Raw genomic sequence first — 57,671 nt, forward strand, 5'->3', positions numbered from 1 at the left:
CGTAGCCGGCGAAGTTGCGCACGAACAGGTTCTCGGTGGCCGCGGCCTGCTTTTCACAGCCGCTGTTTCCCATCGGCTGCCCGCAGCAGGTCTGGTCGAGCGGATAGTCGACCTCGCAGCCGAGGCGCTCGAGCAGTTCGAGCGTCGCGACGCCCACGTCGGGAAAGAACGCGTCGATGAAGCACGGGATGAACAAGGCTACTTTCAATGCAGCGGCTCCTGAAAACGGTTTGCTGGTTCGGGGTACGGCGCGGCCGCGGCGGATCAGTCGTGCGCTTCGCGGTACTTCGCGAACTTCGACGTCTGGCCGATCCCCGGGTTGAAGCAGTTGCACGGGTCGAGCCCTTCGTAGAACGCCTTGAGCGCCGGCTTCGCGTGGTACAGGTGCCCGACGTTGTGCTCGGCCGGATATTCGGCGCGGCGCGCGTCGAGCAACTTCCACATCGCGTGTTCGAGCGCGAGGCAGTCGTTGCCCTTCTTGACGATGTAGTCCTGGTGGAACACGTGGCACAGGAAGTGGCCGTAATACAGCTTGATCGCGATCGGCGCGTCGATGTCGGGCGGCAGCGTCTCGAACCAGTCGCGATCGTTGCGGCGAAGCGCGATGTCGAGCGCGACGATGTCCTCCACGTCGCGGGTATGCACGTTGCGGTAGCGGATCGCCGCGCCGGCCGCCGCGAACCGGTGCAGGAACGCCTTCTCGCCTTCCGCCGGCGTGCATTCGAAGAACGCGCCCGTGCGCTTCGCGAAGAACGACGTCAGGAAGCTGCGCGCTTCCTCCGCGGTATCGGCCGATACCTTCAGCATCAGATGATGTTCGTAGCGCTTGCCGTAGTCGCGAATGCGCGGCGGCAGGTGATTCGGAAACAGGTTGCTGACGGCCTGCATCACGCGATCGCTCAGATGCCGCGGCAGGAAGCCGAGCCGGTCGAACCACGCGTCGCATTTGCTCTTGAAGCCGAACAGCATCGGCATGCGCTTCGTGCCGAAGTGGCGGATCATCAGGAACGTGTCCTTGCCGTACTTCTGCGCGATGTCGAACGCGTCGCGATGCAGGTATTCGCCCGCGATCGGCAGGCGCTTGAACTGCGTGAGCGCGTGACGGCGGATGTCGGTCAGCTCGTCGATGTCGTTGGTGCCGATGTAGAACACCTTCGCACCGGCTTCGATCGGAAACGTGTCGAGGCGCACCGCGAACACCATCACCTTGCCGGCCGAGCCCGATGCTTCGTGCAGCCGCAGCGGATCGGCGTTGTAGCGCGCGGGCGTGTCGGCATCGACGTCGCGCACGTGCTCGGCGTAGTGGTGATCGGAACCGGACGCATCGCCGTCGACGATGTCGCGCTCCGAGAAATCGCCGTTGTCGAGGCGCGCGAGGATTTCCTCCGGCACCGCGCCCAGGCGCACGTCGAGATGGTTCACGAGCTTCAGGCGCCCGTCCGCACCGACCTGGGCGAACACCGACATCTCCGTGTAAGCCGGGCCGCGCTGCACCAGCGCGCCGCCGGAGTTGTTGCAGACGCCGCCGATCACCGACGCGCCGATGCACGACGAGCCGATCACCGAGTGCGGCTCGCGTCCGAGCGGTTTCAGCGTCTGCTCGAGCTGATCGAGCGTCGCGCCCGGCAGGCAGATCACCTGCTTGCCGCTTTTGATGACGTGCACCTTGCGGATCCGTGCGGTGCTGACGATCACGATGTCGCGGTCGTAGTCGTCGCCGTCGGGCGTCGAGCCGCCTGTGAGACCGGTGTTCGACGCCTGGCAGATCACGATCACGTTCGCGGCCACGCAGGCCTGCAGCACCTTCCATTGCTGGAGCAGCGTGCCGGGCCGCACCACCGCGAGCGTCCGGCCTTCGCCGAACCGGAAGCCGGTCCGGTAGCGCCGCGTGTCCCGCTCGTTCGTCAGTACGTCCTGCTGGCCGACGATTTCCGTCAGCGAACGGATGAACGCCTCATGCCGCCCGGTGGGCGGCGCAAGCGGCGAAGACGATTCGCCTGATACGGTTGACACGTGAATTCTCCTGTTGACCGAGCGCGGAAGAGGGATTGAACGGCGCCGCAGCGGCGTCCGATCGGAATGCCGTAAGGCTAGGCGTGCGGGGCGGTGAAGTCCAATATCGCGTGGACGCGATTTCAAGACGAAATGCATATCGCTCGCCGCGCGGGCGGGCGTGCAGGCGGCGCGGCGGGTCGCGCGGCGGCGGCGATTGGGGGCGTGGTGCGGGGTGGTTTGCGGGCAGTTTGCCGGCGGATCGCCCGCGGTTTTCTGCTCCCGCGCGGCGTGCCGCGTCGAATCCGACGGGCCGACGCCGCTAGCGGCACCCGTGGGCGCCGGCGGTCATGGCTTTCACGGCGTCGCGGCGCCGTCGGCCGTTTCGCGCGCGAGCGTGCGGACGGCGCGCACGAGATTCTGAATCACCGGCGATTTTTCGCGCGGCCGGTGAACGAGCACGATCGGCGAGCGCAGCGGCTCACCCTGCAAGCCGTGGTAGGTGACGCGATCCGTCGGCGCCTGGCGCACCGACTCGGGAATCAGCGTCACGCCGAAGCCGGCCGCGACGAGGTTCACCGACGCGGGGATCTGCGGCGACTCCATTTCGATGGTCGGCGTGAAGCCGGCTGCCCAGCACGCGCCGACGATCGCGTCGTACAACGCGGGGCCGATCGCGCGCGGGAACAACACCAGCGGGTCGTCGGACAGCGCGTGCAGTGCGAGCACCGCTTCCGCGCCGTGGCGGTGGCCGGACGGCAGCACGGCCAGAAAGCGCTCTTCGACCAGCGGCTGCACGGCCAGGCCGCGGCAATCGAGCGGCAGGCGCACCAGCGCGGCATCGACGCGCGCCTCGAGCACCTTGTCGATCAGCGCCGGGCTGTTGCTCTCTTCGCAGTGGATCAGGACGTCCGGATAGTCGCGCCGGAAGCGTTGCATCAGCGACGCGACGAATGGATGGAACACGATCGAGCCGGCAAAGCCCAGCACGAGCCGGCCGCTCAGGCCGCGCCCGGCGTTCTGCGCTTCGGCGAGCGCGAGCTCGGCTTCTTCGACGATATGCTTCGCGCGCTCGCGGAACAGGCGGCCGGCGTCGGTCAGTTCGACGCGCCGCGGATGGCGGATGAACAGGCGTGTGCCGATCTCGCGCTCGAGCTTCAGGATCTGCTGACTCAGCGGCGGCTGCGCGATGCCGAGAAACTCGGCGGCCTCGGTGAAATGCAGATACTCGGCCACCGCGAGGAAGTAGCGTAGCTGACGGAATTCCATGCGGGTGTCGGGTCGGAAAAGCGTGGGGCTCGGGGCCGGGGGAAGGCTTGGGGGGCGATTTTAACTCGGGCGGGCGGGGGGTGGGTTTTGGCGGGGTATGGGGGCCCTCCAACAGAATTCGCTATCTGGACCGGCGCGAGATCGCGTGACCAATGCGGTCGATCCGGTGGCGGCGAGACTACCGCGCAAAGAGCCGACGCTGTGCGAGTCGTCGTCCGCGGTGGCACGCATGTTTCGATGCCGCGTTCGTCGTCGCGAGGCGCGGCACATGCGGACAGCCTCGCCGCATTCCCCGCCAACGCTCACCCCACCCGAAACCCACCCTGCTCCACCGTCAACCCCGCAAACACCGACCAATCGCAATCGCCCATGCCCGCCTCGACGGCTTCCGCCATTCGATCCCGCACCACCGCGAGCATCGGCAACGTGCGGCCCGCCTGCGCGGCGGCGTCGCCCGCGAGGCGCAGATCCTTCAATCCGAGCGACGCCTTGAAGCCGGGCCGATACGCGTTCTCGACGATATTGCGCGAATAGGTCCGATACGGACGGCTGCCGAACAGCGTGCCGAGGATCAACTCGAAGAACCGCGTGCGAGAAAGCCCGTTCGCCTCGGTGAGCACGACCGCTTCGGCCATCGCTTCGATCGCCATCGTGATCATCATGTTGCACGCGAGTTTCGCGGCATAAGCGGCGGGCGGCGCTTCGCCCATGTCCCATACCTGCTTGCCGATGGCGTCGAGCGCCGGCATGACGCGCGCGAGCGCCGCCGGCGCGCCCGCGGCCAGCACGTTCAGCTCGCCCTGCGCCGCGACGTCGGGGCGCCCGAGCACCGGCGCAGCCACATAAGCGACGCCCGCCGCGCGATGAAGCGCGACCAGCTCGTGCGCGAACGCGACCGAGATCGTCGATGCGACCACATGCACGAGCCCCGGCCGCGCCTGCTGCAACAGCTTCGCATCGAGCAGCACGGCGCGGATCGCCGCGTCGTCGGACAGCATCGTCAACGCAACGTCGGCCTGCAGCGCATGCACCGGCGCGTCGACCATGCGCACGCCGTCGACGGCGCCGCCCGACCGATTCCACGCCGTCACCGCATGGCCGGCGGCGACCAGATTGCGGGCCATCTCGCGCCCCATCGAACCCATCCCGATGATGCCGATTTCCATTCGACTCTCCTTGCGCACACGCGCGTTCACGAGGTGCTGTGCAGCGGCTCGGCTGCCTCGGTATGTTCGACGAGCCAGCTCAGCACCGGCGCCAGCGCCTCATCGGAGTTCTTCTCGTAGATGAGCCCGTGGCCGTTGCCGAACACCCGATGGTCGGGCAGATGCAGCACTTCAGCGTGGCTGCCGGCTGCGTTGAGTTGCCCGCCGCCCGATGTGCGGCGGTCCGGCCGAAGCCGCAGTCGATCGCGACGACATGCGGTGGATCGAAGTCTGTCAAATTCAGTTTCGTGCGGCAATTCAATATAATGAACAGCATCCGTTCATTTTTGTGGGTACATCGATATGGAGTGGAGCGACGTCCGGATCTTCCTCGCGATTGCGCGTACGGGCACGCTCGGCGCGGCGGCACGCGCGCTGGCGCTGAGTCACCCGACGATCGGGCGACGCTTGCGCGCGCTGGAAGCGTCGATGGGGCAAGTGCTGTTTCAGCGAACCGCGGACGGCTTCGTTCTGACCGAGGAAGGCGTCGCCATCCTGCCGCTCGCCGAGCAGATGGAAGAAAGCGCGCTGACGATGGAGCGCCGGCTGACCGGCGAGCAGCAAAAGCTCGAAGGCACGCTGAAGATATCGTCGTCCGACTGGTTCGGCGCGTATGTGTTGCCGCCCGTGATCGCCGAGTATTCGCGCGACTATCCGCTGGTTGAAATCGACGTGCTGACCGGCACGCGCCTGTTCAATCTCGCCCAGCGTGAAGCGGACGTCGCGTTCCGGATCGTTCCATTCACCGGGCAGGACATCGTGCAGCGTCGGCTGACGCGGATGCGCTACGGCGTCTACGTGGCGGCCGCGCATGCCGATCCGGTCGAAGGCGACGGCGCCGGGCACCGCCTGATCGCGATGGATACGTCGACCGGGAGCTTCCCCGACATCGACTGGCTGAAAGCGCGCTTTCCGAATGCGGGCGTGGTATTGCAATCGAATAACCGGAATGTCCAGGCCCAGATGTGCGGCCGCGGTTTGGGCATTGCCGTATTGCCGCGGCCGGTCGGCGATCAGCTCGCGACCATTCGCAGGCTCGAGTTACGCGACGAGCCGCCGCAACGCGATATCTGGATGGGCTACCACCGCGATCTCAGGCGGCTGCATCGCTTGCGCGCGTTCGTCGATCTCGCGGTCAAGCACATCGGCAACGAATGAATCGCAACGACCCGCGGCCGCGAAAGCCTCACGCGGCAATCCAACGTCGAGCCCGATAATTCACCGCGTACCACTAAACATTCGCGGCCGAACGGAAGTGACGGCACCGACCTATCCGCAGCGCAGCGGTCGTTCAGGCATCTGCTTCGACGCGTATAGAACGACGCTTCACGTCTTACCAAATCACACATTCAAGTGCTTAGCAAGCCGAATATGCTGGCTCAGCCATCACACTGCTGGATATACGAAATATTCGGCATTCGAAATTCTCATCTAAGTTCTTCGCCGCTTGATTTTAATCAATAGAGATATGCCCGCCGCTGCCTTATAAACCTTAAAGGGAATACTTGATATTTCCTGTTTTCATCATACGGATGATCGCAGTGCGAGCATCCAATCGACTGGCATCAAGGCGCGGCATGTATTTGTTTCTTATGTTTGGTTTGTTGTGCTGCGCAATCGTCGTCCTGTTCTGGACCAATCCACGGGACGGCGATCGGTAGAGCATTCAACCGGTACGGGTGTGCGTCGCCTTGCTCACGACCACATCCGCACGAAGCAACGCGCCACTGCGGACGTAAAGAACGCGAATACCCACCATCGACGCCTCCCGCAATACCGCCCGATAGCATCCCGAACCGATACACCGATGCCGTTTCGACAACGGCCGACGTGCTGCCGACGCACGTGCGCCGGACTCAGAATTTGTGCGCCACGCCGACCATGAACATGTCCTGGTCCTTGTCGTTGCGGGTCGCGACACGGTTGAAGCGCACGCTCGCCGCCCAATCCTCGGTCACCTGATAACTTACCTGCGCGCTGAGCAACGCATTGAGCCGCGTCTGGCTCGACGCTTCGTCGCGATCGCGTGACAGATACGGGCCGACGCCGGCCGACAGCGTCCAATTGCTGCCGACCGGCGCGACGTACCAGAATTGCGCGGCCACGCCGCGCCGGCCCGCGACGCCATTGTTGCCTTCGTAGACGAAGCTCGCCGAATAGGCCCACGCAGTGCCGAACGGCCGCCGGACTTCGACCATGTACCCCTTCTCCATCGGCACTTGGGGACGGTTGGTCTGCGACGTGCCGGCCCACACCGCGACCTGCGTCTTGCCGTCGGATACCGCCGGATGCGACTGGCCGCCGAAGTCGGAGCCGATGCCGAACAGCACCGCGTCGGAATTGAAGCCGCCGAGCATCTGCACGTGGTTGTATTGCACCTTGACGAAGAAGCGATCGGGAACGACGTAATAGCGCATCGCCGCCGACGCGCGCACGCCCCATCGCTTGTCGTTGCGCGCCTCGTTGTCGACGTGCGTGGTGTCCATGCTGAAGTACGGCCCCGCCGACAGTTCGAGCACCCACCGATTGGCGAGTGGCCACCGAAACGAGCCGAGCGCCGCGAAGCCGTCGCGGTGATGGTCGAGCGGATGCCCTTCGTTCAGGTACGCGACATAGACCGACAGGTAGTCGTTCAACACGTCGCCGAAACCGACTTCGTAGGCGCGCCAGTGCATATCGCCGCCCTCGGTCGCGCGGCCGTCGCCATACACCGCATAGACGTCGATCGTCCGGTCAGCTGACTTGGGGGTGGCAGGCAAGTCCGGCGCGCCGTCGGCGGCGCGGGCATGCAGTGGAGACGCCAGCAATGCGAAACCGGCGATCGAACTCGTGACAACGAAGCGCAAGCAGACGCGACGATATCGTCCCATTTCGACACCCCCTCACGTTGTGCACCGCGGTTTCGTGGACAAGTCGCTGGCGATTATAGGTGGCGCCGGGCCGTGAGGGCCAGCCCGGAGATGCACGTACGAGCGCGCATAGCAGCGCGCCTGCGATGAACGCAGGCGCGGTAGTGGTGATAGTGAGGGCCGCGCGGTCTATCGGCGCATGTCGCCGAACGTGGCGTCCGGCCTTCATGCCGGGCACTCGGCGCACATCGTCAACGCGCCGGATCGCGAACTGGCAAGCGCCGCGCGAAGCGCTCGACCTTGGTCATACGAAATGATCGACGGCCGCGGCTCGCTACGTTCCGCGGCGCGCCGGCAAACGCTCAGGCGTCGCCCTGCGCCGAGCCGATCCGAAATACCGAGACGGTCGCCGCGAGCTGCTCGGCCTGCGCCTTCAGCGACAGCGCCGACGACGACGCCTGCTGAACCAGCGCCGCGTTCTGCTGCGTGACCTGATCCATCTGCGTCACGGCCTGGTTCACCTGCTCGATGCCCTTCGACTGCTCGTCGGACGCGGCGGCGATCTCGCCCATCAACACCTGCACGCGCTGCACCGACGCGAGGATCTCCGACATCCGGTCGGTCGCACGGTCGACCTGGCGCGCGCCCGTCTCGACGCGCCGCAGCGAATCGTTGATCAACTCCTTGATCTCGCGCGACGCGGTGGCGCTGCGCTGCGCGAGCGAGCGCACCTCGCCCGCGACGACCGCGAATCCGCGGCCCTGCTCGCCGGCGCGCGCCGCTTCGACGGCCGCGTTCAGCGACAGGATGTTGGTCTGGAACGCGATGCCTTCGATGACCGACGTGATTTCCGCGATCTTGCCGGACGCGTCGGACAGGCCGCGCATCGTGCCGACCACTTCCTGCGTCGCCTGATTACCCTCTTCGGTCAGCATTGCCGCGTTGTGCACCACCTGGTTCGCCTGCTTCGCGTTGTCGGCGTTCTGGCGCACGGTCGACGTCAGCTGCTCCATCGACGCAGCCGTTTCTTCCAGCGACGCGGCCTGCTCCTCCGTGCGCTGCGACAGGTCCAGGTTGCCGGCCGTGATTTCATGCGCAGACGTCTCGATGGACCGGGAGCCTTCGCGCACGATCCGGATGGTCTGCAGCAGCTTGCTCTGCATCGTCTGCAGGCCGCTCATCAATTGCCCCATTTCATCCGACGATTCGACGTCGATCCGCGTCGTCAGGTCGCCCTCGGCGATCGCGCTGAAGTGACCGAGCGCGCGCGCCAGCGGCACGCCGATCGCGTTCTGCAGCGACCACCACGTGAACGCCGCCGCGCCCAGCGCGACCGCGATGCCCGCGATCGCGAAGCCGACGAACCAGTGAAAGCGGCCCTGCGCGGCATCGAACGTCACGCGCGACGCGCTCATCTGGATCCGGCCGAGCGCATCCATCGAATCCGATGCGTCGATGAACAGCGACGGCGGGATGTGCCGCCACACGTTCGGAATGTTCGCGGGATCGCGCGCGGCGATCGCGGTGAACATCGGCTCGAGGCCGTGCTCGACGAGCGCGTTGAACTTCGTGTTCGCGTCGGCTGCGCGGCGCGCTTCCTCAGGCCCGGAAAGCCGCAGCCCACGATAGGTGTCCCATGCCTTCTTCGACGCGGCGAGCAGCTCGCGGGCCGTGGCGCTCTCTTGCGCGACGTCGGGGCTGTCCGGATCGAGCGCGATGCGATACAGCCACAGACGCGTTCTCGACAGCGCGACGTTGGCCTGCCCGAGCGCCTCCGACGACGCCAGCCGTTCCGAATAGAGCGTCTTCACATCGTCGTTGCTGATCGCGACGCCGATGACGCCGATGAAGCCGCCGATGACGAGCAACACCCCGAGAAAGCCCATTGCGAGCGCCAGCCGGACGCGAATGCTTAAATTTCTGATCATGAAGAGGCGAACGTTGAGCACGAAACCGTTGCATGCGACGCATGCGTGTGAAGCCGATCGAAGCGGCACGTGCGGGACCGATGCCTCGATAACGACCAAAGCGGCGCGCGAATTAGTGCGGAGCCCGTAATGGACGTTTCCTGAAGCCGAGATTAATGGGGGGAATTTGGCGTGGTAGCAGCAGCGCGAGCCGGTTCATTGCTCGCGCTTGCGTGGGTGACGGCGTGGCGCAGGTCACGCGATGACATTCATCCGACCAATCCTACAACAACACGATTTTTTTTGGAACGCGAAATCGCGCAGCGACGATCCGCACGACGACGTGATGACCGCGCCGGCATCCATGCTCAGCGCGCAGCGGCCTCCGTATTGCGCACGCTGCCGAGGAAGCGCCCCAACTCGACCGTCTGCGGACGCTCGAAGATGTCCTCGGCGCTCCCGCTCTCCCAGACTCGCCCTTGATGCATGAACACGATCCTGTCGCTGACCGCACGCGCGAAGTTCATCTCGTGCGTGACCATGATCAGCGTCATGTGCTCGCGCGCCAGCTGCTCGACGACGCCCAGCACCTCGCCCACCAGTTCGGGATCGAGCGCGGACGTGATCTCGTCGCACAGCAGCACGCTCGGCTTCATCGCGAGCGCCCGCGCGATCGCGACGCGTTGCTGCTGGCCGCCCGACAGCTGGTCGGGAAATGCGTCGAACTTGTCGCCGAGGCCGACGCGCTCGAGCATCAGTTCGGCGACCGCGCGCGCCTGCTGCCGATGCGCGCGCTTCACGACCGTCTGCGCCAGCATCACGTTCTGGCCGGCGCTCAGGTGCGGAAACAGGTTGTACTGCTGGAACACCATGCCGACCTTGAGCCGCAGTGCGCGCAACTCCGAGTGCCGCGCGTCGACGCATTCGCCGTCGATCGAGATGCTGCCCGCGTCGATGCGCTCGAGCCCGTTGAGCGTGCGCAGCAGCGTGCTCTTGCCCGAGCCGCTGCGGCCGATGATCGAAACGACCTGGCCGCGCTCGACGGAAAAATCGATGCCCTTGAGCACATGATGGGTGCCGAAGTACTTCTCGACACCGCGGGTTTCAACGAGCGGCATGCCATCTCCTTTGCAACGTGCGCGCATAACGCGTGAGCGGATAACAGAGTGCGAAATAGATCAGCGCGACGAGCCCGTACACGACGAACGGCCGGAACGTCGCGTTCGAGATCGCGATGCCGGTCTTGGTCAGCTCGGTGAAGCCGATGATCGACACGAGCGCCGTATCCTTGACGGCCTGCACGCCGAAGCCGACCGTCGGCGCGACCGCGATGCGCGCGGCCTGCGGCAGGATCACGTGCCGCAACTGCTCGACGTAGCTCATCGCGAGGCTCGCCGACGCTTCCCACTGCCCTTTCGGCACCGCCTCGACGCAGCCTCGCCAGATTTCGGCCAGATAGGCGCTCGTGAAGAACGTGAGCCCCGCGGTCGCGGCGACCCACGGCGGCACGTCGAAGCCCAGCAGCGGCAGACCGAAGAACACGATGAACAGCTGCATCAGCAGCGGCGTGCCCTGGAACACCTCGATGTAGACCTTCGCGCAGCCGCGCAGCAGCGTCGAGCCCGACACGCGCATCACGAGCACCGCGAGGCCGACGATGCCGCCGGACAGGAACGACACGATCGACAGCACGACCGTCCAGCGCGCGGCGAGCAGCAGGTTCGCGAGAATCTGCCCGAACGAGAATTCGATCATCGCGCACCTCGCACGCGGCGGAAGAACAACCGCCGCCCCATCGATCCGAGCGCGCCGCGCAGCAGCAGCGCCATCGCCAGATATGCGGCGGTGATGACGAAATACGTCTCGAATGCGCGGAAGTTGCGCGACTGGATGTAGCCGGCCGCGTAGGTCAGATCGGCCACCGAGATCTGCGACACGACCGCCGAACCGAGCATCGTGATCACGATCTGGCTCGACAGCGCCGGGAACACCTTCGCGAGCGCCTGCGGCAGCACGACGTGACGCAGCATCTGTGCGCGCGACATCGCGAGCGCGGACGCGGCCTCGACGTGTCCGTTCGGCACCGCGGCGACGCCCGCGCGCACGATCTCGACCGAATACGCGCCGAGATTGAGCGTCATCGCGAGGATCGCGGCCGCGTATTCGCCGATATGCACGCCGAGCGCCGGCAAGCCGAAGAAGATGAAGAACAGCTGGACGACGAACGGCGTATTGCGGATCGCCTCGACGTACGCGCCGATCAGCGGCCGCAGCCGCACGGCCGCGCGCGCGTCGACGCTGTAGGCGGCCGCGCCGAGTATGCCGATCGCCACGCCGAGCACGGTCGCGACCGCGGTCAGCGCGAGCGTGGTCGCGGCGCCGCTCGCGAACACGCCGGCGTAGTCGGCAAGCTCGCCGAATTGAAGCTGGTAGCTCATGACGGTCGATGGATTCAGGTTTGACGATGCAAGCCGCTGCGGCGGCCGCCGGGCGCGCCGCGGCGGCGGATCAGGCGGGGCGGCGGCCGGTCACAGCCCGGCCGGCAGCGGCTGGCCGAGCCACTTCTTCGACATCGCGCCGAGCGTGCCGTCCTGCTTTGCATGCGCGATGGCGTCGTCGATCTTCGCGAGCAGGCGCGGTTCGTTCTTGTTGACGCCGACGAAGCACGGCGAATTCTTGATCACGAACTTGACCTCGGGCCGGCGCGGCGGATTCTTCGCGAGAATCGCCGCGGCCACGATGTTGCCGGCCGCGATCAGCTGCACCTGCCCGGAGAGGAACGCCTGGATCGTCGCGTTGTTGTCCTCGAAGCGCTTGATGGTCGCGTTCGGCGCGAGTTGCGTCAGCGCGATCTCCTCGAGCGCGCCGCGCGTGGCACCCACCGTCTTGCCGGTGAGATCGGCCGGCGTGCTCACCTTCACGTCGGCCGGCCCGAACACGCCCTGGAAATACGGCGCGTAGGCGCTCGAGAAGTCGATGACCTTCTCGCGCTCCGGGGTCTTGCCGAGCGACGAAATCACCATGTCGACCTTGTTGGTCGTCAGGTACGGAATCCGGTTCGCGCTGTTCACCGGCACGAGCGCCAGCTTCACGCCGAGCGCGCGCGCGAGCAGGCCGGCCATGTCGATGTCGTAGCCTTGCGGCTGCATGTCGGTGCCGACCGAGCCGAACGGCGGATAGTCTTCAGGCACCGCGACGCGCAGCGTGCCGCTCTTGGCGATGGTGTCGAGCGCGTCGGCCTGGGCCGGGGCTGCGGCGAACAGCGCCGTCACGGAGGCAGCGAGCAACGCAGCCAGCCACGTGCGTCGGGAAAACGGTCGAATCGTCAGGCTCACGGTCAATCATCCTCGTCTGGTATGTCGTCGGGCGGCGCGCAACGATTGCGCGGCCGGCACCACACCAGCAAGAAGCGGGCCATCGTCGTGAATCGGCTGTCGCATCGGCATCGCACACACGCGCCGGCGATCTGCATTCCTCATTTCGGTGCATCGCCCGACGCGGCACGCGGCCGTTGCCCATTCGCAGCGCGCGCGAGCGCACCAAATTAACCGGCTGGTTCACGCGCGGCGCGACGATGGCGATCAGGTTGCGCGCGGGTCGAACGTCGATGGCCGCGGATGCGCGTGGCGCGGCGCGTCGGTTGGACCGATCGGCCCGCAACGCGATGGCGAGAGGAAGGCATTACGCACGCCGTGCGCGGCCGGCCGCGCGCATCCCGCCCGAAATACCGCGGCGGATGCGCGCTCGGGATACCTATCGACCCTGCACCGGCAAGGTCACGCGCACGCCGAATCCGCCGCCGTTCAGCCCGTCGACGTAGGTCAGACGCCCGCCGAGCTTGGCCACGATCCGCGCGACGATCGACAGCCCCAGGCCGCTGCCGCTCGCGTCATGATCGGCACCGCGAAAGAACCGGTCCTGCAAGCGCGCCAGATCCTCGGTCGGCACGCCGGGGCCGTCGTCGCACACCTGGAGCGTGACCGCGTCGGCGTCCTGCCAAGATGCGATTTCGACGTGCCCATGCTCGCGGCCGTACTTGATCGCGTTGTCGACGAGGTTGTCGAGCAGCACGCGAAGCAGCGTGGGCGGCGCGTGCACGACCGCGCGGCCATCGACCCGCGACGTCACGGACATCTCCTTGCGCTCCGCGCGCGCTTGATGATCGTTCACGCATGCCGCGATCAATTGACGAAGGTCGACGTCCGCGCCGTTCAACGGAACCGTCTCGTCGAGCCGCGCCAGCGCGAGCAACTGATCGGCCAGATGCGTGCTGCGGTCGACGCCCTCGACGACCCGCTGCATCGCGCGCCGCTGGCGCTCCGGATCGCGCGCGGTGAGCGCTACCTGCGCCTGGACCTTGATGGCGGCGAGCGGCGTCTTCAGCTCGTGCGCCGCGTCGCTGGTGAACGCGCGCTCGCGAACGAGCGAGTCGCGCAGGCGTTGCAGCAACGTATTGAGCGCGGCGACCAGCGGACGCACTTCATCGGGAATGCCGCGCGTGCCGATTGCGTCAAGGTTGTCGGCCGAGCGCGCTTCGATCGCGTCGGACAGCGTGCGCAGCGGCGTCAGGCTGCGGCCGATCGCGAACCAGATCAACACCGCCAGCACCGGCAGCGCGAACGCCAGCGGCCGCGCCACGCGCCGCGCGACTTCGGCGGACAGGTCCGAGCGGCGCGTGCGCTGCTCGAAGATGCGCACCGTCCGGCCGCGCGCGGCATCGGTCAGCACGTACGCGTGCCACTTAGGATTGCCCGACTCGGCCGCGCCGGATGCAGCAGCCGCAGACGCCGGCACGTCGAGCGCCGCGAGACCCGGACTGGCCGCGAGGACGTGCCCGTCGGCATCGCTGACCTGGTACAGCATCGGCGGCGCGGCATCGTTGTCGCCGTCGTCGTCGTCGCGGCCGGCGAGCACGATCTCGGCGAAGCGCGGCAGGTCGCGCGCGTCGAGCACCGCGAAGGTCCGGGCGATCTGCTCGACGCGCGTTTCGTACCATTCGTCCGCTTCGTGAATCGCCTGACGATAGCTCGACACGAGCGAATAGGCCCACACCACCACCACGCCCGACAGCACGAGCAAGGTCAGCCGTTGCCGGATCGAACGCATCACGACGCCTTCTCCACCACGTAGCCCACGCCGCGGATCGTGCGGATCAGGTCGGCGCCGAGCTTCTTGCGCAGGTTCGACACGTGCACCTCGATCGCATTGCTCTCGATCTCCTCGTTCCAGCCGTACAGGCTGTCCTGCAGCTGCGCGCGCGACAGCGGGCGGCCCTGATTCGACAGCAGTTCGACCAGCAACGCGCATTCGCGCGACGTCAGCGCGATTCGCTCGGCGCCGCGGGTGGCCGTCATCAAGGCGGGATCGACCGACAGGTCGCCGTATTCGATCGTGTCGGTGCTGCGCCCCTGCGAACGCCGCACGAGCGCACGGCAGCGCGCGACCAGCTCGGTCAGGTCGAACGGCTTGCCGAGATAATCGTCGGCGCCCGCGCTCAGGCCGCTCACGCGATCGGCCACCGTGTCGCGAGCGGTCATCACCAGCACCGGCGTATGGTCGCGACGCTTGCGAAGCCACGCGAGCAGCTCGACGCCGGACATGCGCGGCAAGCCCAGATCCAGCACGACGAGGTCGTACGGCGTGGTTTCGAGCGCCAGTTGCGCATGCCGGCCGTCGTGCGCCCAGTCGACCGTCATGCCGGCCTCGCTCAGCCCGTCCTCCACGCCGCTGCCGATCAGCTTGTCGTCCTCCACGAGCAATACCCGCATGATGCGCAACTCCTCTTCGATCCGGACCTCGCGTCCGTTGCGGCACGATAACCGCAGGCGTGCCCGCGCATCAAGCGGGTCGCGGCCGAAATCGGGCCTTAAGAATCCGTTAACGTCGGCGCCCTATCGTCGCGCTCACCGATACTGCCGACCCGAAACGCCCATGAAGACGCCCGCATTCCGATTCCGCTTCTGCGCCGCGCTCGCCGCGCTGCTCGTCGTGACCGCCGCGCCCGCGCAGGCGGGCGAGATCAAGCCGCTGATGCGCGACATGAAGCAGACGATGCAACGCGCGCTGAACAGCCGGACGACCGCCGAGATGCGCGGCTACGTCACCCGGCTCGAAAGCGACGCGCAACAGGCGAGCCGCCAGCGCTATCGCAGCGACCAGTCGACCTACGACGAAGGCATGCGCACCTTGCAGCGCGAACTGACCGAAGTCGATCGCGCGATCGCGGCGAACGATCTGCCGGCCGCCAAGCAGGCATTGCGCCGCATCAACGACACGAAGAAGCACTACCACGACCTGCTCGGCTGAGCCGATCGCACTCCCCGCCTGCCACTGAACGATATTTCGTCATGAAGACCGCTACCCGTTATCCGCTGTCGATCAGCCTGCTCCATTGGCTGCTGGCCGTCGCACTGATCGGCAACCTGATCGTCGGCCTGCTGCTGGACGACAACGAAGACCTGGTCGGCCTGCACAAGTCGATCGGCGTCGCCATTCTCTTGCTCGTGGCGCTGCGTCTCGGCAACCGGCTGCGCGCGCGCGACCGGCTGCCGCCGTCGGTCAATCCCGCCGGCACGCTGCGGCATTCGGCCGAACGCGCCGTCCACGGGCTGCTGTATGCACTGATGCTGGCGATCCCGGTGCTCGGCTGGCTGAAGACGAACGCGGCCGGGCACCCGGCCAGCTGCTTCGGGCTTTTTTCGCTGCCGACGCTGGTCGCGAAGAACCGCGAGCTGTCGCACTGGCTCGGCGAACTGCACGCACTCACCGCCTACGCGCTCGTCGCGCTGGTCGGCCTGCACGTCGCCGCGGCCGTGGCCCATCGTGTGGTCCACGCGGAAAACGTCCTGCCGCGCATCCTGCCGTGGTCGGCCCGTTCCGGCCGACGCGGGCTGCAGGCGAAGGATATCGGCTGACGCCGGCATTGCGATGCGCGGCGGCCGGACCGCTTCGAGAAGCGGCAGGAAACCGGCGTCGCGCGTCGCCCGCACGTCTCGGCAGCCATGCGGCAGACCGAACGCGATCGGCAGGCGCACACGCTCCACGCGACCGTTGATCTTCGTCAACGCCTCGGTGTCCACACCCTTCAACGACGGGCGGCGGTCGATCAATATCGACGTATCGCAACCGGGCTTCATGCGCGCAGCCGAAGCGAGCCGCGAGCACGCCGGTCATTCCGTTACCGCTGTGGGGTGTGAAATGTCGATGCCCGGGCCACGTAGCGCCGTCGCCATCATCCGCCACGAACATGCGCAGTTGTCGACCGTGATCGACGGCATGCGGCACTTCGTCCGTCGGCTCGTGGCGGGCGAGCCGGTGCCGGGCGTGATCGTGTTCCGCGCGATGCTCTATTACATCCGGGAATACCCGCAGCGCATTCATCATCCGAACGAAGACCGCTACCTGTTCGCGCCGTTGCGGGCGCGCACCGGCGAGTTCGACAGCGTGCTCGACCAGCTCGAGGCGCAGCACGACAAGAGTGACATGAAGCTGCGGAATCTCGAGCACGCGCTGACGCGCTACGAGTTGAAAGGCGCGAGCGCGCTGCATACGCTCGGCGCGCTGATGGACGATTACGCGGAGTTCCATGCGGACCATCGCTGTCTAGAAGAGACCGTGATCCTGCCGGCCGCCACCCGCGTGTTGACGCCCGACGACTGGGTCGGGATCGACGCGGCGTTCGCCGCGAATCGCGATCCGTTCGACGGCCAGCCGCTCGACGAGGATCTCGACCGGCTGTTTTCGATGATCGTCCAGGCGATCCCCGATCGGGCGCCCGATTAGCAGCGCGGCCGCCCTTCGGCCGCTGGACAGCCAGCGGCACGCATTACCCGGCGAACATGAACGCGCTTGACGAAGGTCAAGCCGCGCGCGCCTCGCGTGCGAACAATGGCCGTATGCACGATCGCCGGTTGCCACCGGACCGGGAGACCTTCATGAGCGCCAGCAACTCACCCCTCCACCCCCACCACGCGCCCCAACGGGTGCTGATCGCGATCGACGGCTCCGCCGCGTCCGATCATGCGCTCGCGTATGCGCGTAACCTCATTGCGCCGAATGCGTCGGTGCACGTGGTCAGCGTTGCGGAAAATCCGCGCACACTCGTTCCGCGCGGATCGAAATCGGCCGCGTTCTTCGAAGCGGCGCGCGACGAATTGCTGCACGACGCCGCCGACGCGCTGTCGCGCGCCACCGGCGCATTGCGGCGCGACGACATCGCGATCGACAGCGAAGTCATCGACCTGTCCGTGCACGGCGCCGATATCGCCCATGCGCTGGCCGAAACCGCGCAGGCGTGGCGCGCCGATCTGCTGATCGTCGGCGCGCGTCAGCATCACGGCCTGCTGCGGTGGATCGAAGGCACGGTGTCCGGCCCGCTCGGCCACCTCGCCGGCTGTCCGCTGCTGATCGTCCCGGAAGGGTTCCAGCCGGCCGCCGAGCATGTGCCGGCGCGCATGCTGTTCGCCGTCGACGGCAGTGCGATCGCCCTCAACGCACTGCGCGCGGGCCTCAAATTCGCGCGGTCGGACACCGAATTCCGCGTGATCCACGTCGTGGACCGGCCCGTATCGCTGGGCGATTTCGTTCCCGTCGAGACGCTGGAACAGGCGTCGATCGACGAAGGCCGCCGCGTCCTGCAAAAAGCCGTCGCGCTGTTCGACGGCGCGGCCCGACACGCGCAGTCGCAGCTGATTCAAACCGACCGCACCGGCGACGACGTATCGCAACGGATCGTGCACGACGCGAGCGGCTGGCATGCCGACCTGATCGTGATGGGCACCCACGGACGGCGAGGCGTCACGAGCTGGGTGCTCGGCAGCGTGGCGCGCCGCGTCGCGCGGATCGCGCCAACGCCGGTCCTGCTCGTGAACGCGCCGCATGCGTAGCGCGCTAGCGCGTCACACGTCCGCGCCCACCGCGTGGAACAGCTCCTCCTCCTGCGCGCAATGCAGGCGGACGATCGCTTCGAGCCCGTACAGCGTCCGTTGGATCGCCTGAGCGCCCGCGGCGTCGGCGTGTTCGCGCGGCAGATCGGCGACCATCTGCCTGAGCGCCCTGACCATCCGGAAGATCTCGCGGTGCGCGCCGCTCATCGCCGCAAGCGGATCCTCGCCGCCGAGCAGCGGCGCGAGACGCGCGTAGACGTCGCGGTCGTCCGCGCGCTCGTGCGGCAGCAGCCGCGCGTCCAGCACACCGATCATCCGCGCCGATTCGCTCGCGATGGTCGCGGCCGGCAAGCCGGGGATGCGATCGGCGAGATCCCGCAACTGGTCGAGCAGCGGCGACAACGCGGCGTGCTCGCGCTTGAGCTGCTCGACGTCGAGGCCGCTCGGCCGCGCCTCCGACGGCTTCGCGCGGACCAGCAACACGCGCAGCGCATTGACGATCACGACGACGTCGATCACCTCCTGAATCACCGCGCCCGCAATCGGCGGCAGTAATCCGGCCGCCGCGACCGCCATCGCGAGCACCGACAACGACATGCCGGCCACCACGCTCTCGAGCGCGATGCGGCGCGCGCGGCGCGCAATGCGGATCGCATCCACGAGGCGGTCGAGCCGGTCGACCAGCAGCACCACGTCGGCGGCCTCGGACGACGCGGCCGCGCCACGCGCGCCCATCGCGATGCCGACGTCGGCGGCCGCGAGCGCCGGCGCGTCGTTCACGCCGTCGCCGACCATGATCGTCACGCCGTCCTTGCGAGCCGACTGGATCGCGGCGAGCTTGTCCGTCGGCGTTTGCTCGGCGCGCACGTCGGTCACGCCGAGCAGTTCGCCGACTGCCAGCGCGATATCGCGCCGGTCGCCGGTCAGCATCACGAGGCGCTCGACGCCTTCGCGCTTGAGTAGCCGCAAGGCGCGCGGCGTCTCCAGCCGCAGTTCGTCGGCCAGCTCGATCGCGCCGATCATCGCGCCATCCACGCCGACGAATACCGCCGCGCCGCCCTGGCCGCCGACGCGCGCGACGAACGCATCGCTCCACGGCGCCGGCGTCGAGCACGCCGCGACGAAACTAAACTTGCCGATCGTGACCGTGTGACCGTCGACGCTGCCCGTCACGCCTTCGCCGGGCGTCTCCAGTACGGCCGACGGCGCCGACAGACCGACGCCGCGCTCCCGTGCGGCAACCGTCAGCGCGTCCGAAATCACGTGCGCCGACGCCTGTGCGAGCGACGCCGCGAAGCGCAGCACGTCGGCGGCGGCGACCTGCGCGCCGCATTCGATCGCGACGATGCGTGCGCGCCCGCCGGTCAGCGTGCCGGTCTTGTCGAAGAACAGAATCGTCGCTTGCGCGAGGCGTTCCAGCGCGCCGCCGCCCTTGACCAGCACGCCGCGCTTCGAGCAGCGCGACATGCCCGACACGATCGCGACCGGCACCGCGAGAATCAGCGGACACGGCGACGCGACGACGAGCACCGCGAGCGCGCGGCCGACGTCGCCGGTCGCGAGCCACGCGCCGCCCGCGACGAGCAGCGCAATCACGACGAAGCCCGCCGCGTAGCGATCCGCGACGCGCACGGACGGGCTGCGCTCGCGCTGCGCGCGCTCGACCATCCGTACGATGCCGGCAAACGTGCTGTCGCCGGCGGTCGTGCGCGCCACCATTTCGAACGGCGCGCCGGCGTTGACCACGCCGCTGCATGCGGTTTCGCCCGAACGTCGCCGCTGCGTGGACGATTCGCCGGTCAGCATCGATTCGTCCAGTTCCGCGTCGCAGGTGAGTGTGCCGTCGACCGCGACGCACTCGCCGCTGCGCACCAGCAGCCGGTCGCCGGGGACGATCGCATCAGGAGCGACGGGCCGCCATTCGCCATGCTCGAACCGCGTCGCCTGCCGCGGCGCGCGGCCGAGCAGCGCGGTCATCTCGCGTTGCGCGCGGCGCTGCGCGTGCTGCTCCAGCGTCCGCCCGCTCGCGAGCATCAATGCGATGACCGCGGCGGTCAGCGTCTCGTCGAGCGCGAGCGCGAGCCCGATAGCGAGCCACGCGAGCACGTCGATGCCGGGCTGCCGGCGCGCGACCGCCTTGGCGACGGTGACCGTCAACGCGAGCAGCACGGGCAGCGCGCCGAGCAGCCACACGAGGCGCGCGAGCGCAGGCAGGCCGAACGCGACGCACGCGCCGCCGGCGGCGAGCGTGACGGCAGACAGAACCAGCAACGTGAAATCGAGCGACCAGCGCATTCGGGGCATGACGAGTTTTCCGGTTGCCGCGCGTGGGCCCGAGCGTTGCGTCGGGCGCCGTTGACGACGGCGTGGCATCAGTCTAGAAAATGCCGCGCTTCGACCGTTGACGTGGGTCAGCCCGACGCGCGTGCCCGCGCGGTGCGTTGCTTGACGTGAGTCAACGGGGCGGCCCGTCTCTTCAGCACAATCGAAACGTGACACCGGATGGTCTGGAGCCGATATCGTGCTGACGCTGGCTGTGCTGTTCCTGCTGATTCTGCTGCTGAATCTCGTGCCGGCATTCGCGCCGCCCACCTGGATGGCGATGTCGTGGGTGGGCTTCAACCTGCCCGACGGCAATCCGTTCGTGTTCGCCGTCGTCGCGGCGGCCGCGGCCACCATCGGCCGCGTGATCCTCGCGACCTTCGCGCGCTCGCTGGTGCGCTCGCGCTGGGTGCGGGACGCCGATCGCGAGAACATCGCCGTGGCGACGCGCTGGCTGCGCAAGCACGGCACGCTGACCGCCGGGGCGTTCTTCCTCTATGCGCTGAGCCCGCTGCCGTCGAACTATCTGTTCATCGCATACGGGCTGTCCGGCTTGCCGCTCAGGATCATCGCCGCGGCGTTCTTCATCGGCCGCGTGACGACCTATGCGATCTGGGCGCACGTCGGCCGCTTCGCGTCCACGCAGCTCGACGCCGAGTCCGAACTCGGCGGCAGCTATCTCGGCGGCTACTTCATCGTCACGCAGCTCGTGCTGCTCGCATGCATCGTCGTGTTGATGAAGCTCGACTGGCACGCGCTCGTCCACGAACGTCGATTGACGTTCCGGCGCGGCCAGCGCGTGCGCCGCTCCGATTGAGGCCGGCGCGGGCGTGCGTTGGCCGATACGCCGCCCGTCCCCTCTTAATTTCGGTGAAGCGCTGCGGCTTCGACCGCCGTTTCGCGCTTGCGCGGATCGACGTGCGTCATCACGTTCAGCACCCGATGATGGCGCAGCACGCGCGCGCGCGCGTCCACCGCGATGTCGTGCCCTTGCGCGACGGTGAGATCGGCGTCGATGTCGAGATGCACGTCGACCAGGATCAGATCGCCGGTCTTGCGCGTGCGCAGGTCGTGCAGGTCGAGCACGCCGGGCGTGGCGAGCAGCGTCGCGCGGATCGCCTGCACGTCCTCGGCGTCGGCCGCGCGGTCCATCAGATCGTGCAACGCGTTCCAGCCGAACGTCGCGCCCATTTTCACGATCATCCCGCCGACGATCAGCGCGGCGACCGGATCGAGCAGCGGATAGCCGAGCAGGTTGCCCACGATCCCGCATCCGACCACCAGCGACGACGCGGCGTCCGACCGCGCATGCCACGCGTTGGCCACCAGCATGCTCGACTTCACGCGCGTCGCGACCGCGAGCATGTAGCGGAACAGGCTCTCCTTCGCGACCAGCGCGACGAGCGCCACCCACAGCGCCGCGACGTGGACGCGCTCGATCGCCTCCGGATGCTCGAGCTTCTGCACCGCCGACCACAGCATCCCGCCGCCGACCACCAGCAGGATCGCGGCCAGCGCGAGCGACGCGCCGGTTTCGAAGCGTTGATGGCCGTAAGGATGCTTTTCGTCGACCGGCTTGCGGCTGTGATGACCGGCCAGCAGCACGACGAAATCCGCGACCAGATCGGACAGCGAATGAATGCCGTCCGCGACGAGGCCCTGCGAGCGCGACAGGATGCCGATCACCACCTGGCCGATGCTCAGCGTGAGGTTCACCGCGACGCTCACCCAGGTGCTTCGGGTAGCCGCGGCGGCCATGGCGGGCGTCGCTTCGGCGACAGTTTCGGGTACGGCGTCGGGGTTGTTCTGGATCACGATTCAGTTCACGTTACAGGGTTAGCAAATTCGAATGTCGCTGGCAGCACCCGACAGCGGCGCTCAAGCGGCCAGCTGGTCGTAAGCGATCAGCGCATGGGCCGCGTACATCATCGACGGGCCGCCGCCCATGTACACGGCGACGCCGGCCACCTCCTCGACTTCCTCGCGCGTCGCCTTCAGCTTGATCAGCGCCTGCACGTGGAAGCCGATGCAGTCGTCGCAGCGCGATGATATCGCGATGCCCAGCGCGATCAGCTCGCGCGTCTTCTTCGTCAGCGCGCCGTCGCGCGTGCCGGCCGCCGCCAATGCGCCGAACGCCGACATCAGATCGGGCTGCGACTGCCGCAGCTTGCGCATCTGCTCGGTAATCTCGGCGGTTCGTTGACGATAGTTCAGTGAATCGGTCATGGCAGGTCGCCTCCGCGTTGGGGAAATCGGACCGGCTCACGGCGTCGCGCCGCGGTCGCTGCACGCGACGCACGATGATGCACCGCAGGAGCGACATCGCCGTGACGGCCGGCACACGTTTCGATGGTATGAGCGGCTCCCGGACGGCCCTTGATCTGCCGCAATGGACAGGCTGCGCTCACGTGTACCGTTGAACGCATGCAAACCGTCGGGAGACTGCCATGTTTCGCTTGAATACCTTCACCGCACACTGCGTGATCGGCGTCGCGATCGCGATGTCGGCCGGGCTGGCCCACGCGCAGGCGAGCCAGCCGGGCCAGCCTGCACGCGGCGGCGTCGAATCGGGGCACATGATCTACGGCAGTCAGCTGATGACGCCGGCCGAGCGCACCGAATACCGGACGCGGATGCTCGCGGCAGCATCGGACGCCGAGCGCGACAAGATCCGCGCCGAGCATCACGCGCAGATGCAGAAGCGCGCGAAGGCGCGCGGCATCACGCTCCCCGACGCGCCGCCGATGCGCGGCATGCATCGCGGCCAAGGGATGGGAATGGGGTCCGGGATGGGGCCAGGTTCGGGGATGGGGTCCGGCATGGCCCCCGGCTACATGCAGGGGCAGCCCGGCGGCCCCGCCAGCGGCGCTGCCGGCCAATGACCGCGCGGCGCGGTGCGCCGGGCGAGGACCGAGGCCAGCCTGACACGCGCGCCGAGCCAGCCACGAAAGGCCGCTGCGGTGACCTTCGGTCACGCGCCGACGCTGTGCGGTGTGATTCGCGACGGACATGATTGCCTAGTGCGCGGCTGTGCCGGCTGCATCGGCTGCATCGGCTGCATCGGCGGCCGGCCACGACACGACGACGCACAACCCGCCCAACGCCGCCGAACGCCCGACCTCGAGGTCCGCCTCATGCGCGGCCGCGATGCGCCGCACGATCGACCAGCCCAAACCACTGCCGCCCGGCCGGCTTCCCGCCGGCCGAAAGAACCGCTCGCCCAGCCGGCGCAGATCGTCGTCGCCGATGCCCGGGCCGCTGTCCTCGACGCGCAGCGTCGTGCGCCCGTCGCATCGCGCGACCGACACGGTGATGCACGCGTCGGCCGGGCTGTAGCGAATCGCGTTGTCCACCAGATTGCGCACCATCGACTCGAGCAACGGCTCGTTGCCGCCGACGAGGCACGGCGCTCGCGCATCGAGTTCCAGCCGCTGCCGCATGTCGATCGACCGTGGCGCGGCTTCCGCGACCACGCGTTTCGCGAGCGCCGCCAGGTCCACCGAGGCGCGCTGGGCCAGCGCGCCCGCATCGAGACGCGACAGCAACAACAGCTGATCGACGAGCCGCGCGGCCCGATCGCAGCCTTCGAGCACGCCGCGCAGCGCATGCCGGCGCGGCGCGTCGTGGCGCTCGGCCAGCGCGACCTGCGCCTGCGCGCTGACGGCCGCGATCGGCGTGCGCAACTCGTGCGCCGCATCGGCAGTGAAGCGCCGCTCGGCGTCCATCACCGCACGAATCCGTTCGAACAGGCGGTTCAGCGCGTCGAGCATCGGCTGCATTTCGAGCGGCGTGCGCTCGAGCCGAATCGTGTCGAGCGCCTGCGGGTTGCGCCTGGCGAGTGCGCGGCCGAAATCGCGCAGCGGCGACGTGCCGCGGCGCACGGCCCAGCCGATCGCCAGCACCAGCAGCGGCAGCGCGGCCGCCATCGGCCAGAACGCGCTGCGCATCACCGCGCCGAGGATCGACTTGCGCGAATCGATCCGTTCGCCGACGAACACCTGGACGTCGTGGCGCACGCCGTGCACGACGAAGACGCGCCACGCATCGCCGTCGATCGCGACGGTCCAGAATCCCGACGCGCGAGCCTGCCCGGTCAGCTCGGGCGCCACCATCGGCTGCGACGGCGCGTTTTCCGAATGCAGGCCGAGCCGGCCGTCGTGGAATACCTGGAACGCCACACGCGGCCCGTACGGATGCAGCATCGGCGCGTCGATCGCGGTGTCGTCGTCGTCCGGCCCGCGCGCCTGCTGCGCGACCAGCAGCGCGGCGGCCTGCGCGAGGTGACCGTCGAGCAGCCGGTCGATCTCGCGCTGCGCATCGAGCCACGTCAGCATCAGCGTCGCGAGCCAGACGCCGAGCACCACGGCCGGCACCAGGGTCAGCAGCCGGCCGTGCAGCGAGCGCGCGGGCAGCAGCGCCTTCATGCGGCGTCCCGCATCAGCACGTAGCCCACACCGCGCACGGTGCGGATCACTTCGCTGCCGAGCTTCGCGCGCAGCCGATGGATGTGGACCTCCACCGCATTGCTCTCGACTTCCTGCCCCCAGCTGTACAGATACTGCTCGATCTGCTCGCGCGACAGCACCCGCCCGGCGTTGAGCATCAGGATGTGCAGCAGGTCGAACTCGCGCGTCGACAGCGCAACGGCCACGCCCGCGCGGCGCGCGGTGCGCGACGCGGGCTCCAGCTCGACGTCGTGCGCGCGCAGCCGTTCGGTCGGCCGGCCGTGCGCGCGCCGCACCAGCGCGCGGAGGCGTGCGCCGAGCTCGTACAGGTCGATGGGCTTGATCACGTAGTCGTCGGCGCCCGCGTCGAGCGCGCGGATGCGGTCGGGCACCGCGTCGCGCGCGGTCAGCACGAGGATCGGCAGCGCAATGCCGTCGCGGCGAATGCGTTGCAGCACGTCCATGCCGTCGACGAGCGGCAACCCGAGGTCGAGCACCGCGGCCGCATGAACGTGCGCGCGCAGCTCGCGCTGCGCCGCGTCGCCGTCGCGGACCCAGTCGACCTGGAACCCTTGCTGGCGCAACCCGGCGCGGATGCCGTCGCCGAGCAGGACATCGTCTTCCACGAGCAGGATGCGCACGATCGGGCACTCACTCAGCCGGCGGCCGTCAATCGTCGTCGCGGTCCGCGCCGTGCGCGGGGCGTCCGATGTCGGTCGCGACCGGGCCGTCGCCCGGCGCGGGTTGCGGCGCCGCGTGCCATTGCGTCCACCACCAGCCGATCGCCGCGGCCGTCATGATCGCAGCGACGCTCCACCACGCGCGCCGGATGCCGTCGCTCGGCGCACCGCGCTTGTAACCGGTCACCATCGCGCGGGCCAGATTCTCGCGGTGCACGATGCTGCTGACGAACACCGCGCCGACGTGCACGGCGACGAGCACGAGCATCGCGTTCGCCACGCCTTCATGCAGCTCGCCGAACGCTTCGCCGTTACCGTTGTACGCGGCCCAGCCGCTCGCGCCGAGCGCGGCCGTCATCGCCAGCATCGCGACGATCGCGACCGCGCCGGCCGGGTTGTGGCCGACGTGATGTTCGGGCCGGCCTTTCGCGAGGCTCAGCAGATAGCGGACCACGGCCGCCGGCGAGCGCACGAACGACGAGAAGCGCGCATGGCGCGTGCCGGCCACGCCCCAGACGACGCGAAACGCGACGAGCGCCAGCATCGTGTAGCCGAACGCGACGTGCATCAGCCGCCATCGTTCGCTTTCGGCGCTCAGCCACGCACCGGCAAATGCGATCACCATCAGCCAGTGAAACGCGCGCACCGGCGCGTCCCACACCAGCACGCGTTCGGCGCGCGGCGTGGCCGGTTCAGCGGGCGCCTGGAATGCGGACGAATCGTTCATCGAAATTTCCCTTGTCTGCCTGCGTATGACATGCGGCGCAATTGGACGGCCGCTTCACTGCCGGGCTGTTCCACACCGCGGCCGGTACTTCGTCGTGGGTCGAGATGAACCACGACGAGCGCGTGATCCTGTCGTCGGGCGGCCGCCGCGCCGCAGCGCCCGTCGCCGCGTGCGCGCTCAGCCAGGTCTGCAGTTGCGCGACGGTTGCCGCATCGAGCGTCGCGTCGGTGCCGAAGTGATGCTCGAGACCGTTGAGGATGCGACGCCACGACTCGGCCGGCAGCGCGCCCGGCGGATAGGCGACGTGGCAGGTCGCGCACTCCTGCTTGTAGCGGGGCAGCAGCGGCACGGCCATGCCGCGCATTTCGTCTTCGGCGAGGACGGTGTGCGGCAGCAGCGAAACCAGCAGCGCCGCGGCGATGCCGGCCCGCAGCGCGGGGCGCCACGACGAGATCGTCGGTTCTACACGGTTCATCTGCGTTCCCCTTCAGGGTTTCAACGTGATCAGCCACGCGAGGATGTCGGCCTTTTCGGCAGCCGAGCATTCGCGCCCGACGACGTCCTTGCAATTTCGGCGAAACCATTTTTCGGAGCGTGCGCCGTCCGAGAACCGCGCCGGGTTGAACGCGGGCGCGAGCGGCTCGATCGTCTTGCCGGTCACGACGTGCCGCCCTGCACCGGTCGGCGAGCTACCGTGACAGCTCGCGCAACTCCATTCGCGTCCGTGGCGGGACGTGAAGAACTGTTGTCCGCGCAACGGCACCGCGGCCGTGCCCGCCTGCGCCGTGTAGCCGGCCAGCAACGCGGCCGGTGTTTCGGCATGCGCGCCGGCGCCGGCGGCCATGCATATCGCGGCCGCCGCGCAGGACCGGCGCAGCATGCGAACCGAGTCAGATAGACGCATCGTGATCCTCCTGAGCGATGCATTCATCTTCGGGCGCGTTCCTTACCGGATTCTTAAGGAAGCGGCGTGTCACCGTTCGGCGGCGAGCTGACGGTCATACACTCGTGCCGCCTTGACGCACGTCAAACGTTGCGACACCTGCCGAAGCCGGAACTGGAGCCGGCGTCGGACGCGATGCGGCCGCTCGCGCACCGAAACGAGCGGCGCGCCGGCCCGATGGCGTGGTGGCGCTTGACCTGCATCAAGCCGGCACGCGCGTTCCGCGTCAGCATGGACACGCTACCGTTTGCTCCGCACGTGCACGGCCGATGCGGCAGCCCAATCCCCGAGGAGACTTCGATGCGATCGAGACCTTTCGTTGTACTGCTTGCGTGGCTGGCATTGCTGGTCGGACAGGTAGCGCCTGCCGCTGCGAACGACCTGACGCGCAGCGTGACGTCCGGCGACATTGCCGTCAACTTCGGCGTGGTGCCGGCGAATCAGACTGCCGCAGCGGGCGGCAGCGCCGCCGACGCGTCGTCGAACGTGAACCTGTATCTGCTGACCGTCGCGCTGTTCGACCGGTCGACCGGCAAGCGCATCGAAAACGCGCACATCACGGCCGTAGTGAAGGGCCCGCGCAGCGAAGCCAGCTCGTTTCACACGAAGCCGAAGCAGATGCAGCTCGAACCGGCGCGGGACGGCAATGCGGTCACGTACGGGCACGTGTTCGACGCACGCTGGAAAGGCATCTATCACATCGACCTCGCGATCACGCGAGACGGCTCGACGCATGTCGAGCATGTCCGCCTGAACTACGACCAGCAGTTCTGAGCTTCCGACCGGGTCGGCAGCGCCAAGGGTGCGCCACCGCGACGCGCGGCGGTCACGGCGACGCCGTTCCGTTGCGCAGCCGGCCGAACACCCGACGCCGCACGCCGACCCGCGCTTAATACAGCAGGAACGCCGCCCGCTCGGGCGCGAACGCGGCATTTTGCGCAGCGACGAACGCTTCGATGTCGTCGAGCGAGCGCCCCGCTTCCAGCATGTCGGCCACCTCGCGCGAGCCGACCGACGCGCGGATCGCATCGATCCGGAACCGCGCCGGATAACGGCGGTGCAATGCCAGCGCGAGCGCCAGCCCGATCTCGCCGGGCCGCGTCGCGCCCGGCAGCCGTTCGATGCGCACGCCTTCGCAGAGCCTGCCGCGATATTGGCCCTCGGTCGGCACGAAGCGCACCGGCGAGAACGTCGCGGCGAGCCGCATCGCGCGCAAATCGTCCGCGACGCTGCGCGCGTCGATCCACGGCGCGCCGACCACGCTGAACGGGGTCGCGGTGCCGCGCCCGACACTGACCGCCGCGCCTTCCACGAGCCCCGTCTCCGGATAGAGCGACAGCGCGGCCGTATCGCGCAGGTTTGGCGATGGCGGCAACCAGCCGAGCCCCGTGTCGTCGAAGCGCATCGTGCGCGCGTAGTTCGCCAGCGGCACCACGCTGAGCGTCGCGCCGATCTGCAGCCGGTCGTTGAACAGCCGGGCCAGTTCGCCGATCGTCATGCCGGGCGCGAGCGGCAGCGCGTAGTAGCGCGTGAAGGTCGACGGCCCCGCGTCGGCGACGGGCCCGCCGAACGCGTCGGCGCCGAGCGGGTCGGGACGGTCGAGCACGATCACCGGACGATGGGCGGCCGCGCCGGCTTCGAGCGCATAGCCGAGCGTCGCCAGGTACGTGAAGAAGCGCACGCCCGCGTCCTGCAGGTCGACGACCAGCACGTCGACGTCGGCCAGCAGCGCGGGCGCGATCGTGCGGCGCTCGCCGTACAGGCTGTGAACGACCGCGCCGGTCGCCGCATCGACGCTGTCGCCGAACGTGTCGTCCACGTCGGTGCCGAGCCCGTGCTCGGGCGCGAACAGCGCAACGAGCCGTGCGCCCGGCGCGTGCGCGAGCAGGTCGGCCGTGCGCCGGCCGAACCGGTCGAAGCCGCTGCGGTTCGTGACGAGCGCGATGCGCTTGCCGGCCACCGCCGCGTAGCCGCTCGCGGCCAGCACGTCGATGCCGGCCAGCACCGGCCCGCGCGATGGCGGCGGCCGGACGGCGGCGGCGAGCGCGTCCGCCATCGGCGGCACGCGCGCGGCGATCTGCGCCGGCGTCACCGGCGCCGCCGCGCTCGATACGATGCCGACCACGAGCGCGCGCAACGGCATCGCGGTGCCGGTTTCGTCCGGATAGAGACGACTCGTCAGCACGATCGCGAAGCGACGCGTCACGGGATCGATCCATAGCGCCGTGCCCGTGTAGCCGAGGTGTTGCAGCGCGCCGACCGGCGGCAGCCGGTAGCGGTTCGCCACGAGCGGCGGCCCGACCGCCCAGCCGGGCGTGTGCAGCTCGCTTGGCGTGTCGGCCGGGAGCGGTGTTTCGAGTTCGGCGACGCTGCGCGCGCTCAGCACCCGCGTTGCACCGAGCGTGCCGCCGTTCAGCAGCATGCGCGCGAAGCGCGCCAGATCGTCCGCGCTCGCGAACAGGCCCGCATTGCCCGCCACGCCGCCCAGCGCCGCCGCGACCGGATCGTGCACGCGGCCTCGCAGCAGGCGGCCGTCGCGTACGACGGTGGGCGCCACGCGCGCGCTCAGCGGGGCGGCTGGGCGGAACGTGGCGCTCGTCATCCCGAGCGGCCCGAACACGTGCTCGGCGCACCACGCGTCGAGCGGTCGGTGCGACACGCGCCGGACGATCTCGCCGAGCACCACGTAATTGACGTCGCTGTAACGGACGCGCGTGCCGGGCGTCGCGACCGGCGCCATCGCGACGATGTCGGCGAGCACGGCCGCTCGGCTGCGCAGCGCGCGGGCCGACGACACGCCGGCCGGCAGCCCCGACACGTGCGCGAGCAACTGGCGGATCGTGATGCCGACCTTCTCGTTCGTGCCGAACGCCGGCCAGTAGTGCGCGGCCGGCATGTCGAGGCCGAGCATGCCGCGCTCCGCGAGCTGCATGATCGCGACGGCCGTCGCCACCGGCTTGGTCAGCGACGCGAGGTCGAACACGGTGTCGGCCGTCATCGGCTCGGCCTGCTCGCCCGTCACGCGCGCACCGCGGGCGACCCGCACGCGCGCGCCGTCCGCGTCGCCGGTCACGACCACGGCGCCCGCGAGATGCCCGTCCGCGATCTCCGCGGCGATCGCCGCGTCGATCGCGGCCGCCTGCCGCGACGCAGCGGGCGCGTCGGCTTGCGCCCACGCGTCGGCCGCGCGGAATGGGCCGAGCGGGCCGAATGGGCCGAACGCGAGCAGCAACGCGCCGCTCAGCGCGACAGCGCGGCGCAATCGCACCCATCGAACGCGTTCCACTGGATCGCCTCCTTCGTGGCGGCGGATGGATCGAGGCCGGCATGCGAGCGCGTCGCTGCCGAGCCGAGGCCGGGAGTCCTGCACGCCTACCTTCGGGTCGGCGCCGACCCGCCGCGCGGCTAGCGCGCCGGTTGCTGCTGCGGGGCCGGGCAGCCGGTGCAGAGTCGCATCGCGCCTTCGCGTTCGGGGTCGCGCCAGGCAAAGCGGACCTCGACGCCGCCGCGCGCCGGCACGACCACGTGCCGGACCTCCTGCACCGCGCGGTCGCGCGCGGTGATCGTGTACCTGCCCGGCGGCACGCGAGCGAACAGGAACGGGCCGCCGGTGCGTACGTCGAGAAGCGCCGACTTGCCGGACGCCAGCTTCACGTCGACGTCGGACAGATAGTGGCCGGCCTTCGACGTGAACGTCATCCGCAGGTTGTAGCGCGGCGCGACGTCGCGAAACGCGGTGACTTCGTCGCTGCCGATGCCGCCGGTGATGTACACGACGCCGTTACGCGAGATCGGCTCGTTCGCGGTGTCGGCCAGCGCGTTCGCGCCGAGCGTCAGCACGCAGGCTGCCAACAGCATCTTGATGGTGGTGGTCCGCATCTTCACTCTCCTGATTGAGCACGCGTGGCTACACGGCCGCCCGTCGATCGCGGCGCGGTGCTGCGTGCGACGGCGTCGTGCGTTCGCTTTGGCGATGCTGTGAGCGTCGCGCGGAACGTCGATTTCCCATTGATGCAAGTCAACGGCGTTCCGGTCGAGGCGCGCAAAACCGGACGAAGCGCAAGCGTTACTGCGATCGCGTCGCGGCGGTCGGGGTGCGCGGCCGAGCGGCGTACCGCGGGTGAATGGCGGACGGGCGACATGGTGTCGGCGCGCGCTGTCAGGCGATCCTGCGCAGGCCGTCGGAAATTGCCGACACGGCCGCCCGACGTCGGACAGCAAGCTCAGGCCGAGCTGATTGTGTCGCGCGGGGTCGCCGCCAATACTGAAGACGTGGCAGTACGCCATGCATCGAGCGGTTGACGCACGGTTGGTCCGCGCCGCCGCCGCACTGGGAGTTCGCGATGATCGATCCGACCGCAGCGCACGCCGACGCCGCCGATTCCAATGGCGAACCGCCCGTCGGTGCGCACCTCGTGACGCGCCGACCCGGCTATCTGCATCACGGCATCTATATCGGCGACGGCAACGTGATTCACTACGCCGGTTGGTCGCGCGATCCGAACGGCGGCCCGGTCGAAGTGGTCACGCTCGACGGCTTCCGGGCCGGTCGCGCGCTCGCGGTGGTGCGCCACGCGCATACGCCCTACGACGGGATGCAGGCCGCGCGCCGCGCGGCGTCGCGCCTCGGCGAATGCCGCTACCGGCTGCTGACGAACAACTGCGAGCATTTCTGCCTGTGGTGCCTGTTCGGCGTCGGCCGGAGCGAACAGGTGGCGTCGTGCCTGCGCAATCCGGCACATGGCCTCGCGGTCGCGGCGATGCTGATCGCCTGGGTGCTGGCTGCGCGGTTGTATCCGGGGATGGGTGGGCGGGGGTAAGGGGCTTGGTGTCGGTCGAAATATGGTTGTCACCGGTCGCGCCGCAAAGATGTCGCTCCGTACGTTGTCGTCCGATAGAGGTGAAATCCGCGCAGGGACCTATCCGCGATTTCGTGGGCGAGGCATATCATGAGGTGTAAAAGTCATGGATATGCCAATGAAGAAGAAAAGGCAAACTGTAGCGCGTCAGGCAGCGGCCCGCGGGCCGCTGCCTGAACTGCCCAAGGAACTGCTGGACCAACTGGTCAAGGGGCCGATGACGCCGACCGAGGTCCAGGATTTGATGCTGGCGTTCAACAAAGCAGTCATCGAACGCGCAATGGGCGCCGAGAGGAATCTGCATCTGGGCTACCCGTCGGGCCAGTCCAAGCCGCCCGGGCAAGCCAACGAGCGCAACGGCGCCAGCGGCAAGACGGTCATCACCGATCGGGGACCAGTTCGGGTCGAAGTCCCCCGCGATCGTGACGGCAGCTTCGAGCCAATCCTGATTCCCAAGCACGAACGCCGTTTCACTGGATTCGACGAACGCATCATCGCGATGTACGCCCGCGGCATGAGCGTGCGCGAGATTCAGGCCTTTCTGGCTGAGAGCTACGGCACCGAGGTGTCTCCCGACTTCATCAGTTCGGTCACCGACGAGGTGATGGCCGAGGCGCTGAGCTGGCAAAGCCGCCCGCTCGAAACGATGTATCCAGTGGTGTTCTTCGATGCGCTGCGCGTCAAGATCCGCGACGACGGCGTGGTCAGCAACAAGGCCGTCTATCTGGCCTTGGGCATTCAGGCCGATGGCCAGCGCGACGTGCTGGGCCTCTGGATCGAGCAGACCAAGGGTGCCAAGTTCTGGCTCAAGGTGTTCAACGAACTGAAGACGCGCGGCTGCCAGGACATCCTGATCGCCGTCGTCGATGGCCTGAAGGGGCTCACCGAAGCCATCGGCGCGGCCTATCCGCGGACCACCGTTCAGACCTGCATCGTGCATCTGATCCGCAACAGCCTCGAATACGCCAGCTACAAGGACCGTAAGGTGCTCGCCGCCGCGCTGCGCCCGATCTACGCGGCTGCCAGCGAAGAGGCGGCACGGCAGGCGCTGCAAGACTTCGCCGACGGGCCTTGGGGTGCGAAGTACCCGACGATCGTGCAGTCGTGGCAACGCGCGTGGAAGCACGTCGTGCCGTTCTACGTGTTTCCGCCGGAGATTCGACGGGTCGTGTACACCACGAACGCGATAGAAAGTTTGAACATGCAGCTGCGCAAGATCATCAAGACCCGCGGTCACTTCCCGAATGACGAGGCGGCCATCAAGCTGCTCTGGCTGGCGTTGCGCAACGTACTGGCCAAGACCGTGCGGTCCGCGTTCGACTGGAAATCAGCAATGAATCAGTTTGCTATCCTGTTCGGAGAGCGATTTATGCAGGCGCGTGGATAACGTGCGGTTCAACCGCCTCGCCCACAAAAATGCGGACAGGTTCCCGCGCAGATTGCGCCTGACCGACGAGGTGCCAGCAATACGCGAACCAAGACGCTCATTCGACCCGCGTCGGGCCGCCGTCCTCGCGCATCAACACGACCCACGTCACCGGACCTTCCTGGCCGTCACGGCCAATCGCCGCCGGGAACACGTCGCCCTCCTTGAACATCCGCTCTTGCGCGAGCGCACCCGGCGATTCCAGCACGCCCCAGCGGCCCGAATACGGGCATCGCTCCCCCGTTTGACGCGAAATATGCGGCTTGTCTACTTCTTCGCCGCCGCCGGCTGCTTGCTGCTGACGCGCGAAGTCCACCAGATCCTTCGGATACACGAGATGGTCTCGATAGCTGCTGTCGTCAATGCCCCATAGCACCGTCACCAACGCGGCTTCCAAGCACCAGTAACCGAAATACAGGCCGTCCGTGTGCGCGCCATACCAATAGGTCGGCTTCATGCCCTTGTACCAGCCGTCGACAAACTCCTTGACCAAGACGGGCCGTTCCTCCGGTGCGGAAACGGTTGCGCGTGCAAGCGGACGATACGGATCAGGATGCAGCACCACACGCGGCGCTTCGACGTGGGTGCCTGTCAGGGCCTGCACCACGTTTTCAAACAGGCCGTCACGCCCGCGGTTGTACTCGCGAGTCTTATCTACCCAACGCATCACCGTCGGAACGAACTCCGGATGTCCCAGGAGCCTGCATAGTGCCAGCAGCCAGAACACATATACGTAGGCGTCGAATTGGGTGATCTCCAGCGTGTCGGCAACGTTCTCGGGAGGATTTTTGCTGCGCGGCGAAACCTCGTGCTGAATGTAGCTGTCGAAGCGCTCAATGATCTCTGGCAACGCCGCTCTCAGCTCTTCGATTGGACTGCCTGCTGTGTAGTTGAGAAGAAGTAGCTCGAGACTCTTGAATGCAATTGACCATCGAAGACGCGATTCAGTGCTCGGCGCTATGGGATTATCTGAGGCGAGTGATTCGTAACGAGACTGGATCCCGTATTTGTAGGCGTCACGCTCTTCAATGTAATCCTTTTCGCCCAAAAACTTCTGTCGCCTGATGCTATTAAAGTCACTCACTCGACACTCCTAGAACGTATTTTCGTCAGATTGAGATGGGTTCGGTTGTGCGGGGCTCTCTAGATTCATTCCGGCCCCTGCAACATCGATCAAAACGAACAGCTTGGACGTCAAGCCGACCGAGCCAGGTAGGCAGACAAAGATCCAACGAGCGTATCCGCTGATTTCCATCCGCTCTTCCTTTCTCTCTCTTTCTCGGCGGGACATCCCGGCATTCTTCACACGTCGATTCAATGCTTGTGGAATCCTTGGTGTAGTCCAACCCACACTCATCTGCGTGCCATCACAGGTTTCCCCAAGTCGCCGTTTTGCCTCCTTCTTGATACCGTCGGTATCGCCTGGATCAAAGCCCTTCGATATGTGCTTTGCCTCGAACACCACGAACAGCGGATAGGTGACTGAATCTGCCGCTTCAGGGTTCAGCGCCTTATACAGCGGCTTTGGCGGCCTCATCGTTTCAGGAATGAACACGAGCTTGCCTCCAGGCGGTGGCGCACTCACGATCTGCGGCATCGGGTTCGGCGTACTCATGTCACCCTGCTTCTCGAACAGGCCGTCGAGACCCCGCCCCTTCGGCGGATCAATCAAGCGTTTGTATTGCAACGCCTGCTCCATCAAGGTATAGCCGTCGTTCTCGCACTTCGCACCGTTCTGCCTATTGACTTCGGTCTGGGACTTGCACTCATTGTGGACCGTATCCACGGCGACGGCGGTTTTCGTCTGCGGTGCGGGTATCGCCAGCTTCTTTTGCAGTGCATATGCGCGCTGCTGCTCGCGGATCTTTTTCAGCGCCTCGTCTTCTCCATCGTTCAGACTGGGCGAGTAAGTCAGCAACGCAATCCCGACGATTGACGGAAGCGATGTCAGCTTCGTCAGTAGCTGCGTCAGGACGCCACGCTCGGCTTCTGCAGCCGCTGGTAGCACCGGATTGGGCACGTCCGTGACGGGCCGGCTTTTCAGCCACGGCGAACTCTCCGGCGCTACAAACGCAACCACGCTCGATGCCGTCTTCAGCTTACGGTCCTCTTCTCTCAGCGGTTCCAGCCACGCTTGCGCCTCCGCTTGCGCTACCTTCCCGCCGCCCGACCAGTCGAACGATTCGACGTACCGCTTCGCGTTGCCGTAAGCCTGGCTATGCATGAACGCCCGCACGTCGAGCCAGCTTCCACCGTCATTCACAATACTGAGAAACGTGCGTGCCGCTCCATAGCTCGGCATGAAACCCGAAAAGAGGAAAGATAACTGATCCGACGCCAGCGATCGCTCACCTCCACTGAGCACCCACGATAGAAAATCGCGCACGATATGCAGGAAGTCGTCGTCGTCGTGAAAACCCTTCACACGCGATAGCCACTGACCCGCAATCGCCAACCCGGATTGCTGCCGCCGAATGTCGTCGATCGAGTAGAACATCGCGAGAAAGCGCTCGATCTCCGCCACCGCCATCCGCACCGAGTCCTTCAGGTCCGGCTTAACCTGCGTAATAGGCAATACTCGAGCGATCATGAAAGAAACTTCCTGGCAAGGTTGATGGCCGACTGCCGGTCGGGAGCCGCATCAGCGTCGCTATTGGGACGCTTCGCCTCGCCCCTCCAGTGACGGGCGTCTTCCCCCAGTTCGATGGTCGCCTTTCCTGGCTCGACGCCATCGAGATGGGCAAAACCCTTAGCGTCGAGCGTGCCAGTAAGAATCACTCCGTCACTCAGTTGCACCTTGTAGGGCGCGTTTCTGACCGGCTCAATATCCGCGTAGTGGTGGTTGATTTCGAGGAAGTGCGGCAGATCGCCGACCTTGCCAGACGGCAACACGACGAAACTCGGAGCGAGCGATTCCTTTCCTTTTTTCTGGATCGTGATGACCTTCAAGAACAGATCCAGCGGACCACCCAGCGTGATATCACCGTCCTTCAACTGGATGAACGCGCCGCCGCAATTGAGCGTCAATTCCTTTCTTGCGCTGATCCGCACCGTCCCATTGACGCTCGCGACCGTCACATCCTTGTTCGCAACCAACGACATCGCATCGCTCTGAGCCTGAATTTCGACAGGCCCCTTAGCCGCAAAAATCTTGATTCCAAGCTTCTGCGCGAACAGCGAGACCGCCTCGCCGGCCGACGCGGTGAAGCGCTTCATCACGCTGAAGTCAGCGTTCTTGCCAGCCACCGCCGAGATACTCTCCTTCGCAGCCATCTGCACGCCGCCGCCTGCCACGACGCCGATCGAGGCCGGCGCACTCGCCAGTAAGCCCGGCTGCTTCAGACCGTCGAACTCGTCCTTCATCTGCTGTTGCGCATCCGTGCCGGCCGGAATCGCCTTAGCCGTACGCGCCGCGTCGCCCAGCGACTTCGCCAACGCCAGCGCCTGCTCCAGTTGCGCGATCGTCTCCTGCATGTCGAGTTGCTTCCCGCTCGCACCCGGGCGGTCGTAGGCCGTCAGATGCAGCCCCTTACCGGCGCGCTCGACACCGTGACCCGACGTGCGCAGTTCGAAACCCTCACCGCGCCGCTCCAGTTTCTCGTCGACCAGATAGCCAAGATCGAGATGGCTCGTACCCGAATGCTCGGTGCTGAGCTTGACGCCCTCCTGCCCCGCCCAGTCCTCCATCCGCAGTTTGTTGTTCGACTGCGTGCGAATCACGTTGCGCGACAGCCAGCGGCGATCGCTCGTCACCAGATCGCGCGCCTGACTGTGATGGTGGAAGCCGATGATCTCCGGCTTGTCGGGGTCCGCGTCCCGGAACGCGATCACAGCCTCATCGTTGTCCAGCGCCGGGAAGTGGAAGCCCGTCTGCAACTTGCCCGCGAAGGGCTTCGCCAGCCGCAGCGGCACGCTTTCCCCGCCCGCCGGCCAGTCCGCGAAGTCCACGTCGAACCGGACCGTGTAGTAGCCTGCCGCCGTCAGGTAAGCGTATTTGTAGTTGTCGGGGCTCGTCACCCGAGCGCTCAGCGTCCCGGCAATCTTCGGCCACTTCGCGTCTTCGAGCTGGAGCCGGAAGCGCCGGTTAGCGGGAATCGCCTTATAGCTGTTCGTATAGGCCCGATCGCGCGCGCCGCGATGCGTCACTTCGATCACCACCTGTCCGTCGGGTGCATCGGGCAATACCGTGTCGAGATTCAGCACGCGCCCGGCCTGCAGCGCCAGCACGTTGCTCTCACCTTCGTACACGACCTGCCATGCGATCGCCGCTTCATGGCGCAGTTGCGCCTCCCATTTCGCGCCGTCCTGATCGAGATGGTGAGTGCCGTAGACGTAGGTCTGGCCGTACGTGGTCGGATCCTGCGGTGCAACGTTTGCGTCGTCCCGAAACGCTCCCACGCCTGCTCGGGGTTGTAGTCGGCCACGACGAACGACTGCGGGACGACAACGGAGTGAGTTCTAAGCGCCGTCACAGCCTCCATACCGGTCGCTTCGAGCCCGGCCACCTCGCGGTACGGAACCGTGAGGTGCGGGTCCCACAGGTAATGATCAATGTCGTCGGCGAACACGACCTGATCTCCGTGCTCGGTCTCGACGATGTAGCTGTAGATGCCGGCCTTCTGCATCAGCATCTGCACGTACGACAGGTCGTCTAGCTTGTACTGGAAGCGGAACAGGTGCTTCGGATACTCGCGGCGCAGCCGGAATGCGAACTGGTGGCCTTCCAGACCATGACTACGTAACACCGCGTCGATGATCTGCGGCGTCGTCTGGTGCTGGTAGATGCGGCTGGTGCTCACCGCTTTCAGTCGCGCGAAGTGCGACTTCAGCACGACCTCGTACTTGGTGAAATCCGCAGTCGTCTGTAGCGTCGAGAAGCCCGCAATGAACCCTGAAAACCTGCGCGGCATACCATCGACGGACACGATCGAAAACGCGGCATCGCGGTTCAGGTAGTCGGCTCGCTCAAGTGCCAGAGGATGAGTCAGGACGATCCGAACTTCGGTGGGCGCGCCCATTTTTTCGGTCGCTTCAACCGACACTATCGATAGCGCGGCCGCCGAGTCGGCACCCGGCACTTCGAGGAAATAGGCCTGACGCCCCGAAACTTCCGTCAGATTCGATACGAATCGCCTCGCATCGTCAAACAGGTCTGCCATTGTTGTAACCCCGTATCCAGAACACTGTCGCCGCATTCGGAGTCTGGAGGAAACAACAGAACGTGCCCCGACTCTGAAAGAGACGAGGCCGATTATTCAGGCAAATCGTTATATGCGGCCGAAATCTGACAATTGTCGACACCAAACTTTCTTCGTACTTGGCCTTGGTCAAACCGAGCCACGATCGCGCCGTAACGTGTGTGCCGCTAATCCGGGTCCTGTTTGTAAAGACGTCACGTCTGGGCCGTGTGGTGCTACGTCGTCCTACGGGTTGATGTTGGGAATCTCGAACGACATGCCACACGCCCGGGCTTTCAGATTGCTCGTCGACGGCAAATAATGCGGATCGGCCTACGGCATCGTCGATTGGCGCCACACGATATCGCCGCTCTGGACCTCCCACTCACCGCGGCAACGCCGCCGGATCATAGCGATTACGCGGATTCCACAGCATCCACCCGTCAGTCCCCTCCGCGTCGGCCGCATCGACCTGCGCGCGGATCTCGTCGGCGTCGAACGGCCGATGATCGAACGCGTAGTCGCGAAAGGCCTGCAGCCACGGTCTGAAGCGCACGCCGTCCATCCCGGTCCGGCGCTTCGCCTCGGCCAGCGACCGCGCGACGATCTCGCCGGCATGCTCGGTCGGCTTGCGGCAGCCGGGCAGCCCCCACGTGAAGCCCGACGGATACAGCATCGGCGACACGTAGTCGACCACCGTGCCCAGTGCATCGAGCCGCTGCCCGATCGCGGTGTCGTCGCTGTTCCAGCACACGTAGCCGAAAATGTCGGCCGACAGGTACAGGTTGTACGGACGCAGCCGCTCGCGCGCGCCGGTCAGAAAACCGGTGATCGCCGCGACCCGGTTGGCCTCGGTGTTGGGCTCGGCGAACCGCAGGCCGTTCGCGTCGGGAAACCGCAGATAGTCGAACTGGATTTCGTCGAAGCCCATCCGGGCCGCCTCTTCGGCGATGTCGTAATTGTGTTGCCAAGCCGCGCGCGACGTCGGATCGATCCAGCGCTGATGCTCGCGATCCTGCCAGATCTCCCCCGCCGCATCGCGCACCGCCCACTCAGGATGCGCACGCGCCAGTGCGTCGTCCTTGAACACGACGATGCGCCCGATCACGTAAAGGCCGCGCGCATGGAACGTCCGCAGCAGCTCCGGCAGATCGGGCGGATGCACGATCGCGCCCGCCGCATGACTCGCCGCACCGGACACGTCGCGCGCGAGGCTGCGATACGGCGTGACGCCGCTGTCGCCCTTCACGTCGATGACGAGCGCGTTGATCGCGGTCGTGCCCTGCAGCGCGAGCGCGGCGTCGCGCAACGTGTGGTCCGCGACACCGTACGCCGACAGGTAAACCGCTTTCGGACGCACCGGCGCCAGCCGGATCGTATGGGCCGCGTCGGTCGGCGCCAGCGTGAGCTCGGCGCGCGCGTAGCCGGGCGCGCGCACGCTCACGCGCGTACCTGCCGCATCGAGCTCCAGCGAAAACGCGCCGTCGCGATCCGCGGTCCGGTTCACGCCGCCGGCATGGCCGATCGCGCCGGCCAGCGGATGACCGTTGGTCGCATCGACCACGGTGATCCACACCGGCGCCGCATGCGCGGCGACCGCGGCGACACCGGCAAACAATACGAGCAGACACGCGATCACGCGCTCAATCATGGCTTCCTCCGGCGCTTCTCAGCAGTCCGTTCATGCAGCGCGTGTCGCACGCGTCGGTCATCAGATAGCGCGGCAGCGCCATCGCGGAATCGGTGCGCCGGACCGGGCGCGCATCGATCGTGAAGGCGGCGACGTAGCCCTCGGCCGCCGCCTGCTCGTCGGTCTGCGCATCGTGGACGCCGAACGGCCAGGCCAGCAGCGTGACGGGCCGGCCGATCTCGGCCTCGAGCCGCTCGCGCGAGCGCCGCAACTGGAACGACACGAAGCGCCGGTAGTCGGCCGGCGTCTGCCGCGCCCGCTCGGTATGGAAATTCGGATGCCAGTACGTATGCGACTCGATGGCGACGTCGGCGGATTGCCCGAGCGCGCGCAGCTGATCCCACGTCATCGCATAGCCGGCATTGGAGATCGCCGACGGATAGACGAACAGCGTGACGGGTATCGGATGCGCCGCGAGCAGCGGGCGCAGCACGTCGTAGACGGAGCGGTGACCGTCGTCGACGGTGATCGCGACCGCACGCGCGGGCAATGCAACCGCATCGCCACGCTGCCAGCGCACGACGTCGGCGAGCGGCACGATCCGGTAGCCGTTCGCGTCGATTGCCTGCAACTGGTCGCGCAACGTGTCGATGCGCACCGTCATCGAATCGACGCGCGTCGTCGCGAACCGGTGGTAGGCCAGGATCAGCACACGCTGCGGCTGCGGCGCACCGGCGCCTGCATCGTCCGCCGCCCACAGCGGCGGCACGCACGACAGCAGGAGTAGACAGACGAGCATGCGCAAGGCCATGGCGGTCCTCGTAGACGGGCTGCCCCATTGTTCGCGATCGCGGCGCGGATGCCGCTGAGCCAGATCAACGGTCACCGATCAGCTTGCGAGCGCAACGATTTCGTCGTGGATGCGCTCGACGTCCGCGCGCGTGCACAGGGCGGTGCCCGGATGCTCGACCGACGAAGCCGATGCGGCGAGCGCATAGCGGCACGCGTCGTCGAGCGGCACGCCGCGCGCCAGCGCCCACACCATGCCGCCGACGAAACTGTCGCCGGCGCCGACCGTGCTGCATACCGCTGCCGGCCGCCCGGGCAGACGCAACGACCGATCGCGCGTGACGACCCACGCGCCGCGCGCGCCGAGCGTCAACGCGACGATCTCGGCCTGGCCGCGCGCGACGAGTTCGCTCGCCACTCGGCACGCGGACGCATCGTCGAGCGCTTCGCCGGCCAGCGCGCTGAGTTCGCCGATACTGGGCTTCACGAGATGAACGCCCTCCTCCAGCGCCGCGCCCAGCGCACGGCCCGACGCGTCGACGACGACGCGGCTGCCCCGCGCCTTCGCGGCCCGTGCGAGCGTCGCATACAGATCGTCGGGCGCGCCGGGCGGCAGACTGCCGCTCAGCACGAGATAGCGCGGCGCCGGCTGCATCGCGTCGAGGCGGGCCGCGCAGTCGCGCCACTCGGCGTCGCTCACCGATGGCCCCGGCATCAGGAACCGGTATTCGCGGCCGGTCGAGGTCTCGGTCACGCAGACGTTCTCGCGCGTCTCGCCGGCGATCCGGATGCGCACGCTCGGCAGGTGCTCGGCCTCGATCAACAGCGTCAGCACGTCGCCGGTCGGGCCGCCGGCCAGGTACAGCGCGACGCAGTCGCCGCCGAGCCGGTGGATGGTCCGCGCGACGTTGATGCCGCCGCCGCCCGGGTCGCGGCGCGGCCGCGCGCAGCGCAGCTTGTGCGTGTCGACGATGTGCTCGACCGACGTCGCGACGTCGACGGCCGGGTTCAGGGTAACGGTAACGATATCTGTCATGGTGTGGGTCTTGTGCAGTCGATGGCACGCGCGCCGCGACGGTGCGCGCGCCGGCCGTGGCTCCACCATACGTGCGGCGACGGTCGCGGCGTTGATGCCAGTCAATCGATCCCGCAACCGCACACGATTGCGCTCGATCAACGACGCACGCGTGCAGGCTCCTACAGTGAATCATTCTTCGCCGCCGAGCCCGCCATGGATGAGCAGCCGCTGTGCAGCACCGTGTTCGCCGAGCGCTACGCGCAGCCCGGCGAGACGTCGCGTGCGGCCGTATTCCAGCGCGTCGCGCGCGCGCTGTCGCTCGCCGAGCCGCCCGAGCTGCGCGCGCAGTGCGAGCGTGCGTTCTTCCAGAACCTGCAGCGCGGCGCGCTCGGCGCCGGCCGCATCCTCGCGAACGCCGGCGCCGATACGGGCGGCACGATGGTCAACTGCTTCGTCCATCCGCTCGCGATGCCGGCCGACACGCGCGCGCGGGCCGTCGATGCGGCGCTCACGCACGCGCTCGGCGACGCGCGGCGCACGCTGCTGATGGGCGGCGGAATCGGCTACGACTTCTCGCCGGTGCCGCCGCTCGACGCCTACGAGCGCCGCGCGGCGTCGGACGCCGGCGCATGCGCGGCGATCGACCGCTTCGATGCGATGTGCCGCGCGCTGCCGTTCACCGGCCCGCGCCGCGGCGCGCAGATGGCCGTGCTGCGCTGCGATCATCCGGACCTCGCGGCATTCGTCGCGGCCAAGCGCGGACGTTCGCGCTGGCCAACCTTCAACGTGTCGGTCGGCATCACCGACGCCTTCATGGAAGCGGTCCTGCACGACCGGCCGTGGGCGCTCGTCCATCGTGCGCCGCCGCACCGGGCGTCCATCGCGGCGCCACGCCGGCCGGACGGAGGCCATGTTTACGCGACGGTCGCGGCACGCACGATGTGGCACGAGATCGTCGCCGCGGCGCGCGACAGCGCCGAACCGGGGCTGCTGTTCGTCGACACCATCCGCGCTGCGAACCCGCTGCGCGAGCACGAACGGATCGACGCGACCAATCCGTGCGGCGAGCAGCCGCTGCCCGCGTACGGCAGCTGCGTGCTCGGCCCGATCGACCTGTCGCGGTTCGTGCTGCACCCGTTCGGCGTCGAAGGCAAGCCGCGCTTCGACTTCGCGACGCTCGCCGACGCGGTGCGCATCCAGGTCCGCATGCTCGACGACGTGCTGGACCTGACCGCATGGCCGCTCGCCGCGCACCAGCGCGAGGCGCGGCGCACGCGCCGCATCGGCGTCGGCGTAACCGGGCTGGCCGACGCGCTGACGATGCTGCGGCTGCGTTACGACAGCGCCGACGCCCGCGCCTTCGCGCGCTCGATCGTGCTGTCGATGCGCGAACATGCGTTTGCCGCGTCGGCGGCGCTGGCGGCCGAACGCGGCGCCTTTCCGGCATACGATCCGGCCGACTATCTGACCGGCCCCGCGCACCGCACGCTGCTGCCGCTGAACGTACAGCACGCGATCGCGCGGCACGGGCTGCGCAACAGTCATCTGCTGTCGTTCGCGCCGGCCGGCAGCGTGAGCCTCGCGTTCTGCGACAACTGCTCGAACGGCATCGAGCCGGCCGTCGGCTGGACCCAGCGCAGGATGGTGCATACGGCCGACGGTCGGGTCCGCCAGTTTCATGCGCAGAATCACGCTTACCGGCTGTTTCGCGCGCTGCATGGCGAGCACGAACGGCTGCCCGACTATTTCGTGACCGCGGCGGAGATCGCACCGGCCGATCACGTCGCGATGCTCGCGGCGCTGCAGCCCTGCGTGGACGCCGGCATCTCGAAGACGGTGACGCTGCCCGACCGGTGTTCGCTCGCGCAGGTCGACGCGCTGTTCGTGCAGGCGTGGCGCGACGGTCTGAAGGGCATCACGGTGTTCCGGCCCGACCCGCGGCTCGCGGCGGTCGTCATGGACGACGCGACGCAAGCGCGCCGCGACGGGCCGGTCTGCATCGGTTGTTGAGCCGCGCGACAGCCGGCGGACGGCAGCCGGCGGCCCACATGCGACGCGATAGCGATGAACCCCGCCCCGCCGCGCTCCGGCCGTCAGGCGGACGTGCCGCTGACGCTTTCAGTATCGGTCGATGCGGCGCCCGACGTCGGGCCGGCGTCGTCCGGCGCCGCGATCAGCGCGACCAGCATGTCGTGGTCGATCGATTCGTGCTGCAGCAGGCTGCGCGCGATCCGTTCGAGCGCATCGCGGTGCGCGGCGAGCGTCGCGGTCACGCGCGCATGCGCGTCCTCGAGCAGCGCGCGCACCTCCTCGTCGATCAGCTGCGCCGTGTGTTCGCTGCAGTGGCCGTCGCCCGGCGTCCATACGCCCGGCGCGCCGTGCTGCAGTGCGCCGTCGTCGAGCGTCGCGAGGCCGAGCCGCTCGCTCATCCCGTACTGCATGACCATGTGGCGCGCGAGCGCGGTGGCGCGCTCCAGATCGTTCTGCGCGCCGGTCGACACGTCGCCGAACGCGATTTCCTCTGCCACGCGCCCGCCGAGCAGCACGTCGAGCCGGTCGAGCAGTTCGCTCCTGCGCAGCACGTAGCGATCTTCGGTCGGTACCTGCTGCGTGTAGCCGAGCGCCGCGATCCCGCGCGGGATGATCGACACCTTCTTCACCGGATCGCAATGCTCGCGGCTTTGCGCGACGAGCGCGTGCCCCGATTCGTGGTACGCGATGGTGCGCTTCTCCTGCTCGTTCATCACGCGGCTCTTGCGCTCCATGCCGGTCATCGCGCGATCGATCGCCTCGTCGAAATCGGTCATGTCGATCGCCGGCTTGCCGAGCTCGGCCGCATGCAGCGCGGCTTCGTTGACGACGTTCGCGAGATCGGCGCCGACGAAGCCCGGCGTGCGCTGCGCGAGCTCGGCGAGATCGACGCCGGGTGCGACCTTCACGCGCTTCGTATGCACGGTCAGGATCTGCTTGCGGCCGTTCAGGTCGGGCCGGTCGATCGCGATGTGCCGGTCGAAGCGGCCGGGGCGCAGCAGCGCGGGATCGAGAATCTCCGGCCGGTTGGTCGCGGCCATGATGATCACGCCGGAGTTGGCCTGGAAGCCGTCCATCTCGACGAGCAGTTGGTTGAGCGTCTGCTCGCGCTCGTCGTTGCCCGACATCAGCCCGACGCCGCGCGCCTTGCCGAGCGCATCGAGCTCGTCGATGAAGACGATGCACGGCGCGGTTTGCTGCGCCTGTTCGAACAGGTCGCGCACGCGCGCCGCGCCGACGCCGACGAACATCTCGACGAATGCCGAGCCGCTGATCGTGAAGAACGGCACCGCCGCCTCGCCGGCGACGGCGCGCGCGAGTAGCGTCTTGCCGGTGCCCGGCGCGCCGACGATCAGCACGCCCTTCGGAATCTTGCCGCCGAGCCGCTGATAGCGATCCGGATCGCGCAGAAACGCGACGATCTGCTGCAGCTCTGCCTTCGCCTCGTCGATGCCCGCGATGTCGTCGAACGTGATGCCGGTTTCCTTCTGCATGTACACGCGCGCGCGGCTCTTGCCCATCCCGCTCAGGTCGCGCATCCCGCCCGGCCGGCGCGTCATGAACGTCCAGATCACGACGAAGCCGATCAACGGAAAGATCCAGGTCGCGAGCGTGCCGATCCAGCCGGTATCGGCCGCGCCGCGGTAGCGAATCCCGGCCGCGGTCAGCGCCGCAACCAGATTGTCGTCGCTCACGCGGTTCGTGGTGAAGCGCCACGGCGCGCCGGCCGCCTTCACGTCGGCCGCGTCGGAGGCCGGCAGCGCCGCCCCCGCCTGCGGCATGCGCAGCGTGCCGGAGATCGACGTCTGCCCGATCTCCAGATCGTCGACGAGCCGCGCTTCCACGAGGTGGTGGAAATCGCTGTAGGAGATCGCGGTCGCCGCCGGCTGACGCCCGAACAGTTGAACCGCGATCAGTACCGCGAACGCGATCGGAATCAGCAGGCCGGAGTAGTCGAAGGATTTTTTCATCGGCTAGACCCTGCCGGGCGGCCCAGCACCGGTTCACGCATCGTCGCGCGTCCAGTGCGCACGCAGCATGTCTTCGCCGTCGCGATAGTTGATCGCGAGACTGCCGTGATGCGCATGCAGCAGCGCGTCGGCCAGGCGCCTGACCATGTGTGCGCCGGTCGTGCGCACGGTGACCGAATCGGCGGACCGCTCGATCTCCATGATGCGCTCGAGCGCGTGCTCGCTCGTCTCCATGTCGGCCTGACGCTGCAGCAGCTCGAGGATCATCCCGCGATGCGCGTGCAGATACGCGCCGTGCAGCACCAGCTCGCCGGCCGGCACGTTTTCGCGCATGCGCTTGCAGGCCGGGCATTCGAGCTGGCGCCGATCGCGCGGCGTCGCGTACCAGGTCCAGCGGCCCGCGTCGCAGACCGCGCCGCAGCCCTCGCAGATCCGGTCGCCTTTGGGCCGCTTCGGCTCGCGATAGCTGTCCTTCGTATGCGGTTGCATCCGCTTGTCGCGGCGCAGAGGGTTGCGGCCGGAGCCGCCATTCGAACGGTTCATCGCCCTTCTCCTGACAGTGGACAACACCGGCGCGACGGTCGTGCGACGCTCGCGCACCGGTCATGCAACGCTCAGGCGACGGTCAGCCGGTCCACGACCTGCCGTACGCCGCGCACTGCGCCAGCCGCGCCGCACACGGCACGCTTGTCGGCCAGCGACGCCACGGTGCCCGACAGCGTGACCACGCCGTCGCTCGCGTCGATCGAAATGCCGGAGGATTCGCGCCGCGCGCGACGCGCGAGGGCGTCGGCGATCCGCGCGCCGACGTCCGGCACCGTATGGTCGCCGCGCACGCGGATGCGGTTCGCCACGCCGACGACGCCGATCATCCGGCTCACCATCGCTTCCGCCGCGCGGCTCTGATACGCATGGTCGACTTCGCCGTCGAGCGTCACGCAGCCGTGATCGACCTCGACCGCGATCTTGTGATCGCGCAGCGCCTCCTGCCAGCCGAGCGCGAACGTGATCGCGATCGCCAGCTCGTGGTCGGCGCATGCGCTTGCCGGCGGCGTGACGCTCAGTTCGAGCACCAGCGCGCGCGCATCGGCGACATGCAAAGCGGTTTTCTGCGCTTCCAGCTTCTGCGCCCAGCTGTCGACGCTGCCGCGCAGCGTCACGATCCGGTCGCGGACCTCGACGTCGATCCGGCGCGCATCGATCGCCGGATTCCAGAACAGCGCCTGCTCGACATCCTGCTTCAGTACGGCGTCGGACTTCATGCCGGTCTCCCGTCGGCGCATGCCGGCCGCGACGTTTGCGACCGGATCCGTGCACCATCGCGATCAGCATCGCGCACGGCGGCCGCGACGGCTTGACGAGGATCAAGCAACGGCCGGCTCGCGGCGGCCGCGCGTCGGTGCGCCGCCGTCCGCCCCGCGCTGCTTCGATCGCCCCGCTCGGCCAAAAAGGACGACGCCGCGGCGGCACAGCCGGCCGCGCCGACGCGCCCGCATCGCGGCCACGTCTCGGTGCGCGCGTCAATCGAGGGGCCGCTCGACACGCAATCCGGCCCGAGTGACCCAGATCAAGGGGAAACCCGGTAATCGTCGGATATAAACGAGGCCGAAGCGGCGACGCCCGAGGGCGCCGCCATCCCGTATTCCTGCATTCGTCGAGGCCTTCCATGCGCGCTGCCGCGCTTGCCGCTCCGTTTCACCCGACCATCGTGCGGCGCATGCGTGTCGCCGTGCTGTTGGCGGGCCTGGGACTGCTGTCGGGATGCCTGTCGCTCGCGCCTGCCGACACGCGCCCGCCCGCACCGATTCCCGCCGCCTTCCCCGATCCGTCGGCCGCCGCGGCGCCCGCCGCGCAGGCGCCCGACTGGCACGCCTACTTCGTCGACACGCGCCTTCAGGCGCTGATCGCGCAGGCGCTCACGAACAACCGCGACCTGCGCGCGGCCGTGGCACGCGTCGACGAGGCGCGCGCGGTCTACGGCGTCCGCAGCGCGGACCAGTGGCCGACGATCGGCGCCGGTGCGGCCTACGCGCGGTTTCGCACGCCGGGCGGCTTGCTGACGCCGGCGCCCATGATCGGCCAGCTCTACGAGGTGCAACTGGCCGAGACCCAATGGGAGATCGATTTCTGGGGGCGCGTGCGCAGCCTGAAGGCGGCCGCGCTGCAGCGCTATCTGGCGAGCGACGCGGCCCGCCAGGCGACGACGCTGAGCGTCGTCACCGGCGTCGCGAACGCGTATCTGACGCTGTGCGAGATCGACGAGCGGATCGTGCTGACGCGCGCGACGATCGACACGCGCCGCGAATCGCTGCGGATCTTCCGGCTGCGTTACGCGGCCGGCGCGATCTCGCGCCTCGACCTCACGCAGTCGGAGATCCTGCTGCAGCAGGCCGAGTCGCTCGGCGTCCAGTTGCAGCAGGCGCGCGCCACGGCGGCCGATGCGCTCGCGCTGCTGGTCGGCGCGCCCCCCGAGCTGGGCGCCGCACCGCTCGCGCTCGACGACGGCGCGGTGCTGCCGTCGCTCGCGCCCGGCCTGCCTTCGTCGCTGCTCGAGCGCCGTCCGGACGTGATCGCGGCCGAGCACGAACTGCAGGCGAGCCGCGCGAACATCGGCGCGGCGCGCGCGGCGTTCTTCCCGCGCATCGCGTTGACGAGCGCGATCGGCTCCGGCAGCTCGGCGCTGCACGACCTGCTGACGTCGGGAACGGGCGTGTGGTCGCTGATCCCCAGCGCCACGCTGCCGCTCATCGACGGCGGCCGCAACCGTTCGAACCTCGCACTCGCGAACGCACAGCGCGACGAGGCGCTCGCCCGCTACGAGAAAACGCTGCAAGGCGCGTTCCGCGACGTCTCCGACGCGCTCGCCGCGCGCCACTGGCTCGCCGACCAGGTCGCGATCGAACGCGCGACGCTGGCGTCGCAGGCCGAGCGCGCGCGCCTCGCGAAGCTGCGCTACGACAGCGGCGCGACGCGCTTCCTCGAAGTGCTCGACGCGCAGCGCGACCTGATGAACGCCGAGCAGCAGCTCGTCGTCACGCGGCGCGCGCTGCTGTCGAGCCGCGTCGCGCTGTACGGCGCGCTGGGCGGCGGCCCCGACGATCCGCGCGTGCCGCCGACGGCGCAGCAGCCTATCCATTCGACTAACTCGGAAAACAGACAATGAAAACCATCCCGCGCCCTCTTCTGATCGGTGCCGGTGCGGCCGTGCTCGCCGTCTGCGTCGCCTATTACGGCTGGTCGCGCTGGCGCGACGGCCAGACCGATGCGGGGCTCGTCAGCGGCAACGGCCGCATCGAGGCGACCGAAATCGACGTCGCGACCAAGCTGCCCGGGCGCGTGACCGCGATGCTCGTCGACGAAGGCGACTTCGTGAAGGCCGGCCAGCCGCTCGCCCGGATGGACGTCGTGGTGCTGCAGGCGCAGCTCGACGAAGCGCAGGCGCGCGCGCAGCAGGCCGTGAACACCGCGGCGAGCGTCGACGCGCAGGTCGCGCAGCGCCGCAGCGACAAGGCGGCGGCAGAGGCCGTCGTCGTGCAGCGCGAAAGCGAGCTCGACGCAGCCACGCGGCGGCTGGCGCGCTCAGAGACGCTGTCGCGCGACGGCGCCTCGTCGCTGCAGGAGCTCGACGACGACCGCGCCCGCGCGGGCAGCCTGCGCGCCACCGTGAATGCCGCGCGCGCGCAGGTGCAGGCCGCGCAGGCCGCGATCGACGCGACCCAGGCGCAGCTCGTCGCCGCGCGCTCCGCGGTGACGGCCGCACAGGCGACCGTCGCGCGCGTGCTCGCCGACATCGCGGACAGCGAGCTGACCTCGCCGCGCGACGGCCGCGTGCAGTACCGCATCGCCGAGTCGGGCGAAGTGCTGCCGGCCGGCGGCAAGGTGCTCAACGTCGTCGATCTGTCCGACGTGTACATGACGTTCTTCCTGCCGGAAGCGGCGGTCGGCCGCGTGCCGCTCGGCGCCGACGTGCGGATCGTCCTCGATGCGGCGCCGGAATACGTGATTCCGGCCCGCGTGTCGTACGTGTCGAGCACCGCGCAGTTCACGCCGAAGACGGTCGAGACGGCCAGCGAACGGCAGAAGCTGATGTTCCGCGTCAAGGCGCGGATCGATCGCGACTTGCTGCAGCGCCATCTGAAGCTGGTGAAGACCGGGCTGCCGGGCGTCGCGTGGCTGAAGACCGATTCGCACGCGGCGTGGCCCGAGCGCCTCGCGATCAAGGTGCCGCAGTGAACACGACGACGCGCGCAGATACCGACAGCCGCGCGACCGACGGCGCGCCGGGCGCGGCCGGCCCGGCGCCGGTCGCCCGGCTGTCGGGCGTGTCGCTGCGCTACGGCGGCAAGGCGGCGCTCGACGACGTGACGCTCGAGATCCCGGCCGGCCGCATGATCGGGCTGATAGGCCCGGACGGCGTCGGCAAGTCGAGCCTGCTCGCACTCGTGTCGGGCGCGCGCGCGATCCAGCAGGGGCACGTGCACGCGCTCGACGCCGATCTGTCGTCGCGCCGCGATCGCGCGCGCGTATGCCGGCGCATCGCGTACATGCCGCAAGGCCTCGGCCGCAACCTGTACGCGACGCTGTCGGTCGAGGAGAACCTGCAGTTCTTCGCGCGCCTGTTCGGCCACGACGCGGCCGAGCGGCGCCGCCGGATCGACGCGCTGACGCGCAGCACCGGCCTGCATCCGTTCCTCGACCGCCCGGCCGGCAAGCTGTCCGGCGGGATGAAGCAGAAGCTCGGCCTGTGCTGCGCGCTGATCCACGATCCCGACCTGCTGATCCTCGACGAGCCGACGACCGGCGTCGATCCGCTGTCGCGCGCGCAGTTCTGGGATCTGATCGCGCGCATTCGCGTCGCGCGGCCCGCCATGAGCGTGCTGGTCGCGACCGCCTACATGGACGAGGCGCGCCGCTTCGACTGGCTGATCGCGATGGACGCCGGCCGCGTGCTGGCCACCGGCAGCCCCGCCGACCTGCTCGCGCGCACCGGCTGCGACACGCTGGAGGCCGCGTTCATCGCGCTGCTGCCGGACGAGCGCCGCAAGGGGCACCAGCCGGTGCAGATCGAACCGTTCCGGCCCGACGCGACCGCCGGCTACGCGATCGAGGCCGACGGGCTGACGATGCGGTTCGGCGAGTTCGTCGCGGTGGACCACGTGAGCCTGCAGATCCGTCGCGGCGAAATCTTCGGGTTTCTCGGCTCCAACGGCTGCGGCAAGTCGACGACGATGAAGATGCTCACCGGCTTGCTGCCGGCGTCCGAAGGCACGGCGACGCTGTTCGGCCAGCCGGTCGCCGCCAACGACATCGACACGCGCCGCCGCGTCGGCTACATGTCGCAGGGCTTTTCGCTGTACGGCGAGCTGACCGTGCGGCAGAACCTCGTGCTGCACGCGCGCCTGTTCGGCGTGCCGGAAGCCGACGTGCCCGCGCGGGTCGACGAGATGGTCGCGCGCTTCGGGCTCGCCGGCGTGCTCGACGTGCTGCCGGAGCGCCTGCCGCTCGGGATGCGGCAGCGGCTGTCGCTCGCGGTCGCGATGGTGCACAAGCCGGAGCTGCTGATCCTCGACGAGCCGACCTCGGGCGTCGACCCGGTCGCGCGCGACGACTTCTGGCGGCTGATGATCGAGCTGGCGCGCCGCGATCGCGTCACGATCTTCATCTCGACGCACTTCATGAACGAGGCCGCGCGCTGCGACCGCATCTCGCTGATGCATGCCGGCCGCGTGCTCGCCAGCGCCGCGCCGGCGGAGCTGGTGCGCATGCGCGGCGCGGCATCGCTCGAGGATGCGTTCATCGGCTATCTCACCGATGCGCAGCGTGAGGACAGCCCGAGCGATGCGGCCGCAGCGGCCGATGCGTCGTCCGACGCCGGCTGGCTTGCCACTCCCCCGTCGGCCACGCCCGCGGCCGCCCGCGGCGCGGCGCGGACCGCATGGTTCAGCGCCGCGCGCGCCGGCAGCTACCTGTGGCGCGAGGTGCTGGAGCTGCGCCGCGACCCGCTGCGGGCGACGCTCGCGCTGTTCGGCTCGCTCGTGCTGATGTGCGTGATCAGCATCGGCATCAGCCTCGACGTCGACAACCTGACGTTCGCGGTGCTCGACCGCGACCAGTCGATCCTGAGCCAGGACTACGCGCAGAACCTCGCCGGCTCGCGCTACTTCGTGCCGCGCGCGCCGCTCGCGGACGATCGCGACATCGAGCGCCGCATGCGCAACGGCGAGCTGTCGCTCGCGATCGAGATTCCGCCCGACTTCGCGCGCGACGTCGCGCGCGGGCGGCACGTCGAGATCGGCGCGTGGGTCGACGGCGCGATGCCGATGCGCGCCGAGACGATCCGCGGCTACGTGGCCGGCATGCACGAGAACTGGCTGCGCGACCAGGCGAAGCGCCGCCTCGGCGTGGCGCTCGCGCCGGCCGTCGACATCGCGGTCCGCTATCGCTACAACCCCGACGTGAAGAGCTTGCCCGCCATGATTCCGGCGATCATGCCGATGCTGCTGTTGATGTTGCCCGCGATGCTCACCGCGCTCGCCGTGGTGCGAGAACGCGAGCTCGGGTCGATCGTGAACCTGTACGTGACGCCCGTCACGCGCGCCGAATTCCTGATCGGCAAGCAGGTGCCGTACGTGATGCTGGCGATGCTGAACTTCCTGCTGATGGTGGTGCTCGCCGACCTCGTGTTCGGCGTGCGGATCAAGGGCAGTTTCGCGACGCTGGCGGCCGCGGTGCTGATCTTCAACGTGGTGGCGACCGGCATCGGCCTGTTCGCGTCGACCTTCACGCGCAGCCAGATCGCCGCGATCTTCATGACGATCGTCGGCACGCTGATACCGGTCGTGCAGTTCTCGGGGCTGCTCACGCCGCTGTCGTCGCTGGAAGGCAGCGGCAAGTGGATCGGCACGATCTATCCGGCCACCTACATGCTCGCGATCAGCCGCGGCGTGTACAACAAGGCGCTCGGGCTGTCCGACCTGTCGTCGCAGTTCTGGCCGATGCTCGTGGCCGTGCCCGTCATCCTCGTGATGACCGGCGTGCTGCTGCGCAAACAGGAGCGCTGATCATGTCACGCCTGAACGCCATCTTCCGGCTCGGAGTGAAGGAACTGTGGAGCCTCGCGCGCGACCCGATCCTGCTCGCGCTGATCGTCTACACGTTCAGCGCGTCGATCTACGTCGCCGCCACCGCCCGCCCCGAAACGCTGCACAAGGTGCCGATCGCGATCGTCGACGAGGATGCGTCGCCGCTGTCCGCGCGCATCGCGGCGGCGTTCTTCCCGCCGCAGTTCGCGCCGCCGCCGATCGTCGGCGCGGCCGCAGCCGATCGCGGCCTCGACAACGGCGACTACACGTTCTCGCTCGACATCCCGCCCGACTTCCAGCGCGACGTGCTGGCCGGCCGCCATGCGACGGTCCAGCTCAACGTCGATGCGACGCGCATGACACAGGCCTTCACCGGCGGCGGCTACGTCCAGCAGATCGTGTCGGGCGAGATCGACTCGTTCGTGCAGCGCTATCGCGGCTCGCCGCTGCCGCCGGTCGATCTCGCGATGCGCATGCGCTTCAACCCGAACCTCGACGAAGTGTGGTTCGGCGCGCTGATGGAGCTGATCAACAACGTCACGATGCTGTCGATGATCCTCACCGGCGCCGCGCTGATCCGCGAACGCGAGCACGGCACGATCGAGCATCTGCTCGTGATGCCGGTGACCGCCGCGGAAATCATGCTCGCGAAGGTGTGGTCGATGGGGCTCGTGGTCGCGGCGGCGGCCGTCGCGTCGCTGAGCTTCGTCGTGCAGGGCGCGCTGCACGTGCCGATTCCGGGCTCCGTGCCGCTGTTCGTGGCCGGCATGGCGCTGCACCTGTTCGCGACGACGTCGATGGGGATCTTTCTCGCGACGCTAGTGCGCAGCATGCCGCAGTTCGGGATGCTGCTGGTGCTCGTGCTGCTGCCGCTGCAACTGCTGTCGGGCGGGCTCACGCCGCGCGAGAGCATGCCGCTCGCGGTGCAGGACATCATGCTCGCCGCGCCGACGACCCATTTCGTCGAGCTGGCGCAGCGCATCCTCTATCGCGGCGCCGGCCTCGACGCGGTGTGGATGCAGTTTGCCGCGCTGTTCGCGATCGGCTGCGCGCTGTTCCTGCTGTCGCTGACGCGCTTTCGCAAGACGATCGGCCAGATGGCCTGAGCGGTCCGGCGCGCGGCGCCCCCGGGTCCGTTGACACAGATCAACTGCGACGCGACGCCGCACGCGATCATGACGCCATGTGCCGCAACCAGCGGCGCCATCGCCTGCGGCCCCGCCGTACCATCGGCCGCCGCTCAACCGGAGAACGTCATGATTCGACTGCAATATCGAAGCACGCTGGCGACGTCCTGCGTGTTCATCGCGCTCGCATCGCTGCTCGGCGTCGTCCATGCGATGCTGATCGACGAGCAGGTCGCGCCGTATGCGATCGTCGCGCTGGTGTCGGGCATCGTCGGCTTCGTCGCCCAGCTGGGCCCGGCGTCGAGCGAGCGCTAGCCGGACGGCCGCGCGCTTCGCACCGGCACCATGAACGGCATCCTGCGCCTCGCGTTCAAGCTGCTCGTCAACGACGGCGCGAAGTTCACCGCGCTGATCGTCGGTATCACGTTCTCGGTGCTGCTGATGATCGAGATGACGTCGCTGTTCGCCGGCATTCTCAACAAGTCGTCGGCGTCGGTGATCAACATCGGCGCGAAGGTCTGGGTGATGGACCCGGCCGTGAAGACGATCGCGAACAGCATCGGCATGCCCGGCTACGTGCTCGACGCCGTGCGCAGCATCGACGGCGTCAAGTACGCGGTACCGCTCTACTCCGGCGGCGCGCTGGTGAAGCTGCGCTCGGGCGCGTATCAGGCGGTCACGGTGGTCGGCCTCGACGACGCGAGCCTGCTCGGCCGGCCCACGATGCTCCAGGGCCGCATCGAAGACATCTACGCGGAAAACGGCTTCATCGCGATTCAGGACCCGGAGTTCGCGAAGCTGGAGAACCCGACCATCGGCACCGATTTCGAGCTGAACGATCATCGCGGCGTGATCGTCGGCATCGCGAAGGTCGCCGCGAGCGGCCTGTTCGGCACGCCGACGCTCTACACCACCTACGCACGCGCGATCCGCTACATCCCGTCGCCGCGCTTCACGACCTCGTACATCCTCGTCGAGCCGAAGTCCGATGCGGACATCGCGCACATCCAGGCCGTCGTGAAGTCGCTCGGCTACCGCGCGTACACGCGCGACGAGTTCATCGCGCAGATCTCGCGCTTCTACAAGTACGAAACCGGGCTCGGCACCAACATCATGCTGATGACGATCATCAGCTTCATCATCGGCCTGTCGATTTCCGGGCAGACCTTCTACGCGTTCATCGTCGAGAACCTCGACAAGTTCGGCGCGCTGAAGGCGATCGGCGCGAAGAGCCGCGAGCTGGTCGCGATGATCCTGTTCCAGGCGACCTTCACCGCGCTGACCGGCTACGGCATCGGCGTCGGGCTGTGCGTGCTGATGATCTCGCTCGCCAAGCTGCGCATCCCCGACTACGCGGCCCTCATCACGTACGGCAACCTGTCGCTCGCGTTCGGGATGGTCGTCGTGATCGCGGCGATCTCGAGCTATCTCGGCGTGCGGCGCGTGCTGCGCATCGAGCCCTTCGACATCTTCCGGGGCTGACGATGGCCGGCATCGCGATCGACGCGCGCGGCGTCGACAAATGGTTCGGCGAAGGCGAAGCGCGCACGCAGGCGCTGCGCGACGTGTCGATGCAGGCTCACTTCGGCGAGATGCTGCTGATCGTCGGACCATCCGGCAGCGGCAAGACCACGCTGCTCAGCGTGATCTCCGGCATCCTGCGGCCGGACGGCGGCTCGGTGTCGATCGACGGCGTCGACCTGTGGGCGCAGCCGAACGACGCGATCGCCGAGTTCCGGCTCAACCGGATCGGCTTCGTGTTCCAGGACTACCACCTGTTCCCGCGGCTCACGACCGCCGAGAACGTCGCGATTCCGCTGATCCTGAAGCGCCAGCCGTGGGACGACGCGATCCAGGCCGCGCACACCTACCTGGGCGTCGTCGGTCTCGCCAATCGCGCGCAGCTGCCGCCCGTCAAGCTGTCCGGCGGCGAGCAGCAGCGCGTGGCGATCGCGCGCGCGATCGTCAGCCAGCCCGACCTGCTGATCCTCGACGAGCCGACCGCGTCGCTCGACGGCGACACCGGCCGCATGATCATGGAGTTCGTCAAGCACGAGGTGCTGAACGACACGCGCTGCATCGTGATCGTCACGCACGACGCGCGGATTTTCGAATACGCGGACCGCATCCTGCGCATGGAAGACGGCAAGCTGACCGGCATCGAGCGCGGAGGCGTGCGATGAAGCGCCGGCTCGTGTTCGTCGCGGCCGTGCTCGGCTTCCTGGCGAGCGTCGTCGCCGCGTGGCTCTACGGCCGCCAGGAGCCGCCGCAGCCGCCGGTGTTCAAGCCGGCCGCCAATCCGTACGCGCGGGGCGTCTATGCGAACGGCATCGTCGAAAGCGAGCAGCCGGCCGGCGCGAACGTGAACGTCTATCCGGACGTGTCGGGAGCGGTGACGCGCATCTACGTGCACGACGGCGATCCGGTGAAGGCCGGCGACGTGCTGCTGACGATCGACGACGCCGTGCAGCGCGCGAGCGCCGCGCAGCTCGCCGCGCAGGCCGATGCGGCCGCTGCGCTGCTCGACGAGCTGAACGCGCAGCCGCGCCGCGAGGTGCTCGACGTGGCCGGTGCGCAGACCCGGGCCGCGCAGGCGAGCCTCAAGCTCGCGCAGGATCAGTACGACAAGCAGCGGCGCGCGTACGACATCGATCCGAAAGCAGTGAGCCGCGACGCGCTCGACACGGCCGCGAACGCGGTGCGCGTCGCGGCCGCCAACCTGGACGTCGTGACGCGCCAGTATCGTCTGACCAAGGCCGGCGCATGGAGCTACGACGTGCGCAACCAGCGTGCGCAGGTCGTCGCGCTGCGGCGCGCGGCCGATGCGGCCGCCGCGCTGCTGGCCCGCTACACGCTGCGCGCGCCGGCGGACGGCACCGTGCTGGCGATGAACGCGGCGCTCGGCTCGTACCTGAGCCCGCAGGGGATCTACGACACCTACACGCGGGCCAGCGCGCCGGTCGCGGTGCTCGGCGCGCCGGTCGACCGGCTGCAGGTGCGCTGCTACATCGACGAGATCCTGATCCCGCAACTGCCCGACCTGCATGCGCTGAAGGCGCACATGTTCGTGCGCGGCACGTCGGTCGAGGCCGATCTGCAGTTCGTGCGCGTGCAGCCGTACGTGACGCCGAAGATCGAATTGTCTGACCAGCGCACCGAGCGCGTCGACGTGCGCGTGCTGCCGCTGATTTTCCGTATCGTGCCGAACCGCAACGTGCGGCTGTTCCCCGGGCAGATCGTCGATGTGTACGTCGCCGGCAAATGACCGCGCGTGCGGCGGCCGTACGCCGCGGCGCCGAACCGCTGCGCGCTTGGCCGCCGGGCTGCTCGCCGCGCTG

General features: G+C 68.1%; 51 protein-coding genes and 1 pseudogene (2 of these 52 cut by a window edge). 20 read left to right on the forward strand and 32 right to left on the reverse strand.

The genetic code is table 11. The features are described from left to right. The 5 genes from MBR110_RS27040 to MBR110_RS27060 form a co-directional block, all read right to left on the reverse strand. Nucleotides 1-208: the start of a (Fe-S)-binding protein gene (locus MBR110_RS27040; protein ID WP_006481907.1), read on the reverse strand. The gene continues 536 nt to the left of window position 1, outside the view; only the first 208 of its 744 coding nucleotides appear in the window; the start codon lies at nt 206-208; the stop codon falls past the left edge of the window. 56 nt (nt 209-264) lie between these two features. Then, on the reverse strand, nt 265-2,013 hold the full coding sequence (dld, locus tag MBR110_RS27045) for a D-lactate dehydrogenase (protein WP_014725973.1): 1,749 nt from the start codon (nt 2,011-2,013) through the stop codon (nt 265-267). Nucleotides 2,014-2,349: 336 nt separating this feature from the next. Next, nucleotides 2,350-3,261, reverse strand: coding sequence for a LysR family transcriptional regulator (locus tag MBR110_RS27050; RefSeq protein WP_034193912.1), 912 nt, complete (start codon nt 3,259-3,261; stop codon nt 2,350-2,352). 302 nt (nt 3,262-3,563) lie between these two features. Continuing rightward, the gene (locus MBR110_RS27055; RefSeq protein WP_230939102.1) at nt 3,564-4,445 is read right to left on the reverse strand and encodes an NAD(P)-dependent oxidoreductase; all 882 of its coding nucleotides are present in this window, start codon (nt 4,443-4,445) and stop codon (nt 3,564-3,566) included. 8 nt (nt 4,446-4,453) lie between these two features. Continuing rightward, the gene (locus MBR110_RS27060) at nt 4,454-4,597 is read right to left on the reverse strand and encodes a hypothetical protein (RefSeq protein ID WP_014725976.1); all 144 of its coding nucleotides are present in this window, start codon (nt 4,595-4,597) and stop codon (nt 4,454-4,456) included. 172 nt (nt 4,598-4,769) lie between these two features. Between MBR110_RS27060 and MBR110_RS27065 the strand changes: the two genes are divergently transcribed. Beyond that, complete coding sequence (locus MBR110_RS27065; protein WP_059463979.1) at nt 4,770-5,624, forward strand: LysR family transcriptional regulator; 855 nt, start codon at nt 4,770-4,772, stop codon at nt 5,622-5,624. A gap of 698 nt (nt 5,625-6,322) precedes the next feature. Here the strand turns inward: MBR110_RS27065 and MBR110_RS27070 are convergent. The 8 genes from MBR110_RS27070 to MBR110_RS27105 form a co-directional block, all read right to left on the reverse strand. Then, complete coding sequence (locus tag MBR110_RS27070) at nt 6,323-7,336, reverse strand: hypothetical protein (protein ID WP_014725978.1); 1,014 nt, start codon at nt 7,334-7,336, stop codon at nt 6,323-6,325. A 341-nt stretch (nt 7,337-7,677) separates the two neighbouring features. Then, nucleotides 7,678-9,201, reverse strand: coding sequence for a methyl-accepting chemotaxis protein (locus MBR110_RS27075; protein WP_230939522.1), 1,524 nt, complete (start codon nt 9,199-9,201; stop codon nt 7,678-7,680). Nucleotides 9,202-9,590: 389 nt separating this feature from the next. After that, nucleotides 9,591-10,340, reverse strand: coding sequence for an amino acid ABC transporter ATP-binding protein (locus MBR110_RS27080; RefSeq protein ID WP_014725981.1), 750 nt, complete (start codon nt 10,338-10,340; stop codon nt 9,591-9,593). Further along, nucleotides 10,327-10,977: an amino acid ABC transporter permease gene (locus MBR110_RS27085; RefSeq protein ID WP_034193917.1), complete on the reverse strand. Its 651-nt coding sequence runs from the start codon at nt 10,975-10,977 to the stop codon at nt 10,327-10,329. Before MBR110_RS27085 ends, MBR110_RS27080 begins: the two co-directional genes overlap by 14 nt. Next, the gene (locus MBR110_RS27090; protein ID WP_059474270.1) at nt 10,974-11,660 is read right to left on the reverse strand and encodes an amino acid ABC transporter permease; all 687 of its coding nucleotides are present in this window, start codon (nt 11,658-11,660) and stop codon (nt 10,974-10,976) included. The genes MBR110_RS27085 and MBR110_RS27090 overlap by 4 nt, the downstream gene beginning before the upstream one ends. Before the next feature lie 90 nt (nt 11,661-11,750). Continuing rightward, nucleotides 11,751-12,557 (reverse strand): transporter substrate-binding domain-containing protein, encoded by an 807-nt coding sequence (locus tag MBR110_RS27095; RefSeq protein WP_011880344.1) that lies wholly within the window; start codon nt 12,555-12,557, stop codon nt 11,751-11,753. A 418-nt stretch (nt 12,558-12,975) separates the two neighbouring features. Further along, a complete protein-coding gene (locus MBR110_RS27100; protein WP_060043653.1) occupies nt 12,976-14,328 on the reverse strand; it encodes an ATP-binding protein in 1,353 nt (450 codons plus the stop codon). Beyond that, nucleotides 14,328-14,990 (reverse strand): response regulator transcription factor, encoded by a 663-nt coding sequence (locus tag MBR110_RS27105; RefSeq protein ID WP_011880346.1) that lies wholly within the window; start codon nt 14,988-14,990, stop codon nt 14,328-14,330. The genes MBR110_RS27100 and MBR110_RS27105 overlap by 1 nt, the downstream gene beginning before the upstream one ends. A gap of 163 nt (nt 14,991-15,153) precedes the next feature. Here MBR110_RS27105 and MBR110_RS27110 point away from each other — a divergent pair, with 163 nt between their 5' ends. The 4 genes from MBR110_RS27110 (at nt 15,154) to MBR110_RS27125 (ending at nt 18,107) form a co-directional block, all read left to right on the forward strand. Continuing rightward, entirely contained in the window at nt 15,154-15,528 is a 375-nt protein-coding gene (locus MBR110_RS27110; protein ID WP_011880347.1) for a cytochrome b562, read from the forward strand. Between the two features lie 41 nt (nt 15,529-15,569). Continuing rightward, complete coding sequence (locus MBR110_RS27115; protein WP_014725986.1) at nt 15,570-16,136, forward strand: cytochrome b; 567 nt, start codon at nt 15,570-15,572, stop codon at nt 16,134-16,136. Nucleotides 16,137-16,419: 283 nt separating this feature from the next. Then, nucleotides 16,420-17,004 (forward strand): hemerythrin domain-containing protein, encoded by a 585-nt coding sequence (locus MBR110_RS27120; protein ID WP_041494378.1) that lies wholly within the window; start codon nt 16,420-16,422, stop codon nt 17,002-17,004. A gap of 152 nt (nt 17,005-17,156) precedes the next feature. Beyond that, nucleotides 17,157-18,107: a universal stress protein gene (locus tag MBR110_RS27125; RefSeq protein ID WP_034193921.1), complete on the forward strand. Its 951-nt coding sequence runs from the start codon at nt 17,157-17,159 to the stop codon at nt 18,105-18,107. A 12-nt stretch (nt 18,108-18,119) separates the two neighbouring features. Here the strand turns inward: MBR110_RS27125 and MBR110_RS27130 are convergent, their stop codons facing one another. Next, on the reverse strand, nt 18,120-20,411 hold the full coding sequence (locus MBR110_RS27130; RefSeq protein WP_014725989.1) for a heavy metal translocating P-type ATPase: 2,292 nt from the start codon (nt 20,409-20,411) through the stop codon (nt 18,120-18,122). Nucleotides 20,412-20,628: 217 nt separating this feature from the next. On the opposite strand from MBR110_RS27130, the gene MBR110_RS27135 reads away from it, so the two are divergent. Next, nucleotides 20,629-21,246 carry a VTT domain-containing protein gene (locus MBR110_RS27135; RefSeq protein ID WP_014725991.1) on the forward strand — a complete coding sequence of 206 codons (618 nt, stop codon included), beginning with the start codon at nt 20,629-20,631 and terminating at the stop codon, nt 21,244-21,246. 44 nt (nt 21,247-21,290) lie between these two features. Here the strand turns inward: MBR110_RS27135 and MBR110_RS27140 are convergent, their stop codons facing one another. Then, nucleotides 21,291-22,187, reverse strand: coding sequence for a cation diffusion facilitator family transporter (locus tag MBR110_RS27140; protein WP_072465504.1), 897 nt, complete (start codon nt 22,185-22,187; stop codon nt 21,291-21,293). Nucleotides 22,188-22,307: 120 nt separating this feature from the next. Then, complete coding sequence (locus MBR110_RS27145; protein ID WP_011880354.1) at nt 22,308-22,655, reverse strand: carboxymuconolactone decarboxylase family protein; 348 nt, start codon at nt 22,653-22,655, stop codon at nt 22,308-22,310. Nucleotides 22,656-22,876: 221 nt separating this feature from the next. Between MBR110_RS27145 and MBR110_RS27150 the strand changes: the two genes are divergently transcribed. Beyond that, nucleotides 22,877-23,311 carry a hypothetical protein gene (locus MBR110_RS27150; RefSeq protein WP_059621583.1) on the forward strand — a complete coding sequence of 145 codons (435 nt, stop codon included), beginning with the start codon at nt 22,877-22,879 and terminating at the stop codon, nt 23,309-23,311. Between the two features lie 135 nt (nt 23,312-23,446). Here MBR110_RS27150 and MBR110_RS27155 read toward each other — a convergent pair whose 3' ends face one another. Genes MBR110_RS27155 through MBR110_RS27175 form a run of 5 tightly spaced genes read right to left on the reverse strand, consistent with a single transcriptional unit; the run spans nt 23,447 to nt 27,185 of the window. After that, a complete protein-coding gene (locus tag MBR110_RS27155) occupies nt 23,447-24,853 on the reverse strand; it encodes an ATP-binding protein (protein WP_059562260.1) in 1,407 nt (468 codons plus the stop codon). Further along, nucleotides 24,850-25,515, reverse strand: coding sequence for a response regulator (locus MBR110_RS27160; protein WP_034193925.1), 666 nt, complete (start codon nt 25,513-25,515; stop codon nt 24,850-24,852). The genes MBR110_RS27155 and MBR110_RS27160 overlap by 4 nt, the downstream gene beginning before the upstream one ends. A 28-nt stretch (nt 25,516-25,543) precedes the next feature. Beyond that, nucleotides 25,544-26,281 (reverse strand): cytochrome b/b6 domain-containing protein, encoded by a 738-nt coding sequence (locus MBR110_RS27165; protein WP_181709792.1) that lies wholly within the window; start codon nt 26,279-26,281, stop codon nt 25,544-25,546. After that, nucleotides 26,247-26,756: a diheme cytochrome c gene (locus MBR110_RS27170; protein WP_011880358.1), complete on the reverse strand. Its 510-nt coding sequence runs from the start codon at nt 26,754-26,756 to the stop codon at nt 26,247-26,249. Before MBR110_RS27170 ends, MBR110_RS27165 begins: the two co-directional genes overlap by 35 nt. Nucleotides 26,757-26,768: 12 nt before the next feature. Beyond that, a complete protein-coding gene (locus MBR110_RS27175) occupies nt 26,769-27,185 on the reverse strand; it encodes a DUF1924 domain-containing protein (RefSeq protein WP_011880359.1) in 417 nt (138 codons plus the stop codon). 339 nt (nt 27,186-27,524) lie between these two features. On the opposite strand from MBR110_RS27175, the gene MBR110_RS27180 reads away from it, so the two are divergent. Continuing rightward, on the forward strand, nt 27,525-27,998 hold the full coding sequence (locus tag MBR110_RS27180) for a hypothetical protein (protein ID WP_011880360.1): 474 nt from the start codon (nt 27,525-27,527) through the stop codon (nt 27,996-27,998). Between the two features lie 115 nt (nt 27,999-28,113). Here MBR110_RS27180 and MBR110_RS27185 read toward each other — a convergent pair whose 3' ends face one another. Beyond that, nucleotides 28,114-30,510 carry a serine hydrolase gene (locus tag MBR110_RS27185; RefSeq protein ID WP_181709793.1) on the reverse strand — a complete coding sequence of 799 codons (2,397 nt, stop codon included), beginning with the start codon at nt 30,508-30,510 and terminating at the stop codon, nt 28,114-28,116. 119 nt (nt 30,511-30,629) lie between these two features. Beyond that, a complete protein-coding gene (locus MBR110_RS27190) occupies nt 30,630-31,103 on the reverse strand; it encodes a hypothetical protein (RefSeq protein WP_011880362.1) in 474 nt (157 codons plus the stop codon). A 464-nt stretch (nt 31,104-31,567) separates the two neighbouring features. On the opposite strand from MBR110_RS27190, the gene MBR110_RS27195 reads away from it, so the two are divergent. Next, nucleotides 31,568-32,044 carry a lecithin retinol acyltransferase family protein gene (locus MBR110_RS27195; protein WP_014726000.1) on the forward strand — a complete coding sequence of 159 codons (477 nt, stop codon included), beginning with the start codon at nt 31,568-31,570 and terminating at the stop codon, nt 32,042-32,044. Nucleotides 32,045-32,195: 151 nt separating this feature from the next. Next, nucleotides 32,196-33,470 (forward strand): IS256-like element ISBcen18 family transposase, encoded by a 1,275-nt coding sequence (locus MBR110_RS27200; RefSeq protein ID WP_404841984.1) that lies wholly within the window; start codon nt 32,196-32,198, stop codon nt 33,468-33,470. Between the two features lie 97 nt (nt 33,471-33,567). Here MBR110_RS27200 and MBR110_RS27205 read toward each other — a convergent pair whose 3' ends face one another. The 6 genes and pseudogenes from MBR110_RS27205 to MBR110_RS27230 form a co-directional block, all read right to left on the reverse strand. Beyond that, a complete protein-coding gene (locus tag MBR110_RS27205) occupies nt 33,568-34,593 on the reverse strand; it encodes a PoNe immunity protein domain-containing protein (RefSeq protein ID WP_226103015.1) in 1,026 nt (341 codons plus the stop codon). Between the two features lie 9 nt (nt 34,594-34,602). Further along, nucleotides 34,603-36,099 (reverse strand): hypothetical protein, encoded by a 1,497-nt coding sequence (locus MBR110_RS27210; protein ID WP_176327156.1) that lies wholly within the window; start codon nt 36,097-36,099, stop codon nt 34,603-34,605. Next, nucleotides 36,096-38,668, reverse strand: a pseudogene (locus MBR110_RS27215) (type VI secretion system Vgr family protein). The gene MBR110_RS27210 and the pseudogene MBR110_RS27215 overlap by 4 nt, the downstream one beginning before the upstream one ends. 403 nt (nt 38,669-39,071) lie before the next feature. Continuing rightward, nucleotides 39,072-40,337: a putative glycoside hydrolase gene (locus tag MBR110_RS27220; protein WP_014726005.1), complete on the reverse strand. Its 1,266-nt coding sequence runs from the start codon at nt 40,335-40,337 to the stop codon at nt 39,072-39,074. Further along, nucleotides 40,330-41,127: a polysaccharide deacetylase family protein gene (locus MBR110_RS27225; protein ID WP_014726006.1), complete on the reverse strand. Its 798-nt coding sequence runs from the start codon at nt 41,125-41,127 to the stop codon at nt 40,330-40,332. The genes MBR110_RS27220 and MBR110_RS27225 overlap by 8 nt, the downstream gene beginning before the upstream one ends. Nucleotides 41,128-41,205: 78 nt before the next feature. After that, the gene (locus MBR110_RS27230; RefSeq protein ID WP_181709521.1) at nt 41,206-42,141 is read right to left on the reverse strand and encodes a 1-phosphofructokinase family hexose kinase; all 936 of its coding nucleotides are present in this window, start codon (nt 42,139-42,141) and stop codon (nt 41,206-41,208) included. A 195-nt stretch (nt 42,142-42,336) separates the two neighbouring features. Here MBR110_RS27230 and MBR110_RS27235 point away from each other — a divergent pair, with 195 nt between their 5' ends. After that, a complete protein-coding gene (locus MBR110_RS27235; protein ID WP_181709522.1) occupies nt 42,337-44,133 on the forward strand; it encodes an adenosylcobalamin-dependent ribonucleoside-diphosphate reductase in 1,797 nt (598 codons plus the stop codon). A gap of 83 nt (nt 44,134-44,216) precedes the next feature. Here MBR110_RS27235 and ftsH read toward each other — a convergent pair whose 3' ends face one another. The 3 genes from ftsH to MBR110_RS27250 form a co-directional block, all read right to left on the reverse strand. Then, entirely contained in the window at nt 44,217-46,124 is a 1,908-nt protein-coding gene (gene ftsH, locus MBR110_RS27240) for an ATP-dependent zinc metalloprotease FtsH (protein ID WP_059474259.1), read from the reverse strand. Between the two features lie 33 nt (nt 46,125-46,157). After that, entirely contained in the window at nt 46,158-46,667 is a 510-nt protein-coding gene (locus tag MBR110_RS27245) for a BCAM0308 family protein (protein ID WP_011880370.1), read from the reverse strand. Nucleotides 46,668-46,738: 71 nt separating this feature from the next. After that, a complete protein-coding gene (locus MBR110_RS27250; protein WP_014726009.1) occupies nt 46,739-47,386 on the reverse strand; it encodes a BON domain-containing protein in 648 nt (215 codons plus the stop codon). Nucleotides 47,387-47,790: 404 nt separating this feature from the next. Here MBR110_RS27250 and MBR110_RS27255 point away from each other — a divergent pair, with 404 nt between their 5' ends. From MBR110_RS27255 to MBR110_RS27295, 9 genes are all read left to right on the forward strand, one after another. After that, on the forward strand, nt 47,791-49,287 hold the full coding sequence (locus MBR110_RS27255; RefSeq protein WP_181709523.1) for an efflux transporter outer membrane subunit: 1,497 nt from the start codon (nt 47,791-47,793) through the stop codon (nt 49,285-49,287). Beyond that, nucleotides 49,284-50,357, forward strand: a complete 1,074-nt coding sequence (locus MBR110_RS27260; protein WP_181709524.1) for an HlyD family secretion protein — start codon at nt 49,284-49,286, stop codon at nt 50,355-50,357. The genes MBR110_RS27255 and MBR110_RS27260 overlap by 4 nt, the downstream gene beginning before the upstream one ends. Then, nucleotides 50,354-53,185: a ribosome-associated ATPase/putative transporter RbbA gene (gene rbbA, locus MBR110_RS27265; protein ID WP_059474256.1), complete on the forward strand. Its 2,832-nt coding sequence runs from the start codon at nt 50,354-50,356 to the stop codon at nt 53,183-53,185. Before MBR110_RS27260 ends, rbbA begins: the two co-directional genes overlap by 4 nt. A gap of 2 nt (nt 53,186-53,187) precedes the next feature. After that, the gene (locus MBR110_RS27270) at nt 53,188-54,312 is read left to right on the forward strand and encodes an ABC transporter permease (protein WP_011880376.1); all 1,125 of its coding nucleotides are present in this window, start codon (nt 53,188-53,190) and stop codon (nt 54,310-54,312) included. Nucleotides 54,313-54,462: 150 nt separating this feature from the next. After that, nucleotides 54,463-54,648 carry a DUF2964 family protein gene (locus tag MBR110_RS27275; protein ID WP_045579792.1) on the forward strand — a complete coding sequence of 62 codons (186 nt, stop codon included), beginning with the start codon at nt 54,463-54,465 and terminating at the stop codon, nt 54,646-54,648. Nucleotides 54,649-54,678: 30 nt separating this feature from the next. Next, nucleotides 54,679-55,815, forward strand: coding sequence for an ABC transporter permease (locus MBR110_RS27280; protein ID WP_011880378.1), 1,137 nt, complete (start codon nt 54,679-54,681; stop codon nt 55,813-55,815). Beyond that, nucleotides 55,812-56,516 carry an ABC transporter ATP-binding protein gene (locus tag MBR110_RS27285; protein WP_172820474.1) on the forward strand — a complete coding sequence of 235 codons (705 nt, stop codon included), beginning with the start codon at nt 55,812-55,814 and terminating at the stop codon, nt 56,514-56,516. Before MBR110_RS27280 ends, MBR110_RS27285 begins: the two co-directional genes overlap by 4 nt. Next, nucleotides 56,513-57,598: an HlyD family secretion protein gene (locus MBR110_RS27290; RefSeq protein WP_059562282.1), complete on the forward strand. Its 1,086-nt coding sequence runs from the start codon at nt 56,513-56,515 to the stop codon at nt 57,596-57,598. The genes MBR110_RS27285 and MBR110_RS27290 overlap by 4 nt, the downstream gene beginning before the upstream one ends. Further along, nucleotides 57,576-57,671, forward strand: the 5' portion of a protein-coding gene (locus MBR110_RS27295; RefSeq protein ID WP_060043629.1) for an efflux transporter outer membrane subunit. 1,407 nt of this gene lie beyond the right edge of the window; only the first 96 of its 1,503 coding nucleotides appear in the window; its start codon is at nt 57,576-57,578; the stop codon falls past the right edge of the window. The genes MBR110_RS27290 and MBR110_RS27295 overlap by 23 nt, the downstream gene beginning before the upstream one ends.

Origin of the sequence: Burkholderia sp. MBR-1, assembly GCF_013822785.1 — a bacterium.
Taxonomy (GTDB): domain Bacteria; phylum Pseudomonadota; class Gammaproteobacteria; order Burkholderiales; family Burkholderiaceae; genus Burkholderia; species Burkholderia vietnamiensis.

Bases quoted from the DNA above. Each gene is read 5' to 3' on its own strand.
- MBR110_RS27065 (WP_059463979.1), top strand. From the start codon at position 4,770: ATGGAGTGGAGCGACGTCCGGATCTTCCTCGCGATTGCGCGTACGGGC.
- MBR110_RS27080 (WP_014725981.1), bottom strand. From the start codon at position 10,340: ATGCCGCTCGTTGAAACCCGCGGTGTCGAGAAGTACTTCGGCACCCAT.
- MBR110_RS27270 (WP_011880376.1), top strand. From the start codon at position 53,188: ATGTCACGCCTGAACGCCATCTTCCGGCTCGGAGTGAAGGAACTGTGG.
- MBR110_RS27130 (WP_014725989.1), bottom strand. From the start codon at position 20,411: ATGCCCCGAATGCGCTGGTCGCTCGATTTCACGTTGCTGGTTCTGTCT.
- MBR110_RS27125 (WP_034193921.1), top strand. From the start codon at position 17,157: ATGAGCGCCAGCAACTCACCCCTCCACCCCCACCACGCGCCCCAACGG.
- MBR110_RS27075 (WP_230939522.1), bottom strand. From the start codon at position 9,201: ATGGGCTTTCTCGGGGTGTTGCTCGTCATCGGCGGCTTCATCGGCGTC.
- MBR110_RS27235 (WP_181709522.1), top strand. From the start codon at position 42,337: ATGGATGAGCAGCCGCTGTGCAGCACCGTGTTCGCCGAGCGCTACGCG.
- MBR110_RS27260 (WP_181709524.1), top strand. From the start codon at position 49,284: ATGAAAACCATCCCGCGCCCTCTTCTGATCGGTGCCGGTGCGGCCGTG.
- MBR110_RS27110 (WP_011880347.1), top strand. From the start codon at position 15,154: ATGAAGACGCCCGCATTCCGATTCCGCTTCTGCGCCGCGCTCGCCGCG.
- MBR110_RS27230 (WP_181709521.1), bottom strand. From the start codon at position 42,141: ATGACAGATATCGTTACCGTTACCCTGAACCCGGCCGTCGACGTCGCG.
- MBR110_RS27200 (WP_404841984.1), top strand. From the start codon at position 32,196: ATGCCAATGAAGAAGAAAAGGCAAACTGTAGCGCGTCAGGCAGCGGCC.
- MBR110_RS27210 (WP_176327156.1), bottom strand. From the start codon at position 36,099: ATGATCGCTCGAGTATTGCCTATTACGCAGGTTAAGCCGGACCTGAAG.
- MBR110_RS27290 (WP_059562282.1), top strand. From the start codon at position 56,513: ATGAAGCGCCGGCTCGTGTTCGTCGCGGCCGTGCTCGGCTTCCTGGCG.
- MBR110_RS27050 (WP_034193912.1), bottom strand. From the start codon at position 3,261: ATGGAATTCCGTCAGCTACGCTACTTCCTCGCGGTGGCCGAGTATCTG.
- MBR110_RS27180 (WP_011880360.1), top strand. From the start codon at position 27,525: ATGCGATCGAGACCTTTCGTTGTACTGCTTGCGTGGCTGGCATTGCTG.
- MBR110_RS27120 (WP_041494378.1), top strand. From the start codon at position 16,420: ATGTCGATGCCCGGGCCACGTAGCGCCGTCGCCATCATCCGCCACGAA.
- MBR110_RS27100 (WP_060043653.1), bottom strand. From the start codon at position 14,328: ATGCGTTCGATCCGGCAACGGCTGACCTTGCTCGTGCTGTCGGGCGTG.
- MBR110_RS27245 (WP_011880370.1), bottom strand. From the start codon at position 46,667: ATGAACCGTTCGAATGGCGGCTCCGGCCGCAACCCTCTGCGCCGCGAC.
- MBR110_RS27250 (WP_014726009.1), bottom strand. From the start codon at position 47,386: ATGAAGTCCGACGCCGTACTGAAGCAGGATGTCGAGCAGGCGCTGTTC.
- MBR110_RS27195 (WP_014726000.1), top strand. From the start codon at position 31,568: ATGATCGATCCGACCGCAGCGCACGCCGACGCCGCCGATTCCAATGGC.
- MBR110_RS27255 (WP_181709523.1), top strand. From the start codon at position 47,791: ATGCGCGCTGCCGCGCTTGCCGCTCCGTTTCACCCGACCATCGTGCGG.
- ftsH (WP_059474259.1), bottom strand. From the start codon at position 46,124: ATGAAAAAATCCTTCGACTACTCCGGCCTGCTGATTCCGATCGCGTTC.
- MBR110_RS27275 (WP_045579792.1), top strand. From the start codon at position 54,463: ATGATTCGACTGCAATATCGAAGCACGCTGGCGACGTCCTGCGTGTTC.
- MBR110_RS27070 (WP_014725978.1), bottom strand. From the start codon at position 7,336: ATGGGACGATATCGTCGCGTCTGCTTGCGCTTCGTTGTCACGAGTTCG.
- MBR110_RS27090 (WP_059474270.1), bottom strand. From the start codon at position 11,660: ATGAGCTACCAGCTTCAATTCGGCGAGCTTGCCGACTACGCCGGCGTG.
- MBR110_RS27085 (WP_034193917.1), bottom strand. From the start codon at position 10,977: ATGATCGAATTCTCGTTCGGGCAGATTCTCGCGAACCTGCTGCTCGCC.
- MBR110_RS27150 (WP_059621583.1), top strand. From the start codon at position 22,877: ATGTTTCGCTTGAATACCTTCACCGCACACTGCGTGATCGGCGTCGCG.
- MBR110_RS27225 (WP_014726006.1), bottom strand. From the start codon at position 41,127: ATGGCCTTGCGCATGCTCGTCTGTCTACTCCTGCTGTCGTGCGTGCCG.
- MBR110_RS27175 (WP_011880359.1), bottom strand. From the start codon at position 27,185: ATGCGTCTATCTGACTCGGTTCGCATGCTGCGCCGGTCCTGCGCGGCG.
- MBR110_RS27170 (WP_011880358.1), bottom strand. From the start codon at position 26,756: ATGAACCGTGTAGAACCGACGATCTCGTCGTGGCGCCCCGCGCTGCGG.
- MBR110_RS27165 (WP_181709792.1), bottom strand. From the start codon at position 26,281: ATGAACGATTCGTCCGCATTCCAGGCGCCCGCTGAACCGGCCACGCCG.
- MBR110_RS27280 (WP_011880378.1), top strand. From the start codon at position 54,679: ATGAACGGCATCCTGCGCCTCGCGTTCAAGCTGCTCGTCAACGACGGC.
- MBR110_RS27145 (WP_011880354.1), bottom strand. From the start codon at position 22,655: ATGACCGATTCACTGAACTATCGTCAACGAACCGCCGAGATTACCGAG.
- MBR110_RS27220 (WP_014726005.1), bottom strand. From the start codon at position 40,337: ATGATTGAGCGCGTGATCGCGTGTCTGCTCGTATTGTTTGCCGGTGTC.
- MBR110_RS27190 (WP_011880362.1), bottom strand. From the start codon at position 31,103: ATGCGGACCACCACCATCAAGATGCTGTTGGCAGCCTGCGTGCTGACG.
- MBR110_RS27155 (WP_059562260.1), bottom strand. From the start codon at position 24,853: ATGAAGGCGCTGCTGCCCGCGCGCTCGCTGCACGGCCGGCTGCTGACC.
- MBR110_RS27105 (WP_011880346.1), bottom strand. From the start codon at position 14,990: ATGCGGGTATTGCTCGTGGAGGACGACAAGCTGATCGGCAGCGGCGTG.
- MBR110_RS27115 (WP_014725986.1), top strand. From the start codon at position 15,570: ATGAAGACCGCTACCCGTTATCCGCTGTCGATCAGCCTGCTCCATTGG.
- MBR110_RS27140 (WP_072465504.1), bottom strand. From the start codon at position 22,187: ATGGCCGCCGCGGCTACCCGAAGCACCTGGGTGAGCGTCGCGGTGAAC.